The sequence below is a fragment of the Neolewinella aurantiaca genome, assembly GCF_008014675.1.
GTDB classification, from domain to species: Bacteria; Bacteroidota; Bacteroidia; order Chitinophagales; family Saprospiraceae; genus Neolewinella; species Neolewinella aurantiaca.
Genome location: NZ_VOXD01000008.1, coordinates 115,343 through 173,013 on the forward strand (window position 1 = coordinate 115,343; position 57,671 = coordinate 173,013).

The following is a 57,671-nucleotide window of genomic DNA, read 5'->3' on the forward strand; positions in this document are numbered from 1 at the left end:
AGAAACATCGGTGTACCGTCGGCCTTTTTCGAAAGACGAAGTCCGGCGGGCAGGTAACTGTACCTTCCGGTAAAGTCTTTACTCAGTGAGTTGGTGTGGCCATAGAGCGTCACGGAGAGTCCGTCAGACAGTACGACATCCACCCGGTTGGCGAAGTCTAAAGTTTGTGCACTGGCGTACCAACTTAAAAAGCTGATAAACAGTACTAAAAGGAAGGTTGATTTAAAGTTAATGATCATCACTTTGGGCTTGTAGGGAGGGAGAAAATTCGTTCGGAATTGAAACGACCATCAGCTTTCGGGCCGGGGTCTTTCAGGATGATGGTTTCTGGCTGACTGGCAACCGCTTTCCACAGCCGGTTAGGGGTTGTAGACATCCGGGCAAGCACGCGTTCTTCCGCCACCGGTGGTTCGGGCATGATTAAAGCGAGTCCGGCGGAGACAAAGTCGGAGCAGTTGAAATCGTACAGGTCGAAAGGGCGCTGCTCATCGATCATCCGCTGCATGAAGGCGATCAGTTCAGCATCCTGAGCAGGACTGGTGGGCAGCCGGGCCAGGCCGTCCACCCCGTCTTTCATGGCGTGGGGCAGCCCCTGCTCCATAAGACTGTTTGTGGTGACGGGCGCTGCGGCCGAACTGGTCGGCAAGCGGTAGTATCTGGCCGGCGTGCTCCCGAAGAAGAAACTATAGGTGTACCTCTCTTCGGCGGGCCACAGATCGAAGTAGACCATCTCTCCGGTCTTAACCGTATCGTAGCGGACGCCACCGGGGCAGTCCCTACAGTCCGTGATCCGGATCTTGTTTTTGTCGACGGCGATACCGACGTGTCCGGTTTTACCGCCGTAGGTGGCGTAGAAGACGAGGTATGCGTCAGCAGCCATTCCCTGCACCTGCGTCCGCGCCGCAAAGAAGGCCGTGAACACCAGTAAAATCAAAGTGATTCGAGACATGATGAAAAGCTTTTGGTGAGCGAAAAACGGGTGGGTGGTACCGGGCGGTAAGCACCGGCGAATGTTTTGAGATGGATGCGCAGATAGACTTCCTGCCACGCTTCTTTATCGGGCAGCAGCTCCGCCAGGAGCTTGGCATCTGCGGCTGAAAAGCTGAACGAGGCAGCCATCTTCCCCCCGGCGTTGACCGGAGGAGACGGTTTTGAATTCAGCCCGCGTAAAAGCAGCTGCGCGAGAGGATGATCCGGCGGGCCGATCTCGAGGCCTTTGGCCACAGTATCCCGCTCCAGTGGCAGGCTTCCTGCTACGTACTGGCTGCTGTCGGTCCGCATCCGGACCAGGTCCTTCAGTTCTCGTTCCTGCGAATCAGTCGGTCCCCAGGTCAGCAGAAAATGGAGGATTCCGCCAAGGATTTCTGAAGTACTGTCCTGGCGGTAAGCCAGGAACGAGAACTCCTTATCCCCCGATCGTGCTTCGGCTACCCGGAGGTTGAAGGGCGCATACATCCGGCCCTTATCGGGGCCGTCGAGCGTGTAGCGTTCGTACAGCGAAACCTTATTTCCGTCGAGGAGCGTCACTTCCAGCGGCCGGTCGCGCTGGCCGCTCAGGTGGAGAGCGGCCAGCAACAGAAGGGTTAAAGGCAGGGTTTTCGGCAGGTGCGTCATGGGATTAGTCTTTGGGTGGCTCGTCGAAAAAGATCAGTCCGAATTGATCGGTTCCCCTCCAGCGGAGGGGTGTGCCGTCGGATCTCATCAGTGAAATCTGGTAATCGATCGCTTCGTGGCCCAGCGGCAGGGTCACCTCGAAGGGGGCCAGGCCCGGGTCATCGCCCGGGCGCAGCAGCCGGCTGTCGGTCCGTTCCTGATCGAAGAAGGGATAAGTTATTTTGACGGATGCGGCCCTGATTCCCTGGCTTTGCAGGTTGTCCAGATCTCCCTCCAACGAGATGCTTCTGCGTTCGAAAGGCGTATAAAGGTTGATCATCGCGGCACTGGTCGTATCCCAGTCCGTCGTGTAAGTTCCGCCTCCGGTGAATTGCCAAACCTCCTGGTGCTCGTAGCTAAGCCACTCGGTCATGCTGCTGTCGCGGTCGTTGAGGTAAACCATCCGAAACTGACCGGTAGAATCACGGAAGTTGCGGCGATCCACCATCACTTCCTTCAGCGTCGTCGCGCCGCTGTTGTGCACCTTCCGCATCCGGACGGTTACGCTGTTGACCATGTCGGCAAAGGCCCGCTCCAGCGAACCATCCAGGTTTACGTGAACGGCGCGCTGCTGAAAGGCAGGATCGTACAACGCAACGCTGCGGAACAGATCCTCCCGGTCGCCGTACTGCTGCCACAAATCGCCGATGTTGAAGGTGATGAAGTGTTTGCGGCTTACCGTAGAGCGGCCGTTGAATTTCAGGTGGGACTTGCCCGACACCTTCAACTCTTTATATTTGAAGCCGACCGACAAGCCGAATCCGGTAGTGTTGCGGCTGCCGAGGGCGCCGTTGGCGCCCAGCATCGAGCCCAGCGCATCCATCATACCTGCTCCTCCGCCTGGGACTTTCTCCGGTTCGACCTTCTGGAACAGCATCGTCAAGAGCTTATCGTACACGGTGGAGAGGAGCCCGTCGAGGTGTTCGTCTGAGCCTGCGGTCGTCATTTTGATGGCGTTGTTGCGGCGCATTTTGTCGAGGGCAACTTCCACGTCGGCGCCAACGAAGTAGACTGATCCTCCGGCACTGTAGCTTTCGCTTTTGCGGACTTCATCGAAGTCGACTTCGATCTCCGCTTCGTAGCTTTCGGTCAGCCCTTCGTAGTCGAGTTCGAAGACCACGGAGATGTCCGGCGTTTTCATTTTGAAACTCTCCATCAGCAGTTGCGCCCGTTGGGGATCGAGGCTGAAGGAAAAAGCGACGCGGTTGTTCTCCAGCGTGGGTGCGGTGCCGGTGCTGAGCACCGCTTGTTTTTCGGTGCCGTCGGGCTGGAGGATGAAGGACACCAGCAGGTAGCGGCCGGAAGTGAACGCCCATGGACCTTTCAGCACGACCTCATCGTTGTCGAGTTTTTCGCGCAGGGCGGCCGAGGCCCTCGCCACCTGCTCCGCAGGTGTATCATAGAGGACCAGGAAATTGACAATCCCTCCCCCACCCGCTGCGGAAACCGACCGGGCATCGTCTCCGGCTGGTTTTTCGGTGACATAGCGGAGGAAGGAAAACTCGGGGATGGAGTCTGACGTATGCCCCAACCGGCCACGCCCCGGCAGGTAGTAGTAGCTCAGTTCGTCGCCGTAGACGGGGAAGCACCACAGGCCGGCGGCCTGTACGCCACGGTCTGCCAGCAACTGCTGGGCTGCCGCTTCGGGCAGGCCGGCCAGGAGAACCAGAACGAATAGGAAGAGCAGATTTTTCATTGGGGTGTTTGGGTTTGGGGATCGCGCAGGGGAACAGGACGGTAGTCCGGATGCTTTACGACCGAGATAATTGTGGCGGATCAGGTGGCGGTGGCGTGCAGTTCCTCCCCGCGCCAGGGGGCAGGCGCTAACCGCCTTTGGGGGTAAGAAATAAGTACCCATCGGTAAGTTCCCGGATCGGTGTGGCCTCCGAACCGCTGCCGTCGGCAGCTATCCACCTGATCTGATAGGCAGTCGTTTGTTCGTGGTCATGGTAGAGGGCTATTTTGTGGGTGTTCTCCGTATCATTTGCCCGTAGGGTCAGCCGTTGTTGTATCTGCGGACTTCCGTTGAGCACGGTGAAGAAAACGACCGTTGCCGCCTGCATGCCTTTGGCCCCGAAGGATTCCAGGTCTGCATCCACCTCGACGAGGGACTTGGCGAAGGGCGGTTTCAGCGAAACCGCGCCCAGGGCGCCGTCCAACCAATCGTCCGGGTTGTGGGGCAGGTTAACGGTCTGGGACTCGCCCTTGAAACTCCAACTCAGCCGGTAGTTATAGTTGAGCAGGTCGCGGCCGCTGAGCCCGAGCGCGGGATAAACGATACTTTTGAAATCGGTTCCCGTCTTTAAATCTTTACCGGTTATTACGATTTCTTTCGTGACCGGTTCCTGCCCGTTCCCGTAGCGCTTGCGGAAGCTGACCGTTACGAAATTGAGAATACTGCTAAAGGCTTCAGCGAAGGATCCGTCGATTTGGAAGATGACCTCTCTGTTGGCAAAGTCGGCCTCTTCCAGGTTGACGACGCGGAAGTAAGGTCCGTCTTCGTTGAACAGGTCGTACATCCCCCGGATGTTGCCGGTGGTGAAGAAAGGAACCTTAATGGAAGTCGCCTTACTCAGGTTGAGGTAGAACTTACTGGTACGGATGTACTTTTCGTCTTTCAGGACGAACTGGTTGTCGGTCACGTATTTCTGGTCTCCGGTTCCGGCGAAGAAGCGGGAGAATCCGCCGCGCTCCTGCCGGCCTTTGATCTGGCCCTGATCGAGGGTCGGGATGGTTTCCGGGCGGGCCGCCCAGCCGAGTTTGGCGTCGAACATAAGCTCGATGAGCTTATTGGTAACGAGGTCGACGATGGCGGCCATGTCTTTGGTATCGATGCCGAGTCCTTCGGAGCGGTCGAAGACCTCCACCTTTATTTTCTGGTCCTGAATCAGTTCATTCACCGCTTCCCGGAGGCTCGAGCGGTCGTACCCGCCCTGCTCGTTGAACACCAGACTAAAGTGCTCGTAAACGGTGCTGGCCTCTGCCTCGATCACGGCGTTGTACCCCTTCACGTAGGCTTCGTAGTAGCCACTAATGCTGACCGACACATCCGAGGTGGCTCCTTCGAAAGAACTCCACAGCAGGGTTGCGCCTTCCTGGCTCAACTTGGCGGCGATGGCGGCGCGCGAGCCTGGCAGCAACGGACAATGATTGCTGCTTACGATAGACTGGGTGAGCGGTTTCTCCCCTTCCGTATCGGACAGGACAGAAGAGACGACCTCCATGCTCCCCATCCCCTCTTCGCCGTCGCGGATGTTTTCGTGCAGCGGCACGGGTCCGGCGATACGGCCGTTGGGGACTTCTTTCCGAAGTTCAGCCTCGATCTCCCGGATGCGTTCCGGCGTAAGGCTGAATTCCACAAGGGCGTGCAGCAGCCCGCCGTTGTCGGCGGGATCGGGACCACCGATGTACTTGATGCACATAAGCTCGAAAGTACCATCTTCGCGAACCGCCAGGCGGGGTGCATCGGCGAAGTAGTAATAATCAGTCGGCACATCACTGTCCTGCAACAGGATAATGCCATCGATCGTCCGGCGGCCTTCGTCGTACTTCACGATGGCGAAGGCCGCCTGGGCCCAGACGCAAAGGAGCAGTGTAATTATAAATCGGTTCACGGTGGTTTGTTTTAGGTAGGTTTCTGGACGGGATGAGCAGAAACGAACGTTGTGCAAACATTCCGTTCCCGCTGATACAAAGGTGGGGGCACCCCGGGCGGGCGGGCTAGTAACTAAAGTTATACTCCGGCGCTTTGCCTTGTCTTTTAGCCGAAAACGCGCAGCGTTTTTGCTGGTATCTCCGTGCGGTGAGGGAATCAGGGGCACACATAACCGCCGCAAAACCATCCATACCTATATATGGTTGCCTCCGCCACCCCAAGTGATTTTTGGCGGCCGCTTTATCATCTGGCTTCACCTTTGATGACCGAGGCAACTATATATGACCAGGCGGGCGCGGCCGCAGGTGCCGGGCGGGTTGAAGGGCAGGACTCCCTGAACGAAGGCTACGGCCTTCGCCGGGAAAGGTTCGGCGCTCTGCCTGCGGTAGCCCGCAGGCCCGCGACCGTGTGAATAACAAATTACACCAACGAAAACACAGGGGCAAGCCCCTGTGCTACGTGAGACGGACCGCCGGCCCTAAGCACTCGCGACATTTGCGTGGACTCCTGCAATTTGTCATTCACACCCCACTCCCTAACTAAAGTTAGTCTTGCAGGCAATTGCTGCGCCCCAACTTTGCAGATATAAAACCGACACCAGCACCTACCGACGTTTCTTTTCCCGGGCTCTGTATTTGGTCCCTTGCCCTGCACCTGCGGCCGCGCCGTACGTAACGGAATTGCACTAACCCGCATAAAACAGTAATCCGTTGCACCGCGATATTTTGAACCGTTGGTCGGGAAACTACTGCGGTTCGTCCTGTTTGCTCCTCCGTTTCATCAGCTTTAACCTCTCCTTTAGACACTTAACTCCCTAACTTACTGAAGTATCGTGCGAATAACAGATTGTAGCTTCTGAGCCGTCTTCCTCTCCCTGGCTCCTCTCCTCGGGAGAGGGAGACGGCTCAGGAGAGGAAAAAGTACTCAAACCTGCAATTTGATATACGCACGAAGTATCAGCGGATCACGCACCGCACTTTTTCACCCGTTCAACACACCCAGACATGTCAAACAAAGCCAACATCAACGAGACGCTTACCGGGCCGGATATTGCCCGCCTCAGCGCCGATATCCCGCCCGCGAAAGGAGAGCGGCTGCTCACCGTAGGTTTCACCATCAGGAACTGCGCCCAGCTGATCGGGGACACCCTCGACGACCGGGGCGTACTCGGCTGGTTCGTGCATATGCCTTCGCCCGCCGAAAACAGTTCGCAAAAACTACGCTTCAGCCGCCTGGTCATCCGCCAGCAAAACGGCGTGCCGCGTTTGGGCATCGACCCCATGACCGGCCCCAAGGGCGAATCGCTGGCTGAGTTCAAGGTCTTCGCCCAGAACCCCGAGCCCAACTTCCCCATCGGCAACACCGTCGCAGAGAACGCCGCGAGCACCTACGCCCAGTCGATGGGCTACACGGCCGGCCAGCTGCACGCCTCGCCTTCGGCTCAGGTAAAAGACCTCTCTCATTACACCAACTGGTCGGGGGCCAACTTCTTCCGCCGCTCCGACCTCAAGTTCATGCAGTTACTCCTGTTGGCGCAGGCAGACAAGTACAACGATATGTTCTTCACCGGCTCAAAAGTACGCTACGACGTGATGCACAACCCCAGGCTCCGCGTAGAGCAGTTCTCCCGCCTCGACCCCAACGGAGAAATCATCCCCGATCCGGGCCGGGCCTTCACCATGAAAGCTGAGCCGATCATGAACCCCGACCAGGCCGTTCCCTCCGGCAACGCAATGATCGACCTGCTCGGAGCCACCACCGACACCGACTACAGCCAGCGCGGTACCACCTCCGGCAACGAGCGCTTCCCCGGAGCCGTAATGGCCACTCCCTGCCCTCCGTTTTGGGACATCATCGAAGAGATCGGGACGAACCTCAACATCAACTCTACCGACGGAGCAGAAATGGTTATGGAGTTTCTCGCGAAAGTCGACGATGTCGTTTCCGATCCCGAAGCCACCAGCGTGAATCTCTCGCTTGCCGCCATAGTGGACGCCGAGCGCAGGCACTGGTCTTACGGCATCCTAACCTTCCTCATCGACCTTCTGACCCAATGGCGTGATGGCGGCAGGAAGTAGAACATACCTGCCGTACTTAGTCCTGCTGCTGACCTCCTTCGGGGTTAGCGGACAGTACCTCGTACACAGCATCGGGGAGGATGTGCTGCCCGAAGTTGAAAGCCTTCATTACCTGTCTCAAACACCAGACGGCCGGTACTGGGCCACCTCGGGCAACTCCATCATCCGCTTCGATGGTGCCAGCGGGCAACTCTTCCCCATCCACGATCCTGCGAAGTCACTCCAGATAGGCGAATACCCTCAGTCTCCGCTCATGCCGGCCCCCGACGGGCGGCTCTGGATTTCTACTTACCAGGGCCTCCACGTATTCGACCCCGGGGAAGAAACCTTTCTCAGCTACCAACTGATGGACGGCGGTCAGGTGCTGAACCAAAACTACCGGCTGTTACGGATCGACTCCCTTACCGGAGAAGCATTCCTCCGGGCGGGAAACTACCTCTGGAGTTACGACACCCACACCGGAGCTTACCGCAAAGCAGCAGGCCCCACGCAGGGAACTATGTTTGTACCTCTTCACGACGAAGCCTGGGCAGCGGTCAGGTACGACGATACGCTGGAGGTATTCCACCAACTCCCCGGTGGCGGCACCTACGAGCGGGAAGATGTGGTACTCCCCCACCGCCTGCTCGCCCTGGCCCGGGATGATGATAATTCTCTCTGGCTGGCGACCGACCCCGGCCTCGGCCACCTCAAACTCCCAACCTCAACCTCAGACCTTTGCTTCCGCCTGGCCGCACCGATGCCCGGCACAAAAGCCGTTATGCCGCACGCCGACGGCAGCGTGTGGTGCATCGCCCGCAACACCGGCATCTTCCGCTTCGATCCCGCGTTGGGCGAAGTGACCGATGTGATCTCGGTCGCCGACGGGCTCAGCGGAGCAGCTCCCCAACACCTGACCCAGGACCACCAGGGACGAATTTGGGCAGCCCAGTACGGAAAAGGATTCGACGTGATCTCGAAGCAACCGGACAACTTCACCGTTCTGCAGCTTGCGCACGACAAACCGATCTCGGACCTCCACACTCCTGACGGGCAGGATGTACTCGTTAGCGACCGCCGCGGCCGGATCCAAAGGTTCGCGGGGGCGACACGCGCCCAACCGGCCATCACCGATATTCCGAGCCAGCGCAATGGCGACCACCGGGCCGGGAGGCTGCGGTTCAACAGCAGCGGGCAGGAGGTCTGGCTCGGCAACCAACGCCAGATCGGGCGCTACGACTTTAAGCGCGGAGACTTTGTCTGGTACGACCGCCCTCCGGAGCTCATCAGCGACTTGTACCGGAGTAGCGACGGACTCCTTGTCGTGCTCTCCCAGAAGGGAGTCATGTCCGTAAAGTTCACGGCCGACGGTCTGCGCCTTCAGCCTCTTTTACCTTTCCCTCCTTCCGACGGAATGCGCTATACCGGTCTGTTTGGCCTTACCGACAGTACCTTTCTGGTCTGGGAACGTGGCAGCGAGATCTGGCCGTGTACGGTCAGCAACGGTTCCGTTACCATCGCTGCCCGCCTGCCCGTCAGCGGGCGGGTGAACGCCGCTCTGCAATGGAACGACAAAACATTGCTCGGTACCAATTCCGGGCTACTCGAAGTAGGAAAGGACACCGTGGTCACCGTTTTAAGCCAGGACCCTCAGGGAAATCCGCTGCGGATCATGAGCATGATAACGGATCAGGAAAGCGGTGACCTCTGGTTTGGCACCAGCAACGGCCTGGTCCGTTACACCCCCGGCACCAACGAGCAGATTCATTTCGGCGCAGCCGAAGGTTTGCCGGAAAAGGGATTCCTCCCCGCCGACCCCGTACAACTGAACGACGGCACCATCTGGATGGCGACCAAGAGCGGCATCGTCCGCTTTCATCCGGACGCCCTGTCGGTTCCGGAGCAACCGCTGACGCCCTATGTTGCCGGGCTTTGGGTCAATGATATCGCGCAGACCAGGGAGCTTACCGGCCAGCAACTCTCCCGCGTAGAGCGGGGCTACCAGCAGAATTCGCTGTACTTCCGTCTCGGGCTCATCGGCTTGCTTCCGCACGGGGACGGGATGGTGGAGTACCAGTTGCGGGACTACGACCTGGCGCCCATTCGCGTGGCGCGCAACGAAGTGATCCGTTATCCGCGGCTGCCCGCCGGAGAATACCAGCTGCAACTTACCGCCATCGGCAGCAGGGGCGAACGCTCGGAGACGACGACCGTTGAAGTCGTGATCAACCCTCCTTTTTGGGAGACCATTTGGTTCCGGGTATCCGTATTGCTGGCGCTGGCGCTGGGTGCAATGATCGTTTACAGCGAGCTCCTCCGGCGGGAACGCCGCAAACAAAACGAAAGGCGGGAGCGCGAAGCCCTGGTGAACGCCGAGCGCGACCGGATCGCCGGCGAAGTCCACGATGACCTCGGCGGCCAGCTCTCCTCCATCATGTTTCTCAGCGAAGAACTGCTCATGACCGAAGCCGCGCCCACCCTCGCGTACGAACTGGGCCGGATCAACGAACTCTCCCAGCACTCGCTGCACAATATCCGCGACATCATCTTTGCTCTCGACAACCGCCGGGCAACCGTTGCCGACCTGTGTGAACAGATTGAAACCGCCGGGCAGGAGTTCTTCCGGGACCACCACCTTGCTTTTTCCTTCAACGGGCACTGCACCCGCGGTGAGCGCCCCCTGAACAGTCGCCAAAAGCGCAACCTTTTCTCCATCGTCCGGGAGGCGTGGCACAATACAATCAAGCACGCCCAGGCCAATAAAGTAACGATGAGTTTCGGATGCGAAGAGCAAATACTGACCATCATCATCGCCGACGATGGTCGTGGGCTGACGGCAGATAACGCGGCGAAATCTACCGGAGGCTACGGCCTCGGAAACATAAAAAACAAAGCCGAAGCCATTGGCGGAACCCTTACCATCAGCAGCCAGACCGGAGCAGGAACCACGATAACGCTGCGCTTGCCTTTGGGGTGAACCGGAGACTTCCACGATCATCCAATTAGAAAATCCATACCGAAATGAAAAAAATCGCCATCGTTGAAGACCGCAAAGAAATCGCCGACGCCATTGGCCGCGCCGTAGCCCGCGACGCCGATTTTTCCCTCACCGGCGTTTACTACTCCGCAGAATCAGCCCTGCAAGTGATGGCCTCTGACCGGCCAGACATCATCCTTATGGACATCGGCCTGCCGCGCATGGACGGGCTCGCGTGCCTCGTACGCGTGAAAGACATGCTCCCCGCCGTGAGCGTTCTCATGTTCACCGTTTTCGATACCGACGACAAACTCTTCAACGCCCTGCGCTTCGGTGCCGACGGCTACATCCTGAAGGAAGACGGACTGGGTGGCGCCGTGCGCGCCATCCGGGAACTCGCCGCCGGCGGCGCGCCCATGAGCGGCGCGATGGCCCGCAAGGTGCTGGACAGCCTGCGCCAGGCACCCACCGAGGGCCCGCGCGCGCTCGACCAACTGACGCCCCGGCAGAACGATATTCTCCGCCTGCTTGCCGAAGGCAAGTCTAACCGCGAAGTCGCCGGCGACCTGGGCCTCACCGAAGGAACCGTTAAGCAACACGTCCACGCCATTTACCGCGTGCTTCAGGTCGTGAACCGGGTGGAGGCAGTACGGCTGTTTTTGGGAGAATAATGGGTAGTGCTACCGCACCGTGGAATCTGCCAGAATGGACGATGCAGCCTCCGGGCCTAAAACAAACTAAGCTGCGGCTTCTTCCTGGCGCTGAACAGTTCAAAATTGTAGTCGGGCCAGTCGGGTTCTCCGGGAAAGAATTTCCGCTTAGCCAGCTCGAATTGCTGCTTGATCATTCCCGCGATTTCGCCTTCGCCCCGGTGGCGGACACCGAAGCGTTTCTCGCCAAGGTCGCCGCCCCGGCAGTCGCGGATGCGGTTGAGGATGCGGTCGGCGCGGTCGGGAAGCGTGCGGTGCGCCCAGTCGGTGAAGACATCAGCGACCTGGTCGTTGAGCCGGACAACGCTGTAACCGATGCGGCGGGCACCCGCTTCTTTGGCTCGTTTTGCGATGCCGAGGATTTCGTGGTCGGTCAGGCCGGGGATTACGGGCGCGATGTTGACCGCCACGGGAATACCCGCCCCGGCCAGGGCACTTACCGCCCGGAAACGCTGATCGATGGTAGCCGTACGGGGCTCGAGGATACGGCGCACGTCTTCGTCCAGGGTCGTGATGCTCAGGCAGGCGTGGACGAGGCCGCGCTCCGCCATCGGCGCAAGTAAATCGAGATCGCGCACGATGAGACTGTTTTTGGTGATCAACCCTACGGGATGGTCCAGTTCGCTGAGCACTTCCAGGCAACGACGCGTAAGACCAAATTTCTTCTCCGCCGGCTGGTAGCTGTCGGTGTTGCCCGACATCATGATGGGCAGCGGGTCATAGTTCTTCTTCAGCAAGCTGGTGCGCAGCACAGCAGGCGCTTCCTCTTTGTAGAGGATTTTGGTTTCAAAATCCAGTCCGGCGCTGTAGCCCCAGTAGGTGTGGGTAGTTCGCGCAAAGCAGTAAACACAGCCGTGCTCGCAGCCCTGGTAGCAGTTCAGTCCGTAACCGAAGCCCAGATCAGGACTGGTCACTTTATTCAGGATGGTTTTGGGGTGGGTCGGGATGTACTCGGTCCGGAGCGCAGCGTCCGGATCGGGGAACTCGTCGTACCGCAGGTTATGGTACGGATTGGCAGGGTTGAGCTGGGCACCGCGGCCACCAATTGCCTGTTTTTGTTGCAACATTTACAAATATACACAAATTTTAATATTTTTACACTGGGGCCAGGTGGGGTGTGTATCACGAGATGCACGGATCCCCCTCTCCCCCGGCCCCTCTCCTCGGGAGAGGGGAGACGTGACAAGCGGCAAGTTCGTGATAGTAGTGCATCTCGTGATACACACCAGATGGGGCGTAAATAACAATTTGCACCAACGAAAACACAGGGGTGAGCCCCTGAGCTACGAGAGAGAGGCTTTCGGTCCTTGAGCAGAACCGTTCAAGAAAGGTTATGTATAATTTGTTGCCTACACTGGCTGACGGAGCATCACCAATTGCACGATAATACCTCCTCCCGGTTAAAATGAAAGCGATGCCTGACCCTTTTTTGGGCGCGAACGCAGGTGCAGGGGGAAGGATGGGGAAGGGTTGTGTTCCCTGGCAGACGCTGGGTTTTAAGTCCCGACCCACAAACACGTTGTTTTTGGCGGACTGAAATTGCCCGGCCGGATGCGAGCAAGTTGCTTGGTTTTACTGCTCCACACGGGCGTTGTTGTATGAAGAATTAGGACAAAGCTTGCGCTGATGTCTCATTCAATTACGCGTCTTTCGGTTGAGATACAGGCATGCTATGGGCTTTAATTTGATAGAGCACTTTTATTTTCCTGGGTTTCAATTTCCATAAACCTTGACTCCGGTAGAGTCTATCGCAATCGTTATTGAACCTGATTCAGGAATGTCGAAGGGCAAGATGTCCATAGCCCGAAGGCGACGGTTTACTTGGGAAAAGCATGTTACGTCAAAAATCGTAACAATCCATTATTATATAGATATGCTCTGTCTTGACAGAAAGCATTATCGGTTTATTCCCTACCTTGAGGCCATCAGGTTAGCCGTTTTTTTATGAACAGGCCGCTGGCAACATTTCCCCATGAACAAAAAACAACTCTCAGAACGGGATATCTGCACTCAATTTATTACTCCAGCGGTAGTGGCGGCCGGTTGGAACCTGAGGAAGCAGGTGCGGGAGGAAGTACCGTTTACCGATGGCCGCATTATCGTTCAGGGCAAACTCTACGCAAGAGGAAAGCGAAAGCGAGCCGACTACATCCTTTACTACAAGCCCAACATTCCGTTGGTCGTTATTGAGGCGAAGGCCAACCACCGACCGGTTGGGGACGGAATGCAACAAGCCATGAAATACGCCGAAGCGCTCCAGATTCCGTTCGTTTTCACGAGCAACGGCGATTCGTTTGTCTTTAAGGACATGACTGCAGGCACCGAGCGAGAAATTAAATTGGAAGAATTCCCCTCGCCCACCGAATTGTGGAGCAAGTACCTCGCTCACAAAGGTCTGGAAGACGAAAGCGTGCGCGAGGTGGTGGAACTGCCCTACTATACGGACACCTCCGGCATGTCGCCCCGCTACTACCAGCAAAACGCAGTTAACCGGACCATTGAAGCCATTTCGACCGGGCAGGAACGCATCCTATTGGTGATGGCCACGGGTACCGGTAAAACCTACACCGCCTTCAATATCATCTGGCGACTCTGGAAAGGCGGACTAAAAAAACGGATTCTCTTTCTGGCCGACCGCAACGTACTGCTCAACCAGACTAAGACCGGTGATTTCTCTCCGTTCGGCTCCGAGATCATGCACATCATCAAGCACCGCAAGATTGATAAATCGTACCAGATTTACTTCGCGCTGTACCAGGGCCTGACCAGCAACGAGGAATCCAAGAACGCATACAAAGAATTCAGTCGCGACTTCTTCGACCTCGTGGTAATCGATGAGTGCCACCGGGGAAGTGCCTCCGAAGCCTCCGCCTGGCGGGAAGTACTGGACTACTTCAGCAGTGCTACCCAAATTGGCCTTACGGCTACGCCGAAGGAAACCAAAGACGTCTCGAACATCCACTACTTCGGCCCGCCGGTATACACTTACTCCCTCAAGCAGGGCATCGAAGATGGCTTCCTGGCCCCCTACAAAGTTGTGCGGGTGACGACCACCATCGACGACGGCTGGCGGCCCACCCAGGGGCTGATCGACAAGTACGGCCAGGCCGTCGCCGACCGCATTTATAACCTGAAGGACTACGACCGTAACCTGGCCATCGACGAGCGGACGCAGCTGGTGGCCAATCGCATTACGGAATACCTGAAAGACACCAACCGCTACGACAAGACCATCGTATTCTGCGTAGACATCGACCACGCCAACCGGATGCGGATGGCCCTGATCAACGCCAACGCCGACCTGGCCGCCGAGCACCCCAACTACATCGTTAAAATTACCGGAGACGATGAAGTGGGCAAGCAGGAACTGGACAATTTTATGGACGTAGAGGAAACCTTCCCCGTCATCGCGACCACTTCCAAAATGCTGACCACCGGCGTAGACACCAAGATGGTAAAACTGATCGTGCTGGACACCAACATCGGTTCGATGACGGAATTCAAGCAAATCATCGGCCGGGGCTCACGCTTACGGGAGCAGGAGGGAAAAGTGTACTTCACCATCATGGATTTCCGCAAGGCCACCAACCTGTTCGCCGACCCGGAGTTTGATGGTGACCCGGTGCAGATTTATGAGCCAGGGCCGGACGATCCGATTGTTCCACCGGATGTAGAAGCGGGCGCGGACGCAGGTGCAGTGGAAGGTGAAGAAACAGAGATCAACCTGCCGCCGCCCGGCTACGGCCTGCCGCCCAACGTCGACATCCTGGAAGACCCGGAAACTCCGCGTAAATTCTACGTCAACGGTGTACGGGTGACCATCGCCCACGAACGCGTACAGTACCTGAGCGGAGACGGAAAGCTGATTACCGAATCCTTGAAGGACTACACCCGCCAACGGGTAAAAGACAACTTCCCCACCTCCACCGATTTTATCCGCCACTGGAACGATGCCGAGAAAAAGGCCGACCTGATCGCCGACCTAGCCGACCGGGGAGTACTGATCGAAGCCCTGCGCGAAGACGTTGGCCAAGATCTGGACCCCTTTGACCTGATCTGCCACGTTGCCTACGACCAGCCGCCGCTGACCCGAAAAGAACGAGCAGGAAAAGTGAGAAAAAGCAACTACTTCGCTAAATACAGTGAACTCGCTCAGCAGGTGATCCATAAGCTGCTCGATAAGTACGAGGAAGCAGGCGTTGGCCCGCTGGAACAGGGCGCAGTGTTAAAAGTAAAACCACTTAACGAACTCGGCTCCCCCGTTCAGTTGGTGCGTGCCTTTGGGAAGAAAAAGGATTTCATCGCGGCGGTGAAAGAGCTGGAGGGGGAGATTTACCGGACGGGTTGATATTCTTGGTTGAGACGCTGTGCGTCGAATCTTAGATTCGACGCACAGCGTCTCAACCAATGCTCTTAAAACCTTATCATTGCACCCGCGTACGCGCACCTTAATTCTTTCACCCTTTACCCCCTTACTCATGGCAAGCATCACCGGCATCATCAAGAGCATACGCGACATCATGCGTAAAGACACCGGCGTAGACGGCGACGCGCAGCGTATCTCCCAGATGGTGTGGATGATCTTCATGAAGATTTTCGCCGATAAAGAGGTGGAATGGGACGTGACGATCGAGAACTACGAAAGCCCCCTGCCAGAACAACTGAAATGGGACAGCTGGGCGGCCGACGACGAAGGCTTGACCGGCGACCAGCTGATGGAATTCGTTGACAACGAACTCTTCCCAACCCTGAAGGAACTCGACGTGAGCCTCAACCCCCAGGCCGCCATCATCCGCTCGGTGTTTGAAGACACCTACAACTACATGAAAAACGGAACGCTGTTCCGGCAGGTGATCAACGAGATCAATAAGATCGACTTCAACGACCAGGGCGAGCGCCACCTGTTTAACGACCTCTACGAAACGATCCTGAAGGAACTGCAATCGGCCGGCTCATCTGGGGAATACTACACCCCGCGTGGCGTGACGCAGTTTATGGTCGACATCATCGACCCGAAGTTGGGCGAAACACTGCTGGACCCCGCCTGCGGCACGGGCGGCTTTCTGACCTGCGCCATCGATCACCTGCGCGACAAGGTGAAAACGCCCAAGCAGCGGCAGACCCTGCAGGCGGGCATCCGTGGCATCGAGAAGAAACCCCTGCCCCACCTGCTGTGCACCACCAACCTGATGCTGCACAACTTCGACGTACCCGCCGTAAAACGCGACAACTACCTGAGCAAGCCCTATACCGACTGGAGTAAGAAGGACAAGGTGGACATCATCCTGAGCAACCCTCCCTTCGGCGGAGTGGAGGAAGACGGAACAGAAACGAACTTCCCGCAGAAGTTCCGGACTAAGGAAACGGCGGACTTGTTCATGGCACTTATCATCCGGCTACTGAAAGACAAGGGAGGCCGCGCGGCGGTCGTGCTGCCCGACGGTACCCTGTTCGGCGAAGGCGTAAAAACCCGCCTGAAGGAAGAGTTGCTGACGAAGTGCAACCTGCACACCATCGTCCGCCTGCCCAATGGCGTATTCGCGCCCTACACCAGCATCAAAACCAACCTGCTGTTCTTCGAGAAAGGCAAGCCGACGAAGGAAATTTGGTACTACGAGCACCCCTACCCGGAAGGCTACAAAAGCTACAATAAGTCGAAGCCGATCACGGTGGAGGAGTTCGACACCGAGAAAGCTTGGTGGACCGACCGCAAGGAAACCAAACAGGCCTGGCGCGTCGGCATCGACGAGATTCGGGAGCGCAATTACAATCTGGACATCAAGAACCCCTACGAGGAAGCCGACAACCTGGAAAGCCCGGAGGTGCTGCTGAAGAAACTGAAGAAATCCGAAAAGAAGATCGGTAAGATTCAGGAGGAGATCATGGCGGTGTTGGATAAAGCACTGAGTAACTCATAACGAAATCGATTTAGCCGTGTTCCTTATCTTGAGACAAACTGACAAGCCATGACCTTAGAACATAAAAAGTACGCCATCATTCAGGAGATCATGACGATCTCTCAGGAAGATATGATAGACATGATTGAGGAACTGGTAAAAAAAGTTACCCGCCCCAAATACACGCTTGATCTGAGTCGCCACGCAAACATTAAGGCTAAGGTTGACCTGGAAGCCATTAAAAAAGAACGCCCCCCGGTTGATTTTGACATGGCGGAGTTCAGAAAGGAAGCAAGTGAGCTGGAATGGGATAAGTCTATTGACGAGCTGCTGCAAGAATTGGATTAATGAAGTACGTACTTGACACCAACGTGCTGCTTTTTTACGTCAGGGACGACCAAACGAGCTCTTTCATTGAAGAGAACTATGGCCCGTTCAATCCCGGTAACGAGGCCATTATTTCCATCGTGTCGGTCGCTGAGATCATGGTATTGGCTAGTGCCAGTAAATGGGGCGACCGCAAGCTAAAGCTGATACAGCGCCTGATCGACAAGCTGGTCATCGTTGAACTAACCTACCAAGACATTATCGATCATTACATCGAAATAGAGCAGTTCAACCGGAACATTCACCCCACCAGGCAACGAACCGGCAGCCACATCAAGATGGGCAAAAACGACGTATGGATTGCTGCTACAGCAGTAGCTACCAACGCCGCACTTATCACCTCCGACAAAGATTTCGCTCACCTCGACGGTGAGTTTTTCGACGTTTTACTCCTTCAGTAAGTATTCACCACTCCACCCATCGGCCAAGCCAGGCCAGCGCAATGCTCGGCCGACGAATTAAAACCAACGCTCTTTGCACCTCCTAAAGTACTTCGACACCCTCAGCCTCCGGCCAGAAAACGCAAAAGAAATCCGGGCACTGATCCTGGAGCTGGCCATCCGTGGGCGGCTGACGGAGGAGTGGCGGCGGGAGAATCCGGACGTGGAACCGGCCAGTGTTTTATTGGAGCGGATTCGGGAGGAGAAGGTAAGGTTGGTAAGGGAGAAGGTGATACGGAAGGAGAAGAAACTTCAAGAAATTGAACAAGCTGATTATCCATTTAAACTTCCTAAAAGTTGGTCTTGGTGCTATCTTAGGGATACAGGAATAACTCAAACTGGATACACACCTTCAAAAAGAAACCCTGAATTTTGGGGCAATTATATTCCGTTTGTTAACCCTGCAAACATAAAATTTTCAGGAGTAGAACTTCCTGAAATCGGATTAACCAAAGCCGGACTAAGTAATGGACGTCTCATCCAGTCTGGTTCACTGATGATGGTATGTATTGGAGGTAGCATTGGTAAGTGTGGAGTCAATACAATAGATGTTAGCTGTAACCAGCAGATAAATACTTTAACCCCCATAGAAGTACTATCTGATGTTGTAAAGAACGTTTGCGCAACGCATTACTTCTATAAATCAATTATAGATCGTGCCACTGGTTCGGCTACTCCAATAATAAATAAGACTAAATGGGAATCTACACTATTCCCCTTACCTCCCCTCCCCGAACAACACGCCATCGTCGCCACCGTAAACCGCCTCCTGGCGGAAGTAGATGAACTCGAACAACAAACCACCCGTTTCCGCGCCCTCCGCCAAGACTACGTCACCGCCTCGCTGCGGCAGCTGACGGGGGACGATTCATCCGGCGCTTGGGCGGCCCTGCGGCCGCACTTCCAGGCTTTCTTCGACCAGCAAAACGGGGTGGACCGGCTGCGGGAGGCGGTTCTGGAGCTGGCGGTGCAGGGGAAGCTGACGGCGCGGTGGCGAGAGGAGCATCCGGAGGTGGAGCCGGCTAGTGTTTTGCTGGAGCGGATTGGGGAGGAGAAGGCGCGGTTGGTGCGGGAGGGATTTATCAAAAAGATTAAAAAGCCTCCTTTGATTGAACCCAAAGAGACTTCTTTCAATATACCGAAATCATGGAAATGGTGCCGCCTTGCAGATGCCACCGAGGTTATAACGAAGGGATCATCTCCAAAATGGCAAGGGGTTAGTTATGTAAATGAAGGAGAAGGAATACTATTTGTGACAAGCGAAAATGTTGGAAATTTTAAACTTATCTGGAAGCGAAGAAAATACGTTGAAGAAAAATTCAATCAGATAGAGCCTCGCTCAATCCTGAGGAAAGGAGACATTTTGATGAATATAGTAGGAGCTTCAATCGGAAGAACCGCCGTTTTTAACTTAGATATAGTAGCTAATATTAACCAGGCTGTTACAATCATCAGACTAATAGAGCAAGCCTCCAGAGAATACTTCCTACTCTTTCTAAATAGTCCTACGTGTATCTCATACATGTATGACAAACAGGTTGATAATGCAAGACCAAACCTCAGTATGGGGAACATTTCAAAATTTCTTATTCCCCTCCCTCCCCTCTCCGAGCAACGCGCCATCGTAAAGATCGTGGACGAGTTGATGGCCCTATGCGATCAGCTTCAGGAGCGGATTGAGCAGCGGGAGGTTGTTGGGGCGGATTTTTTGCGGGCTTCGGTGCGGGAGTTGTTGGCGGCTACAGAAAAGGTGGAAGCATGAGACTGAAGCGGCTATACCTGAGTAAGTATAAGAACCTGAATGACTTTGCGCTCAACTTCACGGGGAGTAGCTTCATCGACGTTTTCGTGGGGAAGAACGGGACGGGGAAGTCTAATATGTTTGAAGCATTGATTGAGATATTCCGGCAGCTCTATGAGAAAGATTTTCAGGTTGGGTTTGACTTTGAACTTGAATATGAAATCGACGGAAGTGACCACTTCGTTGGTTGGGAATGGATAGCGGAGCGCTACTATAAGACTGAAGACGGAGAGAGAAAAGATATCAAGAAGGTCGCCAAAGAAGATCTACCCGATAATGTGATCTTATATTACTCTGGGCATAATGAGAAAGTGGCTCGATTGATTTATGCCTACGAAGAAGGCTTTAAACGTGACTTGAAAGAAGCGAACGAAGGAGACATTCGTGAGTTTATCGGGATTGGTAAGGACTATAAAGCCTTACTTCTATCGGTTCTTTTATTACAGCCAGAGGGCTGTAAGGCGAAAGCTTTTATAAAAGAAAAGCTCGGTATAGTCTCAATTGGTAATGAGGTTTTCATCTCACTAAAGCGTCCTTACTATGCGAGGAAAAAAGGATACGAGGTAGATCGATTTGATCAAGCGACCAGTTTTTGGAAGGCTAAAGGCATCACAAAAAAATTCTTAGATCAAATTGACGGAGTCAAGCGAGCCGAACAGGCGAAAGAACGAGACGAAGGCTACAAGCCGCCCAAAGATGAGACGAGTTACGATGACGTGTATCAGTTGTACCTAGACCTTGAAGCATTTCAGCAGGCCTTTGCAGATACGAATTCTCAGGAACTATTCAGTCAATTGGACAACCTAAGGACAATTGAAATGCTGGATGACATTTCACTTAATCTGACTCTAACCGACGGAACAAAATCTGAGGTTGACCATTTTAGTGACGGGCAGTTTCAGTCGATCTACATCTATACAATTGTAGAGCTTTTTCGGGGTAAAAATTGTCTTACTCTGCTGGATGAGCCGGATTCGTTTCTGCATCCGGAATGGCAGTTTGATTTTTTGACACAGGTGTTTGAAATTGCGGATGATGCTACCGTGGACAACCATGTACTCATGAGCAGCCACAGCGCCGTAACACTGATTCCCCACGATAGTAGGGACGTGAATCTTTTTAACTTCGTTGGTGACGGGGTGCGCTGTATCAATGTTCCAAAATCTTACGCTATAGAACAGTTGTCGGCTCAGATGATAAAGTACTCTGAAGATGAGCAGATCATTAGCATCATAAATCAGATTACTATAGAAGATAAGCCTATTCTCTTTACTGAAGGAAGTACCGATCCTCGCATTCTCAAAATCGCTTGGAGTAAGCTATATAGTGATCCAATTCCTTTTCATATTGTGTTTGCCTTTGGTTGTACGTACTTGCGACTATTACTCATAGACCAGCAAATATTGAAAGAGCTGAACGGTCAGCCGGCATTTGGTCTTTTCGACTTCGACATGGCTTACGATCAATGGAATAGCTTGGCCACTGAAGAGATAATTGAAAACGATCCATACAAGGGATTAGTTAAGAAGATAAAAGCTAAGAATAGCTACGCTTTGTTACTACCTGTACCAGAGATTCCAGCAATTGAGGGGCAAGTAATCAAAAACAAATCAGAAAAGACTACCTATCTGGGAGAATCCAAATTAGCGATCGAACATCTTTTCTATGGTGATCCCCAAACACATGAATTCTTCGAGATTTTGAGTAAGCCTGGTGGCGGGCAGATTATCAGTTTCAGGGAAAAGCGTAAAACTGACTTTTCTAAGATTATCGTCCCTAAAATTGATGCTGCACACTTTGAATTTTTCCGGCCGATGTTTGAGTTTATTAAGTCGAAGATCTGATTATCAGTAGGCTTAGGATAGAGTTTTATTGTTTTCCCAGACACCCCAATCGTAGGTCAAGCGATGGAGCGCTTAAGTCTACTGGCAGCAACAAAACTGTAAGGGTCAAGATTGGGGTTTTCCGGACTTACCCTTCATACTTTCTAGCCAATGCTCGTTGAGGTGGTCGGCTTTAGCCGGACAGTTTGCAGTGGAGTTTCTTCTTTCCGTTCCGGTTTGCCTCTCTTAATTCGTCCTTCGGGAATTGAACCGATTTCAGGTCCGGTATGCTTGGGGAATACGCTGTCCATTGATCGGAACGTACATTCGACGCACAGCGTCTCAACCATTGCACGGGCGTAAACTAAATCGTCACTTTTCTTTCCCCAACCAGGAGCCGGGGAGCCTAAAAGCGACAATTTGGTTTGCATTCCATAAAACAGCTCCTCCCCCTCCCACAAACCATCCCTGCACCCGCGTTCGCGCCGCCCCATCGTTTCTCAGGAGCAGGAGGAATGCCCCTCCCAAAAAAAACCGCCCAACCACCAAAAGGCGGCCGGGCGAGTTTAAAAAAACAATACTTCTCACTAATGTCCTGTCAAGTTTAGTCTTGTGGGCGGGAGGATTTAGAAATCGTCGCCGCCGCCGCCGTCGTCGCTGCGGTTTTGTGATGGTTTTTTCTTGCCTTTCACTTCGCGCAGGCTGTAGGTGAAGCCAACGTACACGATGCGGCTTTCGCGCTGGAATTCGCTGCTGGTTACGAGGCCGTCGATTTCGGTGGAGTAACCGAATTTGCGCTGGTTGAAGAGGTCGGTGACGCGGAGGGTGATGGCGCCGAGGTCGTTCAGGATGGGCTTGCGGAAACCGAGGTCGAGGCTTTGCATGGCGTTCAGGCGGCCCTGCGAGGTTACGCCGGAGCTGCGGTAGAAGTAAGTGAACTGGCTCGATACGTTCCACGGCATCTCGTAGCTTCCCTGGAGGCGGGCGCTGAAGTTGTAGCCATCGGCCTGTACGGCTCCTTCCTGCAGGTTGCCGTCCAGCTCGGTGCGGTAGGCGTTGGCGGAGGCAGTGAGGTCGAACTTGCGGCTGGGGCGCAGGGTCGTGATCAGTTCCACGCCGTAGTCGCGGCCACTGTCCAGGTTGGCCTGAGTGCCGATCTGCACGCCGCCGGGCAGGGTTTCGGTTACGCGGGTGATGAGGTCGGATTTGGCGCGGTAGTAAATACCTCCGGTAAAGGTGCCGAGCCCGAAGCGTTGCTGGATGTTGAGTTCGTAGCTGTTGATGATCTCGGGCAGGAGGAAAGGGTTACCCGTACGCAGGTTCAGCGGGTCGCCGCGGTCGACGAAAGGGTTAAGATCGCGGTCGCGCGGACGGCTGACGCGGCGGGAGTAGCTGGCCTGCAGCGTGCTCATTTCCGAGAGCGAGTAGCCGAGGAACACACTCGGGTACACCTTGAAGTAATCGTTGGTGAAGGTTTCTCCCGTTGGTTCGGCCAGGTAGCTGGTGGTGTACACCTGCTCGGCGCGCAGTCCGCCGCTGAAGGTTATTTTGTCGACCTTGCCGCCGAAGGTACCGTACACGGCGTGTACGTCTTCGTCGTAGAAAAAGCGGCTGCTGTTGGTGTCTACCCGGGTGAATTCCTGCAGGTCGTAGTCGTAGATATTGAAATCGGCGATGTTATCGATGCGCTGCAGAGTAGAGCGCCATCCGGCTTCGAATTTGAAGTCTTCGCCGATTTTATGGGAGTAGTCGATCTGGCCGAGGTATTGGGTTCTGCCGTTGGAGGCGGGGCTGTTCTGGAGGTCTTCGCCGATCAGGCTTCCTTCGGGGTCGAAGTTGAATTCGTCGTAATTTTCTACTTCCGAGCGTTCGTTTTCGCTGTACTGGAAGCTGGCCGAGAGGTTGCGCCCCGGCTTGGCGAAAGTGGTATTGTAATCGGCGCGGATTTCGAAGTTCTCGCCTTCCTGTGGTTCTGTTTCGACGCGTCTGCTGATGTAATCGAGTTCACCGTTTTCGTCGTAGAACTCGGTGGTACGCAGGTTGCTGCTTTCTCCGCTGCTCTTGCGGTAGTTGCCGCTTACGCCCAGGGAGGCGTATTTATTGAGGGTATATTCGGTACCGAGGTTGAAGCCGGCGCTTTCGTTTTGGCGCAGGCCGTCGAAGTCGAAGTAACGGCTGTATGAGGTATCGGCGAAAGTGGCCGTTTGCTCGCGGAATCCGCGGAAGAAGCGTTCGTCGTAGCGGCCGTTAACGCCCAGGGTGGTGTTGAACTTTCCTTTGCGCCAGTTGGCGTCAACGCTTCCGTCGAATTTATTTCCGGTACCTCCGTTGAGGTTTACGGTGGCGTTGAATCCGTCTTCGGATTTTTGTTTCAGGACGATGTTCACCAGGCCGGCAGTTCCTTCGGGGTCGAACTGGGCACCGGGGTTGGTGAGCACTTCGACGCGTTCGATGTTGGAGGCGGTGAGGGTTTGCAGGAAGTTGGTTTGCTGGGTGATTGCGCTGGGTTTACCGTTGATGAGGAAGCGGACGCCTTCGGAGCCCCGCAGCGATACGTTGCCGTCGAGATCGACGGTGATGCTGGGGATTTCGCGCAGCAGGTCCTCGGCGTTGCCGCCGGAGGCGGCGATTGATTTTTCCACGTTGAACACCTTGCGGTCCAGGCCGAGTTCCATCACGGCGCGTTCGGCCGTTACGGTTACTTCGTTGAGGTTGTTGCCGCCTTCGTTCAGTACAATAGTAGGTACGGTTACGGTTGTTTCAGCGTCGGTAACGGTTACAGTTTGGGTTTCAGTCGCGTACCCCAGGAAGCTGGCTTCCAGCCGGTAAGTTCCCGCCGGCAGGTTAATAAGTTCATAGTTGCCGTCGAAGTCGGTGCTGGTTCCCTTCACCATTTTATCGCTGGCATCATAAACGCTTACGTTGGCGAAGCCCAGAGGTTCCTGCGTTATACCGTCGGTAAGTTTTCCTTTAATACTTTGGGCGCTGACGCAGGTGCTGAGTAAAAATATAAGGAGCAGGGTGAGGAACGCCGAAGTGACAGGATACCGCCCGATGTTCCGGGTCGTTCCCCAGCCGGGGCTAAACTGATTCAGCGATAAAGCTGTCGTTGTATATAAATCGTTCGGCGTCCTTGTAGCGAATTGCTTCTTCATCTTTATTAATTTGATGACACAAACTTCGGGTGCTTTTCGGGGCGGTATGAGCGCGTTCGACGGTCAGGTGTATTGGATCGACAATCCGGCTTTTCTCCTGATATCCGTTATCTCAGAGTCGTTTTGCTGGATGGTAGATAGAAAAGGGGCAATGGTAGAATGCAACGACTCCGGGCTGTTGCCCTCCTCTATCTTTACCCTTGCCGATACTATGATAACCGGACGCAAACCAACACCAGTGTTCTTTTTGCACCACGAGCACCGTCTGGCATTTATACCTAAGTCAGAGTGGTTTGGGACTTTTTCACTCGCTAATTGCCCCAAACCACTCCGGCTTAGGTCTACCGGCACCTTATTCAGGGCGACGTTCACCACTTCCGGGATAAATTCCCGGAGCCTTATATTGGCTATTGCTGACGCCGGCACCGGAGGTTTAAATTATCACCCGCCCAATCTTCTACTCTAAAACGCTGCTGAAGTCAGCACCACGCAATGGAAAATTTCTTTCAACGTCACAAGAAAACCTTACTGCACGTCGCTTTCTGGGCCATGTACGCTTCTTATTTTTTCTACAACATCAGTTACGGTAGAAAAGGGGAACCGGACTGGGAACGGATCATGCCCGATTTTCTGTTCCACGTTATTTCGCTGTTCGCGATCAGTTACGTCAATTACTTTTTCTTTCTGCCACGTCTGCTGAAAACCGGGAAGATCGGTCAGTACTTCATCACGTACGTACCTATCTTCCTGGGGATGACCTACCTGGCCCTGCTCGGGAAACAGTACCTGCTCGACCGGTTCACGCACGACGATACGTGGATGTACTCCCTTCGCTTCGGTCTGAATGTGTTCGTAGCGGCTTTTTTCGTTACCGCTTTTGTCGGCCTGATGAAATTCGTAGAGGATTATTTCGAACTCGAAGCCCACAATCGCGAGCTCGAGAACCGGCAACTGACCTCCGAGCTGCGCTTTTTGAAAGCGCAGGTAAACCCGCACTTTCTCTTTAACACCCTCAACAACCTCTACTACCTGGCCGTCAACCAATCAGACCAGACCCCGGAGGTCATCGCCAAGCTGTCCGGCATGATGCGTTACATGATCCACGAGAGCAACGCCGAGAAAGTTCCCCTCAGTAAGGAAGTCGAGTATATGGAAAACTACCTTGACCTGGAGCGGCTCCGGCTCAACGAGGAGGTTCCCATCACCTTCGAGGTGAACGGAGACATTGCCGGGGCCCGGGTCACGCCGCTCATCCTGATCACCTTTCTGGAAAACGCGTTCAAGCACGGCATCGGCAACAACGGCGGCAACTCCTGGATTACCGTCAGCCTGACGGTCAACGATGGCACCATTGTATACAAGGTCGCGAACAGCGTGCTCCAACACAACGAAAAAACCGTGCGCGAGGCCTCCGGCCTCGGCCTGGCCAATGTCCGCCGTCGCCTCGATCTGAGCTACCCGGGCAATCACCAACTCGACGTCACCGAAGATGACGAACGCTACAGCGTCAACCTCAAAATTACCCTCTGATGACCCTCACCTGCCTGATCGTCGAAGACGAGCCAATGGCTCGTAAACTCCTGACCCAGTACGTCGAAAAAATCCCGGGGATCGAGCTTCTCGCCTCCCTCTCCAGCCCGCTGGAGGCCCTCGAGTTCCTGAAAGAAAACGAGCCCGACGTGCTCTTTCTCGACGTTCAGATGCCGGAGATCACCGGCATCGGCCTGCTCAAGATCCTCAAGAAAAAGCCGATCGTGGTGCTCACCACGGCTTACTCCGAATACGCCATCGAAGGCTACGAACTCGACGTGACCGATTACCTGCTCAAGCCCATCACCTTCCAGCGGTTTTTGAAGTGCATAGAAAAGATCCGTCAGAACAAAGCGCGCACCCTGCCCCACCCTGCTCCCGGTCAGCCCGGCATTGCACCTGCGGCCGCGCCGGAACAGGACACCTTACCCGAATACCTTTTCGTGAAGGACGGGACGAAGTCTGTCCGCGTCAACTTCGCCGACGTGCTGTACATCGAAGGTCTCAAAGACTACGTCCGGATCCACACGTCGGCCAAGAAAATAACGACGCTGCAAAGCCTCAAAAAGCTGACGGCAATGCTTCCTTCCAACGAGTTTGTCCGCGTTCACCACTCTTACATCATCGCCCTGAAATGGGTCGAGGAAGTTTACCGCGACGAAGTACTCATCAACGGAACGCTGGTGCCGGTGAGCGACACTTACCGCCCCGCCTTCAAGGAAATGATCGAAGACCGGCTGTTGAAGTAGGAGGTTTGGAGTCGGGAGTTTGGAGTCGGGAGTATCGGAGTCGGGAGTCGGGAGTCAAAGTGGACAATTCCCCACCTCTGTGTTTACTCAAATCCGATCTCCCGCAATCCTTTGTGGCTGATGGCGATGGCCTCGAGGGCGGTGTGGTTGAAGCACATGTCCTGCTCCACGAGGTAGAACTCCATGCCTGATTTTTCGCGGGCGGCCAGGATTCGTTTGAAGTCGATGTTGCCTTCGCCGACGGGAGCGAAGCGGCCCTGATCGTCCATATCCTTCACGTGCCACGCCTTGAAGCGGCCGGGCGCTTTATCGAAGTAGGCAACAGGGTCGGCGCCGGCTTTGGTGACCCAGTACAGGTCCATCTGGAAGTTGAGGATTTCCGGATCGGAGTTCTCGATGAAGTAATCGATCGGGACGATGCCGTCTTCGCCGGCCATGAACTCGAAGTCGTGATTGTGGTAGAGGCACTGGATGCCACCATCGGCACATTTCTGGGCAATAGCGTTGACGTTCTTCATCACCATTTCCGCACTTTGGTTCATGCCCAGCGTCTTGGTTTCGGCGTCATAAGTGAACGCGCCCATGGGAGGGATGGGAATTACGAGGTATTGGAAGCCGGCTTCTTTGAGGTCGGCTACTACCTGATCGGTAGTTTCAATCGTGATGTCGCTGTGGTGAGAACTGATGGGAGTGAGGCCAACCTCTGCGAGGTAGTTTTTGAACTCGGTGGGCGTCATGCCGTAGAACTTACCTTCTTTGTAGCCCGCCGCTTCGATGTATTTGTAACCGAGGTCTGCCACCTTTTTGAGCACGCCCTTCGGGTCTCCGGCCAGGGTGTCGCGCAGGGTGTAGAGGGCAAGGCCACCAAAATCGGTGGTAACGTCGAGTTCCTGCTCGGCTGCGGGCGCTTCTGCAGCGGTTTCCGGTTTACTGTCGTTGCAGGCGGCAAGGGTAAAGAATAAAAGGAAGAGGGGGAATATTTGCTTGATCATTGCTTTATTGTTTATACCATTATCAGGACGCGACTGCTCTCCGGTGGCCCTCGCAATTGAAAACACCACCGATAAAACTGCGAACAGACGGCAAGGTAGGAATCCTGGCGCGGTCTGCGTTGGGAATTTCAGAATTGTGTGTAACCAAATGAGGTGCCCCCATTCTTTCAACCACGGCCCCTAAGAGTTTACGAAAACGTGGGGGCGAGCCCCAAAAACGAAAACACAGGGGTGAACCCCTGTGCTACGAGAGCTACGGTTCAAACACGAAATTCATAACGAAAACACAGGGGAAAACCCCTGTGCTACGAGAGACGGACCTACGGCCCTACCCTACCCTCGCTTCACCGGTCCCGTTTTACAGCTTCACCTTTTCCCCCAGCTGCACCAGGAAGCCAGCGGCCTCCTCCATGGCCTGTTCGGTCGAACCCGCCAGCGACATCACCTCCAACACGCCGGCCATTTCTCCGGGCCAATCGAAACCGGACGACAGAATGTTGCTGCCCACCACTACGGAGTAAGGTTTGCCCTGCCTGACACAACTCCCGATCACACCACCCACCACTTTGCCTTCGAGCGACTGTTCGTCCAGCCGGCCTTCGCCGGTGATCACGTGGTCGGCGCGGCCGATGGCTGCTTCCAGCCCGGTGAGTTCGCTGATGGTCTGGAAGCCACTGCGGAGCGTGGCGCCCAGCAGTGCGCAGAGGCCGGCGGCAATTCCGCCCGCAGCACCGCCTCCGGCGGTGGTGGAAACATCCGCCGCGGCAAATTCATCGAATTGCCGGCCCAGGATTTGGCCTCCGTTTTCCAAACGGTCGATCATTGCGGCGTCGGCTCCTTTCTGCGCGGCGTACACGTGGGCACTGCCGCGGGGACCGATCAGCGGGTTGGTCACGTCGCACAACAACACAATTTCAGTTTTCTCCCATGGTTTCGCTTTCGGCGGAACGATCCGGTGGATGCGCTCCAGCCCGGCGCCGTTGGGCGGCACTTCGCTGCCGTCTTCGGCCAGGAAGCGGAAGCCGAGGGCGGTTGCTATTCCCGTCCCCAGGTCGTGGGTGGCGCTGCCCCCCAGCAGCAGGTAAATCGTGCGTACGCCGCGGTTCAGCGCATCGGCCAGCATCATTCCGGTGCCAAACGTACTGGTGTGCAGCGGGTTTCGTTCTTCGGGCGTCAGCAGCACCAGCCCGGATGCCGTGGCGACTTCGATGAAAGCGAAGTCGAAACCCAGCAGGTAGCGGCCCCGCAGGGGCCGCCCCAGCGGATCACGGGCCGCTACGGTTACCGGCATCAGGTTCAGGTGATCCTCGAGGATATCCAGCGTACCGTCTCCGCCGTCGGCGAGGGGATGGTACGCTACCTTCGCGGCAGGGTATTTGCGGCGAATTCCGGTGGCGATCGCCTCGCAAACGCTGTTTGCGGAGAGTGAGCCTTTGAATTTATCGGGGGCAATGAGAACGTTCATACAGGAATAATTTGACCGGCACCAAGGCACGTGAGCATTTCCGCTTCTTGCGGTACAGCGTAAATATGTACACCCATTTTTTCCAGTTCAGGCGCGAACGCAGGTGCAAAGCGGGGGTAAGCACGGGCAATGTTGCCACCCAGGACCAGGGTCTCCGGCCTGAACTTCCGACAGACCGGGAGCAGTAGTTCCAACAGGTTGCTGGCGTACGCCGCAAAAATCTCCTCCAGTTCGGCGGGCGTTGCGGCGCCGATCAGCGCGAGCAGATCAGGCACTATGATGCCGAACTCCGTTTCAGCGAAATGCGTAAACCAGCGCGTACCGAAAAAGTCATCGGCGATTCCTTCTCCGAAGGGCACCTGGTAAATTTCGCCTCCGGGCGGGAGACCCGGCATAGCCTTCACCAGCCGACCATCCTCTACAAACGCAGAGCCGATCCCCGTGCCCAGAGTTATCGTCATCAGGCGCCGGTGGCCGGCGCTGCGGAATTTCTGATCTGCTCCCAGCCCGAAACAGGCTGCGTCGTTCTCGAAGTACACCGCCCGGAGCTGCGGCAGTTCCCGGAGGAGCGTGGCCCGCAGGTCGAGCCCGTTCAGCGCGCCCATTTTCAGGCCCGGTTTGAACCGGGCGGTTCCGGACGCATACTCGAACGGGCCGGGCATTGCGATGGCGATGGCTCCGGATGCGTGCACCTCTTGCTGTTTGAGGTGGCCGATCCAGGCCTGGAGGAGGCTCTCCCTGTCCAGAAAAGCATCAACTTTGGTGGTTGCGGTTATGCCGGCGGGCACCATTTTCCCTCCTTCCCGGCGTAACGGAAGTGAGGTGATGTGGCTGCCACCGATGTCTATTCCCAGAAATTGGCTCGTCATCAGAAGAATTTAGGGAAGTACACACTCAACAGGACGATGAGCACAAAGAACCCGACGAGAAGCAGAACCTTGCTCATAGCTATCTCTGTTCCGATCATTGCTTCCTCAACCACCACTGCACCTGCGTCGCTGCGCCCGGAAACAGAATCGTCTGCCCTCGTCTTAGCCGGGATAACGAAGCTGCTCAGGTAGCCTACGCCCAGAGTAACAACGGCCCCTACGGCATTCCACCAGAACCAGAATACAGAAGGTACCCATAACCACAGGTAAACATTAACCAGCACGCCCGCCAGAATTCCGAGGTTCGCGGCGCGGCCATGCACCCGCTTGAGCAGGATAGCCGCCAGGAAAGTCGCCAGCATCGGGCCGTAGAAAACCGACCCGATTTTGTTGATCGCCTCGATGACGGTCTTAGCGATGTCTCCCGTGAAGAAAGCCAGGATGATACAGACGATGCCCCAGAAAAGCGCCGCTCCTTTGGAATACCGGATGTATTCTTTGTTGGACAGCTCCCTGCGGGAATGAAAAAAATCTTCCACCGTAGCCGCACTAAGCGAGTTGACGGCAGAGCTGAGCGACGACATCGCCGCCGAAAAAATGGCAACGATCAGCAGGCCCATCAGGCCGTGCGGCAAATAGTCCCGGATGAATACCGGAACCATCAGGTCGGGCTTATCCAGCGGGATGGCCGCCCGGAAGGCCGGGTCCTGCAGTACGAGGGTGCCGAGTACCAGGCCCATAACACAGTAAGTCAGCGTAATGGGAAAGCGAAGCAATCCGTTACTGAGCAGGGTTTTGTTGAGCGTACTCCGGTTGGGAGCTGAAAACAGGCGCTGTACCTGAAACTGATCCGTTCCGTAATAAGAGGCATAGAGAAAGAATCCTCCGATGAGCATCGGCCAAAAGCCAAACTCGTCGCCCTCGCTGATGCCCAGATTATCGAAATCAACCGCTCTCAGCCGGTCGGGATCTACCTGAGCCACGAAGTTTTCCCAGCCGCCAAGGTAATAAAGGCCAGCCACCAGACAGATAACGATGCCGAGGGTCAACACTACCATTTGGATGACGTCTCCGTAGACTACTGCTTTCATTCCGCCCTGAAGGGAGTACAGTAAGGTGACCAAACCGATGCCCAGGATGGTTTGCCACATCGGGATGGCCATTACACTGGTCAGGATGAGGGCAACCGCATAAATCATCACACTGGTCGCAAATGCTCTGCTGACCTGAAAGACGCCGCTGAGCAACATCCGGGTAGAGCGGCCGAACCGCTGTTCGAGGTAAGCATAAACGCTGACAATTTTAGCTTCGAACAGTGGCGGAATCAGTACCGCCATCAGAAAAAGCATAGCGAGAGGAACGGCAAACTCGTAGGTTAGCCAAACCATACCGCCGCCTTCTTTGATGCCAACGAAGGCCGGCGCAGAAACGAAGCTGATGGCAGAAAGCTGGGTAGCGATGGTACTGAGAGAGAGCGCTCCCCAGCCAAAGGATTTTCCGCCCAGGAAGTAGTCTTTACCGTTTTGATTTCCGCTGAACCTCTTGCCCAGCCAGAGAAAGAACAAAAGATAGGCGGCAATGATGGCGTAGTCAAAAAGGTTCATATCGATCAGGTTTCTATAAGGTCAATCAGGCAGGCAGCTGTCCAGGAGAACTGATCACCACCGTAGCCCTGGGTTAAATCAGGAGCCGTGTTTTTCTGGCAATCAAAATACTCGTAAAAACCGAATTCCCGGATAAGATGAATGGCATCGTTACGAACAACTTCCGCCATTTTTCCGAAGCCGTAGTTTTTGAGTCCGTCGTGAATCAGCCAGTTCATGTGCGGCCAGATGGGGCCGCGCCAGTAGCGCCTGGAGTCGAAGTGAGGGCTGTCGGGGTCGAAGCTGGGGCAGAGGTAGAACCCGCGGTCGTGAAGGCTTTGCAGGTAATCGTTCAAAATTTTTGCCTGCTTATCAGAGGCGATGCCTGCCGACAAAGCCGTGAAGCTTCCGATTTCGCGTTCTGCGATCTGCGCTCCGGCCCGAACATCGTAGGGAACAAAGGTCTGCAGCTCCTCGTGCCATAGTTTTTGCTGGAAAGCCCTGGTGGATTGTTGTTGCCATTCTTCCAGTTCTCCGACATCGAAGCCGAAGCGCTGACCGATACGGATCAGGCTGGCGTTGGATTTGATGAGCAAAGCATTCATCAGGGTATCCTGGATGAGGATTTCACTTTCGGCAAAGATGCCTGGCCCATCGTAGCCGTTGCGCTTACCGAGTTCGAGTTGGTGCACGTAACGGTCGTACTGATCGGCGGTTGGGCGTTCGTCGGCTGCGGCAATCTTGGTATCCTGCCGCGTGTAGGCGGGCAAGGTACCTTTATCGATCACGATCCGGTCCATAGAGGCATCCCAGAGCGGAGAATTGTCGCGCCCGGTTTCCCAGGGATGGTACATAAACATCAGCCCTTCCCTTTCCGGGTCCCGGTAGATATATAAAAAGCGGTGACTGTTGACGACCCTCGGGAATAAGGCTTTTACCGTCGCGATGGTAGCGGCATCATCGGGGAAGGTGTTCAGAAGGTGCTCCAGCACGAAGCCGTGGACGGCAGGTTGGGTAATGCCCGAAGTTTTTGGTCGTTGGGGAGCTCCCGCGTTAACGGTTGTGTCCCAAAAGTCGAAGTTGGGGAAGTAAGTGGTCTCCTTTTCGGAATGGAAAATGATATGAGGCACCATTCCATTGGCCCACTGGCCGGTAAAAAGGGTTTCCATTTCCCGGAGTGCCCGTTGGGGGTTTATGTGTGCATTTCCGATGCTGGTAAATCCTGAATCCCAGTTCCATTGAAAAGGGTAAAGTCTTCCCGAAGGCACAGAAAATCCAGGTGCACGCCAATTGGCCTCCAGTGTTTCCCTGGCGGTTTGGAGCAGTTCTTGTTTAGTCATAATCTTAGCTAATAAAAGTGGGCGGGAATTCATTAGGAATCCCCGCCCCGAAAACAGGTTAGAGTAGGTCTAAAAATCAAAAGAGACGCGGACAAAAAGTCGGCGGGGAAGAATGGGGCGCCCCACGAAGAAATCACTGATTCCTCCGCTCTGGCTATCGGCCTGACGGGGTGAGCCCTCCGTTACGCCATCGCTGTCGAACAGGTTAGATACCTGAAAGCCGAGGCGCATGGTCTGCTTTTTTCCCAGATCGAAAGTGTACCCGCCGTCGAGACGGACGATGTTGTAACCTTCGAGTTCAACGGTATTGGCGTCGTTGGCAAACTTGCTGCCCAGCAGGTTAGCCGAGAGGCCGGCATCAATGCTGCCGTTATCGTAGTTGGCTCCGATGAGCCCGATGGCGTTGGGCTGGCGGCGCAGCTCGTTGCCCACCTGATCTTCGTTGCCTTCCACCTTCGTGAATTCGTGGTCCTGAAGGGTTACGTTACCGTACAGGTTCAGGTCGTCGCTTACGCTGTAGTTCAGGCTTGCTTCGACGCCGACGGTACGGGTGCTTTGCAGACGCACTTGCTCGATTACGCTACCGGGGTTGTTGGGGTCGTTGATGAAATCGACGTTTCTGCGGTCAGACAGATTGACGTAGTAAAGAGCGGCAGTAGCTGCCAGCTTATTCTTGCCGTACTTAGCGCCCAGTTCTCCCTGAATGATCGTTTCGGGTTCGTAGGAAAGTGGGCTGCCGGGGGCGGAAAAACCAACTCCTCTCAATTCCGGAAAGAAGTATCCCCGCGAAGCATTAGCGTAAATATTAAGGTCCGGATTGACTTTGTAAAGGCCCGCTACCGCTACTGCAAAATCGCTGGCCGACACCGTTCCTTTCTGGAAGTTGTTGCTGCCCACCCCGTCCTCGCGGACAATCTTTCCGGTAGCATTTTCCCAGCGTAAACCGACATCGAGGCTGAAGCGCTCTCCCTGGTACTGATCACCGGCGTAGAAGGCGACTTTGGTGCTGCGGTGGTGGCGGTTGGCGGTCTGGCGGCCATCGATGAAACCTCCCGTGCTGTAGGACACTTCCTCGCCCATATCATTGGTGTAGGTCAGGTTAACGGTCCGGGGGGCATTACGGAAATCACCCAGGAAGTTGGATATCCAGTTGTTGTCCTCGGCCCGGGTATCGGACACGAAGGTGCCGAAGCTGAAACTGTGGTTTCCGGCTGTTTTGGTCAACTGAATCTCACCAACGGTTTCTTCCATCGGGCGGTCGCGGTCCAGTATCCGGTTTTCGAAAAGGAGGTCACCTGCTGCGAGTTCAGTACCATCGTCTACGTAAGTGAAGGTTGCATCAGCGGGGAGGTCGCGGTTACTGAGGTAAGTATCTTGTCCTTCGGGTACGTTGCGGACACCGTCGCCATCCAGGAAGAGGTTAAAGCCGTGCTCGTACTTAGCTGATTTAGCTTTTGCCGATAGTCGCCAGTCGTTGTCGAAGCTGTGGTTGAGCTGGGCCATGATGTAGCCACCTTTGGTGGTTACACCGTCGGCGATGGGAGATTCGAAGCGGCCGTAAGGCGTATCGAATGAATAGCCGGCAGCCTGATCGGTGAGGGTGGTAAACACTGTCTCTCCGTCGTTACCTACGGGCCGCTCGCTCTGGCCTGCATCGTTGGCCAGTGGGTACGGAAGGTAAAACTGGACGTTATCGTCGATCGACTGTGCGTACACCGTAAAGGAGCTTTTTCCTTCGTTGAACAGCTTTTTGATGTTGGCCCGGATCTGGTGGCCACGGGTGGCGAGACCGGTTTTTAAAGGACCTTCATCGTAGCGGTAGAACCCGGAAACGGCATAGAAGAGGTTATCAGCCAGTGGCCCGGAGGAGAGGATGTCCAGTTTCGCACGGCCACCTTCGGCCCATTCCAGTTGCACCTTATTGTCGGGAGTAGCTGTGCCGGTGATGCTGGTGTAGTTGATGATACCGGCTACGCTTCCGGCTCCGAAAAGAGTGGAAGAGCCCCCCCGGGTGAACTCCAGGTTACGAATCCCGATATCGTTACGGAAGTAAACGTCGTGCGCCGAAGAGTTCAGGCCGAAAGTGCTCAGTACGGGCATCCCGTCTACCTGAAGCGGCGTGAACTGGTACTGACCTCCGGAAGGAAGGCCCCGCACGAAGATGTTAGAAGCTACTTCGCCCCCCCCGCCTTCGGCGGTGATGCCGGGAACACCCCGCAGAATATCGGCCTGCGAGTTGCTGCTGAGGCGCTGCAGTTGTTCCGCATTGATGAGGGTAATCGACATCGGCGAAGCTTTCTGCGTACGGCCGGTGAAGGAACCCGTGACGACTACTTCGTCCAGCGAAAGGTTGTCCGCTTCCAGGGTTACGTTTTCGGTAACCGTTTGCCCGTCCGTGAAGGTAAACGATTTCTCCATGGTGCGGTAGCCAGTGTAGGAGAAGCGGATGGTGTAGGTGCCGGCGGGGATGCTCAGGCTGTAGGCGCCATCGTAGTCGGTGACGGTACCGGTGCTTGTGCCCGTAACGAATACGCTGGCACCGATCAGACCTTCCTGGTCTTTATCGGTGATCGTACCGCTCAGGGTTGCCTGAGCGGTAAGGGCGCTACAAAGGAAAGTAGCAAGGAGTATGAATAGCAAGCTACCGATAGAGGTATTTAATTTGAGTTTCATTACTAATGATTGCATGATCGAAAAAAACAAGTCAATATTCCGAATTATTGACTATTGCAAAATTATGCTACCGCCAACCAGACGTTATAACATATTACTGCCGTACCATGACACTATTCTATAACATTTTGCTATTTTTACTCCAGTCATCTGCATTATTGTACACATGAAGCCCGAGTTTGAAAAAATAGTCGAGCCTGCTGAACACTCCTTTACCGCGAAGGTGGTAACGAGGGCGAGCCGTCCCCTTCTCAGTCAGGCCTGGCACTATCATCCTGAACTGGAGATATGCCTGACGGTGAAAGGACGTGGTCGCAGATTTGTGGGGAATCACATCTCCGAATACGAAGAAGGAGAGTTGGTTATGTTCGGTCCCAATCTCCCCCATGGCTTCACCACCGATGTGTACGGGAGCCAGATCGTCGTTCAGATGACCTCTGACTTTCTCGGGGAGGTTTTCTTCGAGCGCCCCGAAACCCACGTCATTCGGAACTTACTCAATGCCTCCCGCCAAGGTCTGGAGTTTAGTGGGACAACCAAAAAGAAAAGCCGGCAGATCATGCAAAAAATGCTGCACGAAACGGGGCTGCCCCGCCTGCTGCTCTTTCTTGAATTGCTACACGTGCTTGCAACCTCAACCGAGGTAAGCCCCATTTGCTCCAAGGAGTATGCGCACGGCTTCGACGTAAAAGAGATGGGCCGGATCAAGGTTGTATACGACCACATAATGGAAAATTTCACGCAGCCCGTATCCATTAAGGAAGTAGCGGACAAGCTGAGCATCACCGAAGCAGCCTTTTATAAATTCATCCGCAAACACACCAGAAAGACGTACACCCAGATCATCAATGAGTTCAGGATCAATTATGCTGCGAAGTTGTTGATGTCGACCGAAAAGAGCATTTCTGAGGTTTGCTTTGACAGCGGCTACAACAACATCTCCTATTTCAACCGTAAGTTCAAGCAGTTGATGGGGAAAACGCCCGCGGTATTCAGAAGCCTGTACCAGTAAGTCCCGTCGGGTACGGCCTGCAGTAGTCATATTCTGCTTCCAGTCCAAAACGGGCTTTATCGTTTTCACAGAGCAATCCTTCCTTGCTTTTCAACCTGGGTTTGCACCCGCGGCCGCGCCCCTGACACTTTTCCCGGAAACGGCGCGAACGCAGGTGCAAAGGGAAGGCTACAGGAGCAAAGCCCCGAATCAAAGTAGTGTTGTGCCTGCTCAGCGCGGGCAGGTCTCTGTTTCTTCAAGAAACCGCCATGTAAGTTTCCCCGCCCGTCATCCCCGTAAGCACAAAACGGGACCAAGCCGAGACTGTGCCTAAACCTTTTTTGCCACCACCGCTAAATTCCTCCGCACAATTTTCTCGATCACCTCCCGCTTCAGGTCCTTCCCGATGAAAACAAAATGACTCTGCCGGCGGGTGTCGCTTTCCTCCCAATCGGGGCCGTCCGTCAGGGTAACCGTAGAACGAACGGACTGCAGAATAACCCGGCTGGGATGGTGCGCAATAGAAACCACGCCCTTGATCCGGTAGATCTGGTGGTAATACAACTTAACGAGGCGAAGCATCTCATGCGAGAGCTTGTCGAGATCGAACGGCTGATCAAAGCTGAGCGTGAAAGTTTTGATGTTTTGGTGCGCATACTGGTGCTCCCGGGCCGAAGAGATTCGCTCCGTCAGGACCTCAGACTCTACCGGCGACCGGTTTAACAACTCCTCGATATTGAAACGTCCGAATTCTCCGATTCTAACTTCCGCCGTTGGGTTGATTCCGCTGATGGTGGCCTTCAGGAGTTTAGCGTAATTAGGTGCAACGAGATCCGCCTTATTGAGCAAAATCGTATCGGCAGCTACCAGTTGCCGTCGCGCCTCGTCGGTTTCTTCCAGCCAGTCTTCCAACAGACCGGCATCCGCCAGACAAAAGACATTCCGCAATTCAAAGACGCGACCAACGCGCCAGTCGGCCAGAAAGGTTTCCACAATGGAGGACGGATCCGCCACCCCCGTGGTTTCGATAACCAGCAGGTCGAATTCTTCCCTGCGCTCGCTGACGATCTCAAGGGCGTCGAGCAACTCATCGTGCAGGGAGCAACACAGGCAACCAGCGCTGAGGGGGATGACGTCCTCCACCCCGTTGATCACCAGACCGGCATCGACGTTGACTTTCCCGACTTCATTCTCGATCACCATTACTTTCTTCGGTAGGGCGGACTGAATGAAGTGGTTGAGGAAGGTAGTCTTTCCTGAACCCAGGAAGCCTGTAATCAGGTAAACGGGGATTTTATTCATGACACTGGTTGGTTAGGAAGCCGGCACTGACGAAAATTGATCAGGTGAGTAACGACCAGAATTGCTGAGCCGACGTACATCAGCCAGCCAACCATCCCGAGGTGCTCCATCAACAGGCCTGCTGCGAAGACGCCCCACCCTATCCAGAGCCAGGCCCGGGTTTTGGTTTGCTGACTGGCCTTAGCGGCGTAATATACCGCAACCAAACTAAGGACAAGGAAAATGATATCGAGGCTACCCCACAGTCCGTGGCCGTGTTCGTGCCCGTGGTGGCTGGCCTCACTGATGGCATCGTGAACCAAAGGCTGAGCTGCGAAGAAAACCGGAGCCACTGCACAATGGATGGCGCAGAGCCCACTGGAGAGCATTCCTACAAAATCGGGTTTATTAACGAATGGATTCATAATATCGACAGACTCTAGAGTTAAGCAGTAAGGGGGTCGGAGAATATTTCTCCTTCATGGAACATATCGACTTCCCAATCTCTGAGAAGACAACGGTTCAGGGCCGCTGAAACAGCAGTTTCGTTTATGCCCTGGCCGATGAAAACCAGTTCTTGTTTACGGTCTCCCCATTCCCTATCCCAGTCTTTCTCGATCAGGTGGCGCTGTTGCTGGAATACCGGATTGAGACTTAGCTCAACGGCTGACTTACCGGCCCACCACGTGCCAACACTTTCGTAGCGCAGGGAACCACCCGCCTGGCTCCACACCAGCGCGTCTTCGGGGCGGGAAGCCAACCAGAATAAACCCTTGGAGCGGTAAACATTGCCCGGAAACCCCTCGTGGATAAATTTGAAGAACCGCTCGGGGTGAAAAGGCTTATGGGCCCGGAAGATGAAGGAATTAAAACCGTAGGTTTCAGTTTCGGGCGTATGTTCACCTTCCAGCTCCCTGAGCCAACCGGCAGATTGTTCGGCTGTATCAAGGTCAAAACTGCCCGTATTGAGCAATTCTTCCAGAGGGGCACGGCTCATTTCCGTTTCGAGCAGCTTAGCCGTCGGGTTCAGCTTTTTCAGTAAGCCTTTGAGGACTTCCAACTCGTAGGCATCCACCAGATCCGTTTTATTAAGCAGGATGATGTTGGCGAATTCGACCTGCTCGGTCAGGAGATTAACGATCGGTCGTTGATCCTGCGGATCATCGGTCATACCCCGATCAAGAATAGTTTGAGCACTCCCGAAATCGTCCAGAAAATGACGGGAGTCGACCACCGTTACCATCGTATCGATGTAGGAAAAGCGGCTCAGGTCAATCCCACTTTCTTCACTGACAAAGCTGAAGGTCTGGGCTACCGGGACCGGTTCACTGATACCGGTACTCTCGATAAGCAGGTAATCGAAGCGATCCTCCCGTGCCAGGCGTTCCACCTCGATCATCAGGTCTTCGCGCAGTGTACAACAAATGCAGCCGTTGGACATCTCAACCAGTTTTTCCTCAGCCTGAACGAGGCTTCCCGACGCCTCTACCAGTTGGGCATCGACGTTCACTTCGGCCATGTCGTTGACAATCACGGCAACGCGAAGTCCTTCCTTATTGTGTAAAACATGATTGAGGAGGGTGGTCTTCCCCGCGCCCAGAAAACCACTGAGAACGGTGACCGGTAATCGCTTTTTCATCGAAAAATATTTTCGACAAAGATAGGCATTATTCACTTATTGCAACAATGTTGCGTTAAAGTTCGGCGTTTACTTTTTCGCCAGTAGTCTCCTGTAACCGTTGCTTCTCTGAACTGAGGCTAAACGATGCCCCTCGCAAATGCAGTGCGACCTGTCAATCAGGCAAGCCTCCTCCGGATCGACTACTTCCCCACTGGCCCTGAAAGGGCCAGAGAACCGATTAAACACCCGGGGTGTTGAAGGATTAAAGAATTGCAGGACAGTATCAATAATTTCATTTATGTCACGACGCCAGACAAAATCCCAGACGGCCATACTTCAGTTGTTGAAGAAAGAACAGGTAGCTCTGAGTCACGATGGTATTACGGCCAAACTGGAACAAGAGATTGACAGGGTAACTATATATCGTATCCTAAACCGCTTCGTGGAGGATGGTCTGGCCCACCGCATTGTAGCCGATGATGGTCGGCAGTACTTTGCAATCTGCCCCGAGGAATGCTCACATGATCATAAAGCGCACGATCACCTGCACTTTCGTTGCGTAAGCTGTGACCGGGTAGAGTGCGTACCGGGAGAAGTAGAATACAGCCTTCCTGCTGGTTACAAGGTCGACAATCACAACATCATTCTTTCGGGGAACTGCAACGACTGCAGCGGGAAGTAATCAGCCGGAGACAATGATCTATTGGTCCTACAGTTCGGGCGCGAACGCAGGTGCAAAGTGGGTTTTTAAGAACACAATGTCCCCTCCGAATACTCAGCCCCTCCGGTCCTGCCGTTATTCCACTCCGCCCCAGCACATGTACTTTGTCTCCAGATAATCCTCGAGACCGTATTTGCTTCCTTCCCGCCCGAAACCGGACTCTTTGATGCCCCCGAAGGGGGCGATGGCGGTGGAGATCATCCCCGTATTTATGCCAACCATTCCGTACTCCAGCGCTTCGGCGACGCGCCAGATCAGGGCGTAGTCGCGCCCGTAGAAATACGCCGCCAGGCCAAAGGGCGTATCGTTGGCCATCCGGATCACTTCTTCCTCCGTCTCAAACTTGAAGACGGGCGCTACGGGACCGAAAATTTCGGTCGAGGCCACGTCCATATTCTGGTCCGCATCCGCAAGGATGGTTGGTTCGTAGAAGAGATCGCCCTGCTCAGAACGCTTGCCTCCGGCAAGCACCCGCGCGCCCTTTTCTTTGGCGTCGGCAACGAGGGCTTCCACCTTGTCCAGGCCAGCCTGGTTGATAAGCGGACCAATGTCGACCCCGTCCTGCCGGCCATCGCCGACCCTGAGTTCGTCGACGGCCTTCTTTAAATCTTTAACGAACTTATCGTACACCCCGGCCTGTACGTAAATCCGGTTGGAGCAAACACAGGTTTGCCCGGCGTTGCGGTATTTACTGGCCACTGCACCTGCGACCGCGCCCGCTATGTCCGCGTCGTTGAAAACAATGAAGGGAGCATTCCCCCCGAGTTCCAATGATAGTTTTTTGACCGTCCCTGCACACTGACGCATCAGCTCCTTGCCCACTGCCGTGGAGCCGGTGAAACTCAGTTTACGCACCACCTCACTTTCCGTCAGTACTGCACCGACTTCCTTCGGCGTATTTGTGGTTATTATGTTCAGCACGCCCGGCGGGAAGCCGGCCTCCCCGGCCAGGTGAGCAAGTGCAAGCGCCGAGAGCGGAGTGGCCTCGGCAGGTTTGATCACCACCGTACAGCCCACCGCGAGCGCGGGGGCCACCTTGCGGGTAATCATTGCGTTCGGAAAGTTCCAGGGCGTAATCGCCGCAACCACCCCAACCGGCTGCTTGATGACCGTGATGCGCTTATCTGTTCCGTGACCGGGAATCACATCGCCGTAAGCCCGTTTGCCTTCCTCGGCAAACCACTCCACAAAAGAAGCGCCGTAGCGGATCTCGCCGGCAGCTTCCGCCAGGGGCTTGCCCTGCTCAGAGGTGAGAATCATCGCAAGGTCGTCCACGTTTTCCAGCATGAGCTCGTACCAGCGGCGCAGAATCGCCGAACGCTCGCCGGCCGTTTTTTTGCTCCAGGCCGGGAAGGCAGCCTTAGCAGCAGCGACCGCTTTCTCTGTTTCCGCCCGACCTAAATCCGGTACAGTTGCCAGCTCTTCACCCGTCGCCGGATCATTTACCGGAAACGTATTGCCGGACTCTGCATCCGACCATTTTCCGTCGATGTAAGCATGGGGTTTCAAAAGTTTGGAATTCGATAGCTGCATGACAAGTTTTTTTAAGCAAAAATGTATTGACCTGTCCTGTTTACTGATCCAGAACACGACGTTCAGCTTTACAACCTGATAAGGATGTAAATTGTGCATTGAAGTCAGAAAACCAACGGGCGGGTCATCCGTTTAATTAGCAAGACAACTGTTACATTTGCAACCTTTAGCCTGAGGGGCCAACATCTTAAAGACTAACCATGCCATTATACCATCAACTAGGGCAGTTTCCGCAGAAGCGCCATACCCAGTTTCGTCAGCCCGACGGAAGCCTTTACCACGAGCAGCTTTTTGGTACCATCGGCTTCGACGGTATGTCGTCGTTGCTGTACCACTTGCGCCGCCCGACGCAGGTGCGCGACATCGTCTCCAGTGTTGACGTAAGCCCGAAGGTTGCGGAAGCGAAACATATCAAAAGTAGGAAACTCGTTGGCTTCAACGTTCCTCCGGAGGATGACTTTCTGGACAGCCGCAAGGCGCTGCTCGTCAATAAAACGGTCCAGATCGGCGTCGCCGCTCCCCGCAAATCGTTGACGGATTATTTCTATAAAAATGCCGATTCCGACGAACTGCTGTTTATCCACCGGGGTACCGGAACGCTGCGTACGCTACTCGGCAACATACCCTTCGAGTACGGCGACTACCTGCTGATTCCGCGGGGTATGATCTACCAGATCGAGTTCGACACCGAAGACAATCGCATCCTCTACTGCGAGTCTACCGACCCGATCTACACCCCGAAGCGGTACCGCAATCACTTCGGCCAGTTGCTGGAGAGCAGCCCGTTTTGCGAACGCGATCTGAAGCTACCTCAGGACCTCGAAACCCATGATGAAACCGGGGAATTCACGATAAAAATCAAGAAACAGGGCATGCTCCACGAAGTGGTGTACGCCTCGCATCCCTTCGATGTCGTCGGGTGGGACGGCTATAACTTCCCGTACGGCTTCAGCATCCACAACTTCGAGCCGATCACCGGCCGCGTACACCAGCCGCCACCCGTACACCAGACCTTCGAGACCAAATCCTTTGTGGTTTGCTCTTTCGTTCCCCGGCTCTACGATTACCACCCGCTCTCGATCCCCGCGCCGTACAATCACTCCAACATCGACTCCGATGAGATGCTGTACTACGTCGATGGTGACTTCATGAGCCGCACCGGCATCGGCCCGGGTTACATTTCGCTGCACCCCGGCGGCATTCCGCACGGTCCGCACCCCGGCACTTACGAAGGTTCCATCGGGCACAAAGGCACCGAGGAACTTGCCGTGATGATCGATACCTTCGCACCGCTTGCGGTTACGGAAGAAGCGCTCAAAATCGATACGGGCGACTACCACCAATCCTGGCTTTAACGGGTTGAGGGCCTCCGGCCCGAACCTCCCAGGGCAGTAGCTCTGGCAAATTTGTTAGCTCCGTTTTCCGGACCTCAGGTCCGCTCACCAATCGGGCCAGAGGCCCTCAACCCAATATGCAATACGGAATCTTCTCCTACCAGAACGAAACACCCCGTGTGGGTATCCGCCATGGCAACCGCGTCGTCGACCTCAGCGTGCTGGCCGAATTGGGCGTTTTCGACTTCGATTCGAGCGTCTTCTATGAACTCTTCCTCAACGAGTTCATCGCGCTGGGCAAAGAGGTTCATCAGCGGGCGCGGACGCAGGTGCAAACCTGGCTGACGAACAATGAGATCCACCCCGAGGCCTACCTTTCCGTTGACGAAGTAACGATGCACCTGCCCGTAAGGATTGGCGACTACACCGATTTTTACAGCAGCATCGAGCATGCCACCAATGTCGGCAAAATGTTCCGTGATCCGGAGAACGCCCTGCTGCCCAACTGGAAGCACCTGCCCGTCGGCTACCACGGCCGGGCTTCGAGCATCGTTGTGTCGGGGACGGACATCAGGCGGCCTTCCGGCCAGGTAAAAACCAATGCGATGGACACGCCCGAATTCCGCCCTTCGGAGCGGCTGGACTTCGAGCTCGAGATGGCCTTCATCGTAGGTAAAGACTCCACTTTCGGTGAGCCCGTCAACATCGCAGATGCCGAAGACTACATCTTCGGCATCGCTCTGTTCAACGACTGGAGTGCCCGCGACATCCAGAAGTGGGAATACGTTCCACTCGGCCCGTTTCTGGGCAAAAGCTTCGCTTCCAGCCTTTCGCCGTGGATTACCGAACTGGCAGACCTGGAACCATTCAGAACGGCTGGTCCGGTCCAGGACCCTGCTCCCCTACCCTACCTTGCATCCGGCGTCAGCGCCCCTAATTTTGATATAGAACTGGAAGTGACTCTGACCCCTAAAGATGGTACACCTACAGTCATCAGCCGGTCCAACACCAAGTATCTGTACTGGAGTATGGCGCAGCAACTGACGCACCATACCAGCAACGGTTGCAACGTGCGCGTGGGCGACCTGATGGCCTCGGGTACAATCTCGGGCAAAGACGCCTCTTCCTACGGTTCCCTACTCGAGATTTCCGAAGGGGGCCGCAAGCCTTTCCCTCTCGAAGATGGCTCCCAACGGGCCTTCCTGGCCGATGGCGACACCATAACGCTGCGCGCCCACGCAGAGCGGGACGGGACTCGGCTGGAACTCGGCGAAGTTACCGGACGGATTATCTGAAGTAGGAGTATTTCCTGGTTTCAACCTGTCGAAATCGACAGGTTTGAAATCCTTTAAATCGAGGATATTGGCCGTGCGTATTTGATGTTGGTACGAGATTAATGCCGGAGGCTATGTACGAAGTGCCTGAAACCGCGTCCTCAATGTGAGATTCAGCCCTCAGAAATACTTCTTTGCGGCATCACTACCAACTACTTTCTGCCTGCTACGTTCTAACGCAAGCACAACATTCTACCCACTACTTTCTACCAGCTATGATCATCGATCCGAACAACCTCTCCCCCCGCGAAACCTACGCCTACCTCTCGGGGGCGGTCGCTCCGCGCCCCATCTGTTTTGCCAGTACCGTCGATGCTGAAGGCAATGTAAACCTAAGCCCCTTCAGTTTTTTCAACGTAGTGAGCGGAGATCCGCCCCTGTTGGCCTTTTCGCCACTGCTGAGCGGCCGTGACGGCTCGCCGAAGGATACCCTCAACAACGTCCGGGCGGTACCGGAGGTGACCATCAATATCGTGAATCATGCGATTGTCGAGCAAATGTCGCTCACGAGTACAGCCTACCCTTCCGGGGTCAATGAGTTCGAAAAAGCGGCGCTGACGCAGGTGCAGGGAGAGGTGGTGAAACCACCGCTGGTGGCTGAAAGCCCCGTCTCCTTCGAGTGTAAGGTAGATCAGATACTCACGCTCGGGGACGGCCCGATGGGCGGCAGCCTCATCATCGCACGGGTGGTGCGCATCCATGTCCATAAAGACCTGTTCGACGAGCAGGGTGTAATGGATATCCGCGCGCTCGATCTCGTTGGGCGCATGGGCGGAGCCGATTATATCCGCGCCATCCCCGAAGCCCTCTTCGAAATCCCCAAGCCCGTCCGGTCCCTCGGCATCGGCATCGACGGCCTGCCACCGTACATCCGCAACTCCACCGTATTGACCGGCAACAACCTTGGCCGGCTCGGTAACGTCGAGCGACTTCCCACCGCAGAAGAAATAAGTAAACTTGCTGGCAACCCAGGCGTTAAGGAAGCTTTGACCGGCGGACTGGAGCAGCGTCACCGTCTCGCGCAAGCCTACCTCGAGCGCGGAGAAACGGAACTGGCGCTCACCGTGCTTATGGCATAAATCAGAAGCCGGTTCCTGAATTCCAGCCTTTAATTTTATCCTTCATGAACCAATTCCCAGCAATCCTTCTCCTTTTGGCGTTTGCTTTTTCCTGTCAGTCCCCTGCCCCGGAGCAGGGCGCTCAGGCGGAGGTCACTACCAGCTCTACCGCCGACGCAGCCCCCTCTCCGGCCGATATAACGCTAGCCAAAGCCGTAGAGGCCCACGGAGGGGGCCGGTACGACACCGCAAGCTACAGCTTCGTATTCCGCAATAAAGCTTACACCTTCACCAACGACGGGACCGACTACCGCTACTCCGTTACCAACGAAGTAAACGGCGTGACCATCGTTGATGTCCTCGAAAACGGGAAACTCACGCATACCCTCGACGGAGTCCCCATCGATATTATCGAAAAGGATGTCGCCAAATTCTCCGAAGCGCTCAACTCGGTCATCTATTTCGCTACCCTGCCTCACAAGCTCCAGGACCCCGCCGTACTCCTTACCCAGCTCGATAGTGTCTCCATAAACGACGCGACCTACCACACGCTCAAGGTTCAGTTCAAGCAGGAAGGTGGCGGTACCGATCACGACGATAATTTCCGCTACTGGATCAATACCGCCACCAACCGGATAGACTACCTTGCCTACGATTACCTAACCAACGGCGGCGGCGTACGGTTCCGAAGCGCTTACAATCCCCGCGTTGTCGAAGGCATTCTCTTTCAGGATTACATCAACTACAAAGCTCCCGTTGGCACTTCTCTCGACGACTTACCCGCGCTGTTCGAACAAGGAAAATTGGAGGAACTCTCCCGTATCGAAACGGAAGAAGTCAAGTCTTTGAAGTGAGTTGCGGAGTCGTTGAGTTGACGCCGCCGTTACTACTCTCTCGCTTCGCTCATTGGCCCCGGTTCGCGCAGCGAACGGCACCCGCAGCAGCAAATCGTATTTCCAGAATCGAGTATCACTCCCCCCTTTGGGGATGAACGCGGCGAAGAGCTCTCGCAGTAGCAACTCACCAACTCGCTAATCCACTTCCAATCACTTAAGGCGGGCCATCTGGCTCCGCAGCCGCTTGCACCAGTCTTCCAGGGTCTTGAGGGAGGCGAAATGCTCGGGGTAGCGCTGTTTCACATTGCTCCGGAAAACGGCCCGGAAAACGGGATTGGCCATATTCTCCTCATTGGTCAGGTCGGCTTTGTAGCCACTTCCCCGCTTCTTGCTGGCTTTGGCGAAGGCATCGGCCTTCACCCCCGGGTAACGATCAAAGACATCCCGCATCAGTTCCTCGGTCTTATCGATGAGTTGCTGATGGATCTCTTCGTACTTCTTTTCTACCTGAGCGAGCTCACGACGACGTTTTTCCTCCTTCTTACGTGCTTTGCGGTGTTCTTCCTCTTCGGCGGCCTTAGCGGCCACCAGGTTGTCGGTAGACACCATCGTGTGGAGGTAACCGCCCACGTTCTGGATATCCTTGCCTGACTTTAGTTGGTTGAGTGTGTAATTGATGCCGTACTGAATCTGCTCCTCGGGGAACTGGCGTACCCACTTGCGCATTGTCGGCTCTTCGATGTACTGGCTTACCTGCACAAAAAGCCGGGCAACCACAGCGTCCTCCTCGTGGCTCACCTGAATTGTACCAAGTTCCGGCATTTTAGCGTCGACCTGGGTGGCATCGTAGCGGGGGTTGCGCATGATAATGAAACGAATCTTGTGCACCTTGCGCCCGCGCTTGAGTGGCTCAAACTCAAAACAGAGGTCAGTATGCATCAGAAGATGCTTCTGGGCCTTTTTGAGGATCTTCTGGTTGAAACTACCGTAGAGCGGATAGTTGTCTTTCACGATGGCCTTGCCCTTCGAGTTGCGGTGCATTTCTTTGGCCCCGATGATCTCCTTGAGGTCTTCGAACTCAAAAGTCCGGTAACCGATCTTCTCGTACTGTTTCAGCAACTCGTAGATCCGAACGGAGTAGCTGCTCGGCAAATTGAGAATGTTCTTCACGTCGTAAACCGTGAAACGGGATTTCAGCTCCAGGATGTGTGGCTTCATCTTCGGATGAAAGGTCACCTCGATATAGTTGGTGTTCGAACCATGGACCTGGGTAGTCGCACTCACGATAAGGTGAGTACGGGTTTCGTTGAGCCCGTCTTCTGTTTCCTGAAAGATGGACACCTCCTTTTGCAGAAGCGTGTTGGCACCGTCGCGTAACAGTTCATAGCTTGCTTTGTCTTTATCGAGACCAAACTCCTGAATGATGTCACGCAAATAAATCCGGTAAGGCTTAAAGTCCTCATCCGACATACGGACCATCGTGATCATCTTTGTGAATACACGGGTCTCCCACATATTGAACTTGTAGCGGGCTTCGACAAGGGAATTCGACTTACGCACCATTAGGCGCACCGTCGGGATGGATGGAACAGGCGATTTCATATTCTTTGGTATCAGTACTATATCTGCTGCCAAGATATGGTATAGTTAGAACCGACACACGTTTTTTCAGACCAGAAAACAAAGTATACCAGATCTAGGAAAGTCTACCATCTTTAGGAATTCCGCCTTTCCTACTTGCGGTACACTTTGTCCGAATCCTGGTATAGTAGTTCCGTCATTTGGTATACTTAACCCTGAATTTGGTATACTTTAGGTTGTAACTATCTGTATTAGAGCAGGTTACAGAGGCCTAAAAGAAGTAAAACCCTTAAAAGAATAAAAACAGCAGGCGGGCTATCGCCCTAAATCTGGTACAGTTGTTCTCTCTAATTGATTAGTATACCCTGATTAGGACTGTAAGCTGGTCCTGGGCCTCTTCCTACTTTTGGTATAGTTGCTTCCGAAAAAAATCAGCGCTCTACGTAGTCTGGATTCAAATTTGTCCTACATCTGGTATAATTCGACCTTTTTAGGGGGCAACGCCCAGCTCCTAGTGACCAATTTCCGTGAAGGGGCCTGCTTTTACCTAAATCCGGTACATTTAATGTGGGCGATTCCTACATCTGGTATACTTAAGCAGTGATTGTTTGCCCAGATATACCACTTTAGCCCCTATTTGCTAACTATACCAACCTTCGGGATTAGATGGAGTCAGGCACCTTGACTTGAGTAGAATCCCCCAACCTAAATCTGGTATAGTTTGCGCACTCCATTGATTATCAGCGCGTTATGTTCTTTCGTTTAAACCTGCCTTTTTCCTACATGTGGTACAATTCGTGAGCGAACCCCGATTTGGCCGGTGTTTTGGCGCTAAAAGGCCCTTTTTTCCTAAATGTGGTATGTTTTGGTGGTCTCCAGTCCTAAACATGGTATAGATCAAAGGATGAGATAGGGGGCATTGAGGTACAGGGTCGTGGATTGAATATACCACTTTTAGGAAATGAATCGGCGCTTTCAGGCCGGTATACATCTGAATGCTTTGGTTTAACTGAGAATCAACAATCCATTGGAAATGAGTCAGATAAATGGGTAACTATACCACATTTCTCCTCAGTACGATCTGTATCCCAAAAGGGGACGACCTGGCTGTCCTGGGGCAACTACTCCCTTAGCAGCTAACCCAGAAATCTACTGGCTAGCCCACTAGCTGTACCTGAGGTGGGCAGGCAGAAAAATCCAGGGCATGGAGCCTGAAGCTTTGAACCGGAAACTCGTTTTGTCGCTTTTGGCCGGGTGCGGCAAATGTTGCCACTAATAGCGGGGTATCATGGATCGAAGTCAATGGCATGGCCACGATCTGCTGATCGGTCTGGATTTTACTTTTTCAAAGACCGTTCCACCACGCTGATGATGTAGTCTTTCATCGAGATTTCCTGATGGATAGAGAGCAGCTTGAGTTCTTTGTGCAGGGTATGAGGAATGTCCAGGGTAAGGCGCTTGGTGCCTTCTGCCGGGTGGACAGAACGAGGAGAAACAGCTTTGTCTCCGGCTGCTTTGCGCTTGGATCCCCTACCCTTCTTCGGAGCGGAACTCTCGGTTGCAACAGCCTTCGGTGCCGGTGGAGGTGTTGGCGCGGCCGCAGGTACAGAGACTGCTTTCGGAGCCGGAGCGGGCTGTTTAGCCACCTTCTCCACCTTCGGTGGAGGGTTATCGGAAACCTTACGGACTACTTCGTCCATCGTTTCTTCGCTCACGCGCATGGTCCGTTTCAGAGAAGGACGTTTCAGGTTTGCCGCCAGGAGATTCTTCTTAGCCATCTTTGTATCTTTAAATCTTTAGTTCCTTAAAGGTAGGTAATAGTATGCAAATTGAGGTGGAGGCTACAGATCGCAGACCTTTGGTCTGCAATTAACTGGCTTCCAACCGGAGTGCTGGTTCGCCCCTGCTAGCTCGTGGCCAGCTTGATCAGTTCCTTCGTGAGTCGGTTGATCTCGACCTTCGCCTTGCGGTCGCTGCCGTACTCTATCACGCCCATTCCGGACACATTGGCCTCTCCGTACGCTACCCGGTTGCCCAGCCTGACGTCAAAGACGCCTACTTCGTAAGTCTGGGCCAACTGCTCAACAATACCTGCAGCCAGTTCGTGCAGGGTAACGTTGCGCCGGTACATATTCACCAGCAGGTGAGCCTGAACGGGATCGTCACCGGCATCTTCCTTTGCTTCTCTGATCTCCTGAAACTTTTCCAGCAACTGCTCGGTCACCCATACGTCGCTGCCACCGGTGGTGCTCACCGGTATAACCAGCATGTGGCTGGCGTACATGGCCTTCACTGCAATCGGTGACAAAGCGGGCGGACAATCAATTACCAATACATCATACTGTGCGTATTGCGCCCGTACCTGCTTGGCAAAGGACTTTGGGTTCACCAACGAGATGCAAGGAATCGATGGCTCAATGCCGTTCTCATCCCGCTTATCTGACCACGAAGAAGTCGCCTTAGTGTTGTCTGCATCCACCAGGCATACTTTATAACCCTGATGAACGAGCGACACCGCCAGGTTCTGAGCAGCCGTACTCTTACCTACTCCTCCTTTGTAATTGATTGATGAGATGATCATTATTTCTTTATTTAAAGTGATCTTTAAATACTGATGCCTTTATCTAAAGATTTCAGTATCGCTTTATGTCTTTGTTTGATGATGTAAAGATAAACGATCCGTCTTATATAAAGAAGCAAATGTTTAAAGATTTGCGATTGCAAGTATTTAAAGTAAGTCGTGTTTCATTGAATCTTTGTTTAAAGGTTTAAGCATTTAATTTTTTAATGACATAAAGATTTAAAGATCTACTTATGCAGTGTAAAGACGTAAAGATTTAAAGATGCGTGTTGGATGCCAGGGTGATAAGTGTTTAAAGAAGTAAAGACATAAAGAAATACAACACAGCAGTACTGTATTTCTTTAAATCTTTAAATAAAGGAGCGTGTCCAACTTCTGTGCCAGTTATATGTCTTTACTTCTTTAAATAAAGACGTGTAGGTAATTGGCTGATTTTTAGGTTTGTATGAATGGTATTGAGATCGTTTAACCCGTCTGATTTCAATAGGTTACTACCATGAGTTATGAGGTCGTTCATCCGCTGCAACGTCCGGTTACCTGATCTGGATAGGGTACTAAACAGCTTCTATTTTGCGGTATATACGCAGTACCGGTTAGCTCTTCTTTACCCCCACATTCCCTGCGTAGTCCTTTTTTCAGCCCGGTTTCCCTTGGTTGGGCGTTGAAATAAGATCCGGGTCATAAATCAAAATCCCCTAATTTTACGGAAAACAATCAGCCCATGTTTCGTTTAGTTCCATTATTATCCCTTCTCTTTCTGATCTCCTGCGGGAACCCGACCCGCAACGATTCAGCAATCGTAGAAGTAGAAGAGGGCACGGCTGTACCCGCTACGGAAGTCGTGGTTCCTCCGGAAAAACCTGATGCGCCCACAGCAGACCCTGTAGCAGAACTCGAAGGCTTCTGGGTTGGTGATTTTGAGAATGCCGATGAGGAGGGCAAGTCTCTGTACGTTGATGAAGGCTTTTACTGGAACCGGACCAACAAGATTAACATTTCCCTCGACCAAATTGCCGAAGGTAAGGTTACCGGCCACAGCGTGGTGGCTGGCAACGACCGCCCTTTCGGGGGGACTTACACCGCCGCCAGCGGCGGCGGTTACACCTTCACCGTCCGTGAACCGGGCGACGACCGGTACGACGGCACCTTCAGTTTTACCGTCAAAGATGATCTGCTCTCCGGAACCTGGGAGGCTTACAAAGACATCGACATCAGTAAGCGAACGTACACGCTCGAAAAGAAAGCCTTTACCTACAACCCCGACGTGATGCTGGAGTACAACACTGCATTCGTGGACTGGACCAAATCCGTCGAAAAAACCTCAACCTACGATATGGGTGATGAAGTCGAAGAGTGGGTTACCACCCAGTTCGCAACGGCAACTGATCTGATCTACGAACTCAATGCTTCTAATGAACTGCTCAATAAGAGTGAAGTCGAGAACCTGAAACGCGGGGACCTCACCATCATTCGTAACACCATCTACGCGCGGCATGGCTACTCTTTCAAAAACCGGCCCCTACGCCTGTTCTTCGATAAGCAGGAATGGTACATCCCCGTCCACGCCGACATCCGCGCGGATTTTACCGAAATCGAAAAGCAAAACATCAAACTGCTGCTGAAGTACGAAAAGAACGCCGCCGAGTACTACGATTCTTTCGGTCGGGGATAACCCGCCAACCGAACTGCCACCCGTCGTACCAGCCTCAGCCCAATGATCAAGCGCATCTTATCGTACCAGTCCCTTCTGAAGCTGTCCGCTGCGGCAGTTCTGGCGTACTTCACGTGGTTGATGTTGCTCATCACGTGGCAGTACATCCCCGTCAGGTTCGACGTAGCCTTCCTGAAACTCAAAGAACCGATTGCATACCGGCACTACCAGGTCGCCTTCTTTGGCCACGTTTACACCAGCATTGTCGTGCTCATCTGCGGAATTCCCCAGTTCAGCCAACGGCTGAGGCTCCGGTGGCCCGCTGTACACCGATGGGCGGGGTACGCCTACGTCGGGCTGATTCTGCTTGTCGCAGCCCCTGCGGGGCTCGTAATGGCGCTGTACGCCAACGGAGGATGGTCCGCACAACTCTCTTTTGTCCTGCAGGCAGTGCTCTGGTTCTGGTTCACTTACCGCGCGCTGCGGGCCATCAGGAAGGGTAGGGTAGGGGAGCATCGGGATTTCATGCTCCGGAGTTTCGCCCTCACCCTGTCAGCCATCAGTCTGCGCCTTTTCAAATGGGGCATAGTGGCTCTCTTCGCTCCGCCCCCGATGGATACCTACCGGATCGTCGCCTGGGCGGGATGGCTCGTCAACCTGGGGTTGGCAGAATTATGGATTTATTACCGCATCGATCATCATTTAAAGATTTAAAGATGTCTTTAATGATGCGCGCGTGGCAATCGCAAGCTCATGCGTTCTATTCCGGACAGCCCTCAAAGGACTTGCTCATTACGGGCGGCAACTTCAGTTGTCGTAGGGCAGGTTGAACTTTACCATTGCCCTGTCTACTGGAGATTCGAGGGCCCAAACTCCCGCCCCTGGCTTTACCAATTCATGCTACTCAATCCCCAAATGCAAAATCCTTCCCCCACTCTGGTTGACCGGGGAGATGGATTTACCAATCACCACACCATCTTCCGGAGCAAAGTATTCCTGGATCATTTCGCCGAAGACGTTCCGCAGCGAAGCAATCAGCTGGCCTTTCTCTACCCGCTCGAGGAGGTCTACGTGGACGTGGAGAAGCCCGCCGGTTTCGGTGTAGACCCAATAGCTTTTTTTACAAAGAATTGTCGGGACGTTAGGTTCCAGAATCTCGTCGTCCGTCATGCCGAGGTGACTCAGCACGTTGTGTACTCCCACCAGGCCGCTGCGGATCAGCTTTTTCTGGTAAACTCCCGGGTTGCCCACTTCCAGGGTGATGGCGGGGATGTTGAGGTCATCCGCCGTACCCCGAAATGTACCATCGTTAGGGGGATTATGGACGATCAGTTGGGGGTTCTGCAGCAGAGCAAGTTTGCGGGTCGATTCCTGACTCATATCGGCCCGGACGTAGTAGCTGTTTACCCGGCCCCGGCTGGCGGTATGAAGGTCCAGAAGGTAGTCGATATGCTGTAGGAAGCGATTAACGAGCCGGTAGGCGTATACCTGGCTGGCGTTTCCATCTTTCTTGCCCGGCATGAGATGATTGATATCGGAGCCATCGGCGAAGATGCGCTGCTGGCGATTGAAACCGGGTATGTTGACGACCGGAATGGCCACCACACACCCTTTGAGTTCGCTTACGTCGAGATCGGCAAACAGCCGCTGGATGACGGAGATTCCGTTCAGCTCATCTCCGTGGATAGCGGCAGTAAGGCCGAGTACAGGGCCATCGGCTGCGCCGCGGGCTACCATCAGGGGTACACACATCGGGTTCCCCATGCCGTCGGCTGCCAGCCTGAGCCAGTAATGGCGGATCGTTCCGGGAGGGGTTTGCTCCAGGTCGAATTTGAGCACGATAGGTAGACCGTTAAATCCGGTCTGCGAGGTAGTCGTAGATACCATTTATGGTTTGTTGAAGGATAGGCCGTCCCGTTTGGGCTTCGGCTTGGGGGAACCCCCCGATACTGTTAGTGTTGAGTTCTGAAAGGACGCGTTTACCGTCGTCATTCATTAGCGTGTCGGCACCGAAAATAACGATGCCTTTTTCGAGTAGGGTAGGGGCAACGGCTGCGATCATTACTTCCTCCTCCGGAGCTACGTCGGCGATGATGGACGTGCCGCCGCGGGCAACGTTGCACAACCACTGGCCGGGAGCGGGAAGGCGCAGGCTGGCGCCCAGAATTTTTCCGTTTACGACCAGAATGCGCTTATCGCCCTGATCCACATTTTTGAGGTACTTCATGGCAAGATAGTGCCCGGCTTCGAGGTCGGGTTTTGCTGTTTCCAGCCATCTGTCCAGAGTGGTTTCCAGCCCATCGCCGTCGACGACGCCGTGGGCGATTTTAACCAGTCCGCGCCCGCCGTATTCTCTCAGTGGTTTTAGCACGATGGGATGTAAGTCGGCAAATTCTATGACGTCATCCGCACTTTGCACCCTGCGCACCGGCGCCGTATAGTCCGAAAAATGGTATAGAAAGTCTTTGCTCCCCGTTTCGAGAATTCCCTCGGGGTTGTTGATTACCACAGGTTTTTTTGTGGGCTCGGCAGCAGGTGCATAGGAGGTTAATGCAGCAAAGAAGGCGGAATCTGCCGGAGGGGGAATACGGAGCCAAACAACGTCGGCTTCAGCGTAGGGCATTGATACGGGAGAAGCGGTAAACTGCTCACCGGTAGGGTCGAAATCAAAATCTGTGGAAGCGTTCAGGCCAAAAACCCATTTGCTGAGATTACCGGCAAAAAAATCGGAATTGCGGACATCAGCGCGGCTGGCTACGAATACTCCGCTCGTGCGCGCGTCAGCTACCAGGGTCCGGGTGAGGGCATAGAGAGAGTTCTGATTGCTGTGACCGGAATGGTCCGTAAGGATTAAAAAAATCATCGCTGATTGATTGATGGGCGCGGCTATGGCCGCTGCCCTGAACATTAGAAAAGGCTGCGGCCAAAAGAGCACCTAGAGCAGTTCTGCCAGCAGCGCCTTGTCGTCGTTAAGCGACTTGAAAAGGCGAAGGCTGAATTTGCCTTTTTTGGTGAACAGTTGCCCCGCCATGCGGTCAATTGCAACGGTAGAAAGCACCGTTTGAATGAATGCCTCGATCAGGTCATCCAGCCCGACCCCCATACTGTTGAAATCGCGGCGGTCCATCAGCATGAGACGGTTCACGTCGCTGCTCCATTGGTTATCGCTCAATTTTTCAGAAAGGTTGGTACCAAGCATCGCCCACGAGTCTTCGTTGCCGGTAAGTTGATCGGCCAGAGGCTCCCGGGCGCGGCGGCTGTAGCAGGCTAAAGGACGAATTCCTTCGGGGGTGCTACTCACCATCATTCGAATATCACAAACGTGCGTTTTACCGTGCTTGTTCGGGATGGTCCCCACGTGATAATAGCGCCCTGAGCTGGTATCGGAGCTCCAGGCATAGTTGCCGATCAAACTCTGAACAATGTAACGGTCGTAATGGACTTCGGTGGCCATAAAGGCGGCCAGCTCGGCCTCGTTCGTAATCGTGAAAACACCCTGGCCCGCGTTGGAGTAAGGGATCTTTATTACTGCCTGCCCGCCCCAGCGCGCTACCCAGAGTGGTATTTCTGCCTTGGCTACGTCCCGGATGGTTTCCGGAGCGTGGATCTCGAGCCCGCTGCCCGCCAGTTCGCCGTTGAAGAAATCGTAAGCCTTCGCTGCTACCATTTTGTTGCGTCCTCCCGCCAGGCAGGCAACGATGGGGTTCAGGATTTTTGTGCGGCACGTGATCGGCAAACGGTTCCACGGCTTCTGGGTCACGTAGCGGAACACCGCCCGCAGCGGAACCCAGTCGTTTTCCACCAGGGCAAACAACTGATCGTTCTCCAGCTTGAGGTTGCGCTCAGGAGCTCCGGCATAGTCGGTTATCAGCAGAACATCTTCGTTGAATACATCTGCAATGACTGCCGCGTAGCCGGTGGTCTCCATCGGGTTTTTGTCGTAGATGACCGCCAGCCTGCCCTCCACTTTTACTCCCTGGCGCTTCTTGACGAGCGGCAGGAAAGTGCGCTCAACCAACCTGCGGTAACCGCCGTCTTCCTGGTGGTCGTCCAGCAGCGGCATCGACTTCTGACCGCTGGGGCAGCTGTTGTTCTCGATCACCACCATGCGGCGATTGCCCTCGGCGGTAGTGGCGTGGATAAGGTCAGCCCCGCTCCACAAAAAATGCCGGCACTGGTAGGCCAGTAGCTCTTCCAGTTTGCTGCGGTCGGTCTTGGGGTTGAGGTGGCAATAGCGACTGACAATTCGTTCGGTGGAAAGGTTCATAAAGAAGCTTACCAGCGGGTGGATGGTCGCATTCAGCGCTTTGGGGTACCAGTGTGCTTCGGCCTGAAAATTTCCGGGCTGGATGGTACTTATGGGTTGATTGATGGTCAAGGCTTGGTTGGTTTCGGTTTGGTAGGGCGAAATTAGGGTAAGGTGGCCGAACGGACCTGTTTATTTTACGAATTAGCCCTCCTTTCGTTCCGATGGAATTGTAACGCAGGTCTGGCCCGTAGAGTGCGGAACTGATCATTATACCTAAGTCAGAGTGGCTTGGGACTTTTCACTCGCTAATTGTCCAAAACCACTCCGGCTCAGGTATATGAGGAACGCCCCAGCCCTGCCTTACCGTTGGGCCGCAGTATGCCTTTTTCCAGCGTGAAAAGATCGGTGAAAGGATCGTCCACAAAATCCAGATGCCCGTCAAGGTCGGCAAATAAAACATTGGGCCGGCTAAGGGCAAAGTGCAGACCGGCGGCGATGCCCAGCCCGCATTCATCGAGGCAGCCGATCATGACCTCATTGCCCGCTGCGCGGGCAACGGAGTTGATGTGCAGAGCAGGGGCGAGCCCGCCTACTTTCTGGAGCTTGATGTTGATCATATCGGTGAAGTCATGGCGGGTAAGGCGGAAGGCATCTTTCAGTGTTTTGAGGCTTTCGTCGGCCATTACCGGTAGTGTTCCGCCCAGGCTGACTTCTCCCATATGCTCCTCGTCCTCCACGCTCGTGGGTTGCTCCAGGATTTCCACGCCGATAGACTGCGCATCGGTAACGAAGCGCAACGCCTCGTCGAGCGAATATCCCTGGTTGCCGTCGAAGCGGAGCGCTATTTTGGGGTACTTCTTCCGGATGGATCGCAGGCGGGCGAGATCGAGGTCTACGTCGAGCCCTCCTTTCACCTTTATGATGCCGAAGCCCTGCCCAACGAATTCAGCTGCTTTGTCCATCGTTTCGGCCATCGGCAGAATGGTGATGGTCACGCTGGTAGCGATGCAGTCGCGGTAACCTCCCATGAGTTGGTACAGGGGCACGTCGGCTATTTTTGCGATCAGGTCATGAAGGGCGAGATCGGCCATGGCCAGCGCCGATGACTTAAGCCGGCCGCCCAACGATTCCAGCAACCAGGCGT

44 protein-coding genes (2 of these 44 running past the window's edge) are annotated in these 57,671 nt (G+C 54.4%); 20 read left to right on the top strand and 24 right to left on the bottom strand.

The window, feature by feature from the left end:
- The 5 genes from FUA23_RS07090 to FUA23_RS07110 all read right to left on the bottom strand — a co-directional run.
- Positions 1-239, bottom strand: the 5' portion of a protein-coding gene (locus FUA23_RS07090) for a hypothetical protein (RefSeq protein WP_147930034.1). It extends 1,693 nt beyond the left edge of the window; only the first 239 of its 1,932 coding nucleotides appear in the window; the start codon lies at positions 237-239; its stop codon lies beyond the left edge, outside the window.
- On the bottom strand, positions 239-949 hold the full coding sequence (locus FUA23_RS07095; RefSeq protein WP_147930035.1) for a hypothetical protein: 711 nt from the start codon (positions 947-949) through the stop codon (positions 239-241). The genes FUA23_RS07090 and FUA23_RS07095 overlap by 1 nt, the downstream gene beginning before the upstream one ends.
- Positions 931-1,614, bottom strand: a complete 684-nt coding sequence (locus FUA23_RS07100) for a hypothetical protein (protein WP_147930036.1) — start codon at positions 1,612-1,614, stop codon at positions 931-933. Before FUA23_RS07100 ends, FUA23_RS07095 begins: the two co-directional genes overlap by 19 nt.
- A 4-nt stretch (positions 1,615-1,618) precedes the next feature.
- Positions 1,619-3,349: a hypothetical protein gene (locus FUA23_RS07105; RefSeq protein WP_147930037.1), complete on the bottom strand. Its 1,731-nt coding sequence runs from the start codon at positions 3,347-3,349 to the stop codon at positions 1,619-1,621.
- A gap of 127 nt (positions 3,350-3,476) precedes the next feature.
- Positions 3,477-5,267 carry a hypothetical protein gene (locus FUA23_RS07110; RefSeq protein ID WP_147930038.1) on the bottom strand — a complete coding sequence of 597 codons (1,791 nt, stop codon included), beginning with the start codon at positions 5,265-5,267 and terminating at the stop codon, positions 3,477-3,479.
- A gap of 240 nt (positions 5,268-5,507) precedes the next feature.
- On the opposite strand from FUA23_RS07110, the gene FUA23_RS07115 reads away from it, so the two are divergent.
- From FUA23_RS07115 to FUA23_RS07130, 4 genes are all read left to right on the top strand, one after another.
- Positions 5,508-5,720: a hypothetical protein gene (locus FUA23_RS07115; protein WP_147930039.1), complete on the top strand. Its 213-nt coding sequence runs from the start codon at positions 5,508-5,510 to the stop codon at positions 5,718-5,720.
- Positions 5,721-6,312: 592 nt separating this feature from the next.
- On the top strand, positions 6,313-7,386 hold the full coding sequence (locus tag FUA23_RS07120) for a hypothetical protein (RefSeq protein WP_147930040.1): 1,074 nt from the start codon (positions 6,313-6,315) through the stop codon (positions 7,384-7,386).
- Positions 7,370-10,342, top strand: a complete 2,973-nt coding sequence (locus tag FUA23_RS07125) for a sensor histidine kinase (RefSeq protein ID WP_147930041.1) — start codon at positions 7,370-7,372, stop codon at positions 10,340-10,342. Before FUA23_RS07120 ends, FUA23_RS07125 begins: the two co-directional genes overlap by 17 nt.
- A 44-nt stretch (positions 10,343-10,386) precedes the next feature.
- Positions 10,387-11,013: a response regulator gene (locus FUA23_RS07130; protein WP_147930042.1), complete on the top strand. Its 627-nt coding sequence runs from the start codon at positions 10,387-10,389 to the stop codon at positions 11,011-11,013.
- A 56-nt stretch (positions 11,014-11,069) separates the two neighbouring features.
- Here the strand turns inward: FUA23_RS07130 and FUA23_RS07135 are convergent, their stop codons facing one another.
- Positions 11,070-12,119, bottom strand: coding sequence for a PA0069 family radical SAM protein (locus tag FUA23_RS07135; protein WP_147930043.1), 1,050 nt, complete (start codon positions 12,117-12,119; stop codon positions 11,070-11,072).
- A gap of 905 nt (positions 12,120-13,024) precedes the next feature.
- On the opposite strand from FUA23_RS07135, the gene hsdR reads away from it, so the two are divergent.
- The 6 genes from hsdR (at position 13,025) to FUA23_RS07165 (ending at position 21,421) form a co-directional block, all read left to right on the top strand.
- Entirely contained in the window at positions 13,025-15,400 is a 2,376-nt protein-coding gene (gene hsdR, locus FUA23_RS07140) for an EcoAI/FtnUII family type I restriction enzme subunit R (protein WP_147930044.1), read from the top strand.
- A gap of 130 nt (positions 15,401-15,530) precedes the next feature.
- Positions 15,531-16,970 (top strand): class I SAM-dependent DNA methyltransferase, encoded by a 1,440-nt coding sequence (locus tag FUA23_RS07145; protein WP_147930045.1) that lies wholly within the window; start codon positions 15,531-15,533, stop codon positions 16,968-16,970.
- Positions 16,971-17,018: 48 nt separating this feature from the next.
- A complete protein-coding gene (locus tag FUA23_RS07150) occupies positions 17,019-17,297 on the top strand; it encodes a hypothetical protein (protein ID WP_147930046.1) in 279 nt (92 codons plus the stop codon).
- Positions 17,297-17,737: a type II toxin-antitoxin system VapC family toxin gene (locus FUA23_RS07155; RefSeq protein WP_147930047.1), complete on the top strand. Its 441-nt coding sequence runs from the start codon at positions 17,297-17,299 to the stop codon at positions 17,735-17,737. Before FUA23_RS07150 ends, FUA23_RS07155 begins: the two co-directional genes overlap by 1 nt.
- Positions 17,738-17,810: 73 nt before the next feature.
- On the top strand, positions 17,811-19,538 hold the full coding sequence (locus tag FUA23_RS07160; protein ID WP_147930048.1) for a restriction endonuclease subunit S: 1,728 nt from the start codon (positions 17,811-17,813) through the stop codon (positions 19,536-19,538).
- The gene (locus tag FUA23_RS07165; protein WP_147930049.1) at positions 19,535-21,421 is read left to right on the top strand and encodes an AAA family ATPase; all 1,887 of its coding nucleotides are present in this window, start codon (positions 19,535-19,537) and stop codon (positions 21,419-21,421) included. The genes FUA23_RS07160 and FUA23_RS07165 overlap by 4 nt, the downstream gene beginning before the upstream one ends.
- A 605-nt stretch (positions 21,422-22,026) precedes the next feature.
- Here the strand turns inward: FUA23_RS07165 and FUA23_RS07170 are convergent.
- Complete coding sequence (locus FUA23_RS07170) at positions 22,027-24,555, bottom strand: outer membrane beta-barrel family protein (protein WP_147930050.1); 2,529 nt, start codon at positions 24,553-24,555, stop codon at positions 22,027-22,029.
- Positions 24,556-25,047: 492 nt separating this feature from the next.
- Here FUA23_RS07170 and FUA23_RS07175 point away from each other — a divergent pair, with 492 nt between their 5' ends.
- A complete protein-coding gene (locus FUA23_RS07175) occupies positions 25,048-26,085 on the top strand; it encodes a sensor histidine kinase (RefSeq protein WP_147930051.1) in 1,038 nt (345 codons plus the stop codon).
- A complete protein-coding gene (locus tag FUA23_RS07180) occupies positions 26,085-26,834 on the top strand; it encodes a LytR/AlgR family response regulator transcription factor (RefSeq protein ID WP_147930052.1) in 750 nt (249 codons plus the stop codon). Before FUA23_RS07175 ends, FUA23_RS07180 begins: the two co-directional genes overlap by 1 nt.
- A gap of 83 nt (positions 26,835-26,917) precedes the next feature.
- On the opposite strand, the gene FUA23_RS07185 is transcribed toward FUA23_RS07180, so the two are convergent.
- The 6 genes from FUA23_RS07185 to FUA23_RS07210 form a co-directional block, all read right to left on the bottom strand.
- Positions 26,918-27,826 carry a sugar phosphate isomerase/epimerase family protein gene (locus tag FUA23_RS07185; RefSeq protein ID WP_147930053.1) on the bottom strand — a complete coding sequence of 303 codons (909 nt, stop codon included), beginning with the start codon at positions 27,824-27,826 and terminating at the stop codon, positions 26,918-26,920.
- A gap of 358 nt (positions 27,827-28,184) precedes the next feature.
- On the bottom strand, positions 28,185-29,291 hold the full coding sequence (locus FUA23_RS07190) for a glycerate kinase family protein (RefSeq protein ID WP_147930054.1): 1,107 nt from the start codon (positions 29,289-29,291) through the stop codon (positions 28,185-28,187).
- Positions 29,288-30,160 (bottom strand): ROK family protein, encoded by an 873-nt coding sequence (locus FUA23_RS07195; RefSeq protein ID WP_147930055.1) that lies wholly within the window; start codon positions 30,158-30,160, stop codon positions 29,288-29,290. The genes FUA23_RS07190 and FUA23_RS07195 overlap by 4 nt, the downstream gene beginning before the upstream one ends.
- Positions 30,160-31,764, bottom strand: coding sequence for a sodium:solute symporter (locus tag FUA23_RS07200; protein ID WP_147930056.1), 1,605 nt, complete (start codon positions 31,762-31,764; stop codon positions 30,160-30,162). Before FUA23_RS07200 ends, FUA23_RS07195 begins: the two co-directional genes overlap by 1 nt.
- Positions 31,765-31,769: 5 nt before the next feature.
- The gene (locus FUA23_RS07205) at positions 31,770-33,083 is read right to left on the bottom strand and encodes an MGH1-like glycoside hydrolase domain-containing protein (protein WP_187270924.1); all 1,314 of its coding nucleotides are present in this window, start codon (positions 33,081-33,083) and stop codon (positions 31,770-31,772) included.
- Positions 33,084-33,152: 69 nt separating this feature from the next.
- Positions 33,153-35,756 carry a TonB-dependent receptor gene (locus FUA23_RS07210; RefSeq protein WP_147930058.1) on the bottom strand — a complete coding sequence of 868 codons (2,604 nt, stop codon included), beginning with the start codon at positions 35,754-35,756 and terminating at the stop codon, positions 33,153-33,155.
- A 166-nt stretch (positions 35,757-35,922) separates the two neighbouring features.
- On the opposite strand from FUA23_RS07210, the gene FUA23_RS07215 reads away from it, so the two are divergent.
- Positions 35,923-36,768, top strand: a complete 846-nt coding sequence (locus FUA23_RS07215) for an AraC family transcriptional regulator (RefSeq protein WP_147930059.1) — start codon at positions 35,923-35,925, stop codon at positions 36,766-36,768.
- Positions 36,769-37,077: 309 nt separating this feature from the next.
- Here the strand turns inward: FUA23_RS07215 and FUA23_RS07220 are convergent, their stop codons facing one another.
- The 3 genes from FUA23_RS07220 to FUA23_RS07230 are packed head-to-tail and all read right to left on the bottom strand — an operon-like array spanning position 37,078 to position 39,667.
- Positions 37,078-38,049, bottom strand: coding sequence for a CobW family GTP-binding protein (locus FUA23_RS07220; protein ID WP_147930060.1), 972 nt, complete (start codon positions 38,047-38,049; stop codon positions 37,078-37,080).
- Positions 38,046-38,453 (bottom strand): MerC domain-containing protein, encoded by a 408-nt coding sequence (locus tag FUA23_RS07225; RefSeq protein ID WP_147930061.1) that lies wholly within the window; start codon positions 38,451-38,453, stop codon positions 38,046-38,048. Before FUA23_RS07225 ends, FUA23_RS07220 begins: the two co-directional genes overlap by 4 nt.
- 20 nt (positions 38,454-38,473) lie before the next feature.
- The gene (locus FUA23_RS07230) at positions 38,474-39,667 is read right to left on the bottom strand and encodes a GTP-binding protein (RefSeq protein WP_147930062.1); all 1,194 of its coding nucleotides are present in this window, start codon (positions 39,665-39,667) and stop codon (positions 38,474-38,476) included.
- Between the two features lie 280 nt (positions 39,668-39,947).
- On the opposite strand from FUA23_RS07230, the gene FUA23_RS07235 reads away from it, so the two are divergent.
- A complete protein-coding gene (locus FUA23_RS07235) occupies positions 39,948-40,331 on the top strand; it encodes a Fur family transcriptional regulator (protein WP_147930063.1) in 384 nt (127 codons plus the stop codon).
- 114 nt (positions 40,332-40,445) lie between these two features.
- On the opposite strand, the gene FUA23_RS07240 is transcribed toward FUA23_RS07235, so the two are convergent.
- The gene (locus FUA23_RS07240) at positions 40,446-41,903 is read right to left on the bottom strand and encodes an NAD-dependent succinate-semialdehyde dehydrogenase (RefSeq protein WP_147930064.1); all 1,458 of its coding nucleotides are present in this window, start codon (positions 41,901-41,903) and stop codon (positions 40,446-40,448) included.
- Between the two features lie 200 nt (positions 41,904-42,103).
- Here FUA23_RS07240 and FUA23_RS07245 point away from each other — a divergent pair, with 200 nt between their 5' ends.
- The 4 genes from FUA23_RS07245 (at position 42,104) to FUA23_RS07260 (ending at position 46,483) form a co-directional block, all read left to right on the top strand.
- Positions 42,104-43,258 carry a homogentisate 1,2-dioxygenase gene (locus tag FUA23_RS07245; RefSeq protein ID WP_147930065.1) on the top strand — a complete coding sequence of 385 codons (1,155 nt, stop codon included), beginning with the start codon at positions 42,104-42,106 and terminating at the stop codon, positions 43,256-43,258.
- Positions 43,259-43,374: 116 nt separating this feature from the next.
- Positions 43,375-44,532, top strand: a complete 1,158-nt coding sequence (fahA, locus tag FUA23_RS07250; RefSeq protein WP_147930066.1) for a fumarylacetoacetase — start codon at positions 43,375-43,377, stop codon at positions 44,530-44,532.
- Between the two features lie 254 nt (positions 44,533-44,786).
- Positions 44,787-45,650, top strand: coding sequence for a flavin reductase family protein (locus FUA23_RS07255; RefSeq protein WP_147930067.1), 864 nt, complete (start codon positions 44,787-44,789; stop codon positions 45,648-45,650).
- A 44-nt stretch (positions 45,651-45,694) separates the two neighbouring features.
- On the top strand, positions 45,695-46,483 hold the full coding sequence (locus tag FUA23_RS07260) for a DUF6503 family protein (protein ID WP_147930068.1): 789 nt from the start codon (positions 45,695-45,697) through the stop codon (positions 46,481-46,483).
- Between the two features lie 192 nt (positions 46,484-46,675).
- Here FUA23_RS07260 and FUA23_RS07265 read toward each other — a convergent pair whose 3' ends face one another.
- The 3 genes from FUA23_RS07265 to FUA23_RS07275 form a co-directional block, all read right to left on the bottom strand.
- On the bottom strand, positions 46,676-48,067 hold the full coding sequence (locus FUA23_RS07265) for a replication initiation protein (RefSeq protein WP_147930069.1): 1,392 nt from the start codon (positions 48,065-48,067) through the stop codon (positions 46,676-46,678).
- A 1,316-nt stretch (positions 48,068-49,383) separates the two neighbouring features.
- Positions 49,384-49,824, bottom strand: a complete 441-nt coding sequence (locus tag FUA23_RS07270) for a hypothetical protein (RefSeq protein ID WP_147930070.1) — start codon at positions 49,822-49,824, stop codon at positions 49,384-49,386.
- A gap of 128 nt (positions 49,825-49,952) precedes the next feature.
- Positions 49,953-50,627 (bottom strand): AAA family ATPase, encoded by a 675-nt coding sequence (locus FUA23_RS07275; RefSeq protein ID WP_147930071.1) that lies wholly within the window; start codon positions 50,625-50,627, stop codon positions 49,953-49,955.
- A 721-nt stretch (positions 50,628-51,348) separates the two neighbouring features.
- Between FUA23_RS07275 and FUA23_RS07280 the strand changes: the two genes are divergently transcribed.
- On the top strand, positions 51,349-52,299 hold the full coding sequence (locus FUA23_RS07280; protein WP_147930072.1) for a YARHG domain-containing protein: 951 nt from the start codon (positions 51,349-51,351) through the stop codon (positions 52,297-52,299).
- Between the two features lie 42 nt (positions 52,300-52,341).
- Positions 52,342-52,992, top strand: a complete 651-nt coding sequence (locus FUA23_RS07285; protein WP_222707003.1) for a DUF2306 domain-containing protein — start codon at positions 52,342-52,344, stop codon at positions 52,990-52,992.
- Between the two features lie 186 nt (positions 52,993-53,178).
- Here FUA23_RS07285 and FUA23_RS07290 read toward each other — a convergent pair whose 3' ends face one another.
- From FUA23_RS07290 to FUA23_RS07305, 4 genes are all read right to left on the bottom strand, one after another.
- Complete coding sequence (locus FUA23_RS07290) at positions 53,179-54,165, bottom strand: succinylglutamate desuccinylase/aspartoacylase family protein (protein ID WP_147930073.1); 987 nt, start codon at positions 54,163-54,165, stop codon at positions 53,179-53,181.
- Entirely contained in the window at positions 54,131-55,141 is a 1,011-nt protein-coding gene (locus FUA23_RS07295; protein WP_187270925.1) for an ATP-grasp domain-containing protein, read from the bottom strand. Before FUA23_RS07295 ends, FUA23_RS07290 begins: the two co-directional genes overlap by 35 nt.
- A 72-nt stretch (positions 55,142-55,213) precedes the next feature.
- The gene (locus tag FUA23_RS07300) at positions 55,214-56,656 is read right to left on the bottom strand and encodes an ATP-grasp domain-containing protein (RefSeq protein ID WP_147930075.1); all 1,443 of its coding nucleotides are present in this window, start codon (positions 56,654-56,656) and stop codon (positions 55,214-55,216) included.
- 200 nt (positions 56,657-56,856) lie between these two features.
- A protein-coding gene (locus FUA23_RS07305; RefSeq protein WP_147930076.1) for a mandelate racemase/muconate lactonizing enzyme family protein crosses the window boundary here: on the bottom strand, positions 56,857-57,671 show its 3' portion. 244 nt of this gene lie beyond the right edge of the window; the window shows 815 of its 1,059 coding nt (coding positions 245-1,059); its start codon lies beyond the right edge, outside the window; its stop codon occupies positions 56,857-56,859.

Bases quoted from the DNA above. Each gene is read 5' to 3' on its own strand.
- FUA23_RS07265 (WP_147930069.1), bottom strand. From the start codon at position 48,067: ATGAAATCGCCTGTTCCATCCATCCCGACGGTGCGCCTAATGGTGCGT.
- FUA23_RS07135 (WP_147930043.1), bottom strand. From the start codon at position 12,119: ATGTTGCAACAAAAACAGGCAATTGGTGGCCGCGGTGCCCAGCTCAAC.
- FUA23_RS07290 (WP_147930073.1), bottom strand. From the start codon at position 54,165: ATGGTATCTACGACTACCTCGCAGACCGGATTTAACGGTCTACCTATC.
- FUA23_RS07175 (WP_147930051.1), top strand. From the start codon at position 25,048: ATGGAAAATTTCTTTCAACGTCACAAGAAAACCTTACTGCACGTCGCT.
- FUA23_RS07245 (WP_147930065.1), top strand. From the start codon at position 42,104: ATGCCATTATACCATCAACTAGGGCAGTTTCCGCAGAAGCGCCATACC.
- FUA23_RS07200 (WP_147930056.1), bottom strand. From the start codon at position 31,764: ATGAACCTTTTTGACTACGCCATCATTGCCGCCTATCTTTTGTTCTTT.
- FUA23_RS07295 (WP_187270925.1), bottom strand. From the start codon at position 55,141: ATGATTTTTTTAATCCTTACGGACCATTCCGGTCACAGCAATCAGAAC.
- FUA23_RS07205 (WP_187270924.1), bottom strand. From the start codon at position 33,083: ATGACTAAACAAGAACTGCTCCAAACCGCCAGGGAAACACTGGAGGCC.
- FUA23_RS07285 (WP_222707003.1), top strand. From the start codon at position 52,342: ATGATCAAGCGCATCTTATCGTACCAGTCCCTTCTGAAGCTGTCCGCT.
- FUA23_RS07105 (WP_147930037.1), bottom strand. From the start codon at position 3,349: ATGAAAAATCTGCTCTTCCTATTCGTTCTGGTTCTCCTGGCCGGCCTG.
- FUA23_RS07270 (WP_147930070.1), bottom strand. From the start codon at position 49,824: ATGGCTAAGAAGAATCTCCTGGCGGCAAACCTGAAACGTCCTTCTCTG.
- FUA23_RS07210 (WP_147930058.1), bottom strand. From the start codon at position 35,756: ATGAAACTCAAATTAAATACCTCTATCGGTAGCTTGCTATTCATACTC.
- FUA23_RS07155 (WP_147930047.1), top strand. From the start codon at position 17,297: ATGAAGTACGTACTTGACACCAACGTGCTGCTTTTTTACGTCAGGGAC.
- FUA23_RS07225 (WP_147930061.1), bottom strand. From the start codon at position 38,453: ATGAATCCATTCGTTAATAAACCCGATTTTGTAGGAATGCTCTCCAGT.
- FUA23_RS07195 (WP_147930055.1), bottom strand. From the start codon at position 30,160: ATGACGAGCCAATTTCTGGGAATAGACATCGGTGGCAGCCACATCACC.
- FUA23_RS07130 (WP_147930042.1), top strand. From the start codon at position 10,387: ATGAAAAAAATCGCCATCGTTGAAGACCGCAAAGAAATCGCCGACGCC.
- FUA23_RS07190 (WP_147930054.1), bottom strand. From the start codon at position 29,291: ATGAACGTTCTCATTGCCCCCGATAAATTCAAAGGCTCACTCTCCGCA.
- FUA23_RS07165 (WP_147930049.1), top strand. From the start codon at position 19,535: ATGAGACTGAAGCGGCTATACCTGAGTAAGTATAAGAACCTGAATGAC.
- FUA23_RS07150 (WP_147930046.1), top strand. From the start codon at position 17,019: ATGACCTTAGAACATAAAAAGTACGCCATCATTCAGGAGATCATGACG.
- FUA23_RS07260 (WP_147930068.1), top strand. From the start codon at position 45,695: ATGAACCAATTCCCAGCAATCCTTCTCCTTTTGGCGTTTGCTTTTTCC.
- FUA23_RS07255 (WP_147930067.1), top strand. From the start codon at position 44,787: ATGATCATCGATCCGAACAACCTCTCCCCCCGCGAAACCTACGCCTAC.
- FUA23_RS07220 (WP_147930060.1), bottom strand. From the start codon at position 38,049: ATGAATAAAATCCCCGTTTACCTGATTACAGGCTTCCTGGGTTCAGGA.
- FUA23_RS07120 (WP_147930040.1), top strand. From the start codon at position 6,313: ATGTCAAACAAAGCCAACATCAACGAGACGCTTACCGGGCCGGATATT.
- FUA23_RS07115 (WP_147930039.1), top strand. From the start codon at position 5,508: ATGGTTGCCTCCGCCACCCCAAGTGATTTTTGGCGGCCGCTTTATCAT.
- FUA23_RS07125 (WP_147930041.1), top strand. From the start codon at position 7,370: ATGGCGGCAGGAAGTAGAACATACCTGCCGTACTTAGTCCTGCTGCTG.
- FUA23_RS07275 (WP_147930071.1), bottom strand. From the start codon at position 50,627: ATGATCATCTCATCAATCAATTACAAAGGAGGAGTAGGTAAGAGTACG.
- FUA23_RS07280 (WP_147930072.1), top strand. From the start codon at position 51,349: ATGTTTCGTTTAGTTCCATTATTATCCCTTCTCTTTCTGATCTCCTGC.
- FUA23_RS07235 (WP_147930063.1), top strand. From the start codon at position 39,948: ATGTCACGACGCCAGACAAAATCCCAGACGGCCATACTTCAGTTGTTG.
- FUA23_RS07095 (WP_147930035.1), bottom strand. From the start codon at position 949: ATGTCTCGAATCACTTTGATTTTACTGGTGTTCACGGCCTTCTTTGCG.
- FUA23_RS07185 (WP_147930053.1), bottom strand. From the start codon at position 27,826: ATGATCAAGCAAATATTCCCCCTCTTCCTTTTATTCTTTACCCTTGCC.
- FUA23_RS07100 (WP_147930036.1), bottom strand. From the start codon at position 1,614: ATGACGCACCTGCCGAAAACCCTGCCTTTAACCCTTCTGTTGCTGGCC.
- hsdR (WP_147930044.1), top strand. From the start codon at position 13,025: ATGAACAAAAAACAACTCTCAGAACGGGATATCTGCACTCAATTTATT.
- FUA23_RS07145 (WP_147930045.1), top strand. From the start codon at position 15,531: ATGGCAAGCATCACCGGCATCATCAAGAGCATACGCGACATCATGCGT.
- FUA23_RS07230 (WP_147930062.1), bottom strand. From the start codon at position 39,667: ATGAAAAAGCGATTACCGGTCACCGTTCTCAGTGGTTTTCTGGGCGCG.
- FUA23_RS07180 (WP_147930052.1), top strand. From the start codon at position 26,085: ATGACCCTCACCTGCCTGATCGTCGAAGACGAGCCAATGGCTCGTAAA.
- FUA23_RS07170 (WP_147930050.1), bottom strand. From the start codon at position 24,555: ATGAAGAAGCAATTCGCTACAAGGACGCCGAACGATTTATATACAACG.
- fahA (WP_147930066.1), top strand. From the start codon at position 43,375: ATGCAATACGGAATCTTCTCCTACCAGAACGAAACACCCCGTGTGGGT.
- FUA23_RS07240 (WP_147930064.1), bottom strand. From the start codon at position 41,903: ATGCAGCTATCGAATTCCAAACTTTTGAAACCCCATGCTTACATCGAC.
- FUA23_RS07215 (WP_147930059.1), top strand. From the start codon at position 35,923: ATGAAGCCCGAGTTTGAAAAAATAGTCGAGCCTGCTGAACACTCCTTT.